The following is a 54688-nucleotide window of genomic DNA, read 5'->3' on the forward strand; positions in this document are numbered from 1 at the left end:
CGGAGCTGACCGCAGCCAAGATCGTCGGCGAGACCGCCGGCATCACCCGGTTCGCCAGCGAAGCCAAGTACGCCATGCACGCCGGTGTCGCCCCCGTCCCCGTGTGGTCGGGCCGGACCAAGGGCCGCGTGCGCATGAACAAATCCGGCAACCGGCAACTCAACGCCGCCCTGCACCGCATCGCGGTCACCCAGATCAGACTGCACGGACTCGGCCGTGCCTACTACAACAAACGCATCGCCACCGGCGACACCACCACCGAAGCCCTGCGAGCCCTCAAACGACGACTCGCCCGAACCGTCTTCAACACCCTGAAGAACAACCCATCAACCGCAACCGCGCCGAACCTCGCAGCAGCGGCTTGACATAGGAGAAACGCCATGGCCACTGTCACGCCGTATCTCTGTGTCGCCGACGCCGCCGCGGCGCTCGAGTTCTATGCCGCCGCGTTCGGCGCGGTCGAGACGTCGCGCTGGACCGACCCGGCGACCGGCTCGATCGGGCACGCCGAGTTCACCGTCGAAGGGGCGCTCGTCATGATCGCCGACGAGTGGCCCGAGGGTGGTGTCTACGCGCCGACCCCGGGCCGTTCGTCGGTGTCGCTCGTCCTCACCGTGGCCGACGTCGACGGGCTGTTCGAGCGGGCGGTCGCCGCCGGCGCCACGGTCGACCGTCCGGTCACGGACTCGCCGCACGGCCGCGGCGGGTGGCTGTTCGACCCGTTCGGTCACCGCTGGCATCTGTCCGCGCCCGGTTCCGCCGACGTGTCGAAGGCCGAGCTGCAGGCCGCCGTCGGCGACGACTACGTGATCAGCTAGTACCCGGCCGCCAGCAACGCGGCGTCGACGATCCGCGCGACGTCGACGAGCGTGTCGCCGCCACTGGCCACGCTGGCGGCGAGCGTCACCGAGACGTCGTCGCGGCGCCAGGCGACCTGCAGGTTCGACGGCGCGCTCAGCGACGCCCAGGCCTCGGTGCCGAGACTGGTGACGTCCTCGGTGCCGCCGCCGAGCAGGTCGGCGGCGCTGACCCAGTCGTCGAACGTGGAGATGCTGAGGACGAGCTCCTGGCCGGTGGCGCCGGTCCACGCGCAGCCCGGCCCGAACCCGTCGGCCGCCGACGTGTCCTCCGGCGTCGGGTTCGCGCCGATCAGCGCGGCGATCGCCTCGACTCCGAGTGTGCACGCGTCGATCGGCTGGGCGACGGGGTCGCCGGCCGGTGGGTCCTCGTCGGCGCCGCCCGGGTCGGGCTGCTCGCCGGCCCCGTCGCTGCCGGTGTCGCCTTCGCCTGCGGGTGCGCCCGCGGCATCGCCGCCGGCCGGTCCTGTTGCGCCGTCGCCGCCGTCCTGTCCGCCGTCGGCGGCGGGTGCCTCGGTGTCGTCCGCCGCGGGTGTCGCCGCCGGCGTCTCCCCCTCGGCGTCGGTCGGGGCCGGTGCGGGGGCAGTCGAGTCCCACGCCGGTGTCGGCGTCGACTCCGCGACCGGGTCGTCGTCACCGCCGCAGCCGGCCAGCGCGACAGCGGACAGAACCAGGGCAGCCGCGACCGCGGACCGCTTGGTCGAAGTGATCACCTGCGGAAACCTCTCGTGAGCACGTCGAAGCGGTCCCGACACTAGCAACAGAAATCGGACCAGCCCCTGGCCGTGTCGATAACGGTCGAGGAACGGATCCGGGCCGGAACGCACGTGGAACCTGGGATGACCTTGGGAGGATGCCGTCTTGGATCTGCCGGCGAGCACCCCGCGGCTCGGTACGACGAAGCGCTCCGGTGGTACGAGCAGGTCAGCGCGGATTCCAATCCCCTGCATTGGGCCGTCGCGTGCCGAGGGCGGTTCATTGGGACCGCAAGGCGTTGGTGATGCGGAGGCGGAGCGCTCCGATCGATAGGGCCGAAAATGGGTCGTCGGCGGGGCTGGAGGATCGTTAGCGTCAGGCACATGGTCTACGAGAGCCCGCTGGCCTACGCGCTCGGAATCGAGGGCATCGCCTTGCTGCGCGCCCTGGCCGACGGTGGCGGCCGTGACGCGGTGGAATCGCGGGTGGCGGAGATCCGGCGGCTGCTCGACGACGACTCACTGACTCGGGTGGCCGCCGACGTGGGCCGGGTGGATACGGTCACGGGTTACCGCCAGTGGTCCCGGGATTATGACGAGCCGGGCAATCCCGCCTTCGATGTGGACGAGCCCGTGATCGCCGACATCGTCGACGGGCTTCCGGCCGGTGATGCGTTGGACGCCGCCTGCGGGACCGGCCGGATCTCCCGGCTGCTGGCCGACCGCGGTCACCGGGTGCTCGGCGTGGACAGCTCGGCGGAGATGCTTGTCCGAGCGCGCACCCGGGTGCCCGAGGCCACGTTCCAGCCCGGCGATCTGACCGCGCTCCCGGTGCCCGCCTCCACGACCGATCTGGTCGTCTGCGCGCTGGCCCTGACCCACGTCCGTGACCTCGCGCCGGTGCTCGCCGAGTTCGCGCGAGTACTCCGCCCGGGAGGGCACGTGGTGCTGTCCGACATGCATCCCGAGACCGTGCTCCGTGGCTGGATCCCGTCCCTGGGCGGACCGGATGGCCGTCCCGTCCGGGTGACCAGCCATCGCCACTCGATCGGGGACTACGTGCGGGCCGCCGTGAGCGCAGGACTGCGCCCGTTGCGTTGCGAAGAACCCGTCCTCGAACCGCTGGTCGCCTCCGCCGAGCCGCCACCGGACCCGGCAGTCGTCGAAGCGCTGCATGATCCGAGCGTCTGGCCGTGGTCTCCGAGCGTGCTGGTGCCCCAGGCAGCGCGGGCGGCCGACGCCGGCGTCCCGGCCGGGCTGATATGGCACTTCCAGCTGTCGACGCACGCTGCTGGCGAGGATGGTGGCGGGCGACCCTGGCCATCAATGGCATCAAATGACACTGAGACCAGAACTGAGACCGGACGCACGTCGGGCCGGTCCTGGTCAGGACCGGCCCTCGGTATTCGTGCTGGTGGTGCGGAGGCGGCGGGATTTGAACCCGCGAGAGGGTTTGAGCCCTCAACCCGCTTAGCAGGCGGGCGCCATAAACCGGGCTAGGCGACGCCTCCATGCCTGGCGGAGCACTGAGTGCAACACCGGGCGACGCAAGGCTACCGTTCCGGCGCCGGAGACGGCAAAGTCAGATGGTGTGAGATCTCACGAGCGAGCCTGGCGCGATCGTCGCGAGGCCGGTGAGCTGCTGGGCGTGGCCGTCCAGGAGCAGCTCAGCGACGCCGGTGAGGTGGTGGTGCTGGGGCTGCCCAGAGGTGGGGTGGCGGTCGCGCGGCCCGTCGCCGAGGCCGTCGGCGGCGAGCTGGACGTGCTCGTGGTGCGGAAGGCCGGCGTGCCGTGGCAGCCGGAGCTGGCGCTGGGCGCGGTCACGGCGTCGGGGCATCGCGTCGTCAACGGGGAGGTCGCCCGGCGCACGCGACTGCGGCCGGACGAGATCGACGCGGTCTTCGAGCGGGCGCAGACGGCCGCGCGCGACCGGGAGCGGCTGCTGCGCGGCGACCGGCCGCCTGTGGAGACAGCAGGGCGGACGGTCGTGCTGGTCGACGACGGGGTGGCGACGGGTGCGACGATGCGAGCGGCGGCCGAGCTGGTGGCGTCGGCCGAGCCGCGGCCGACGGCGACGATCGTCGCGGTGCCGGTGGGTCCGAGGGACACCATCGACGAGCTGGCGGAGCTGGCCGACGCGGTCGTGGTGCTGCGGATCCCGGAGTCGTTCATGGCGGTCGGCGAGTGGTACGACGACTTCCGGCAGGTCGAGGACGCCGACGTCAGGGCGCTGCTGCGACCGTGACCGTGGTCACGTTCGCAACTTATCCACCGGTTCGCGCGTCTTGTATCAGAGGCGGTCGCCCGGACGTCCGCCTGGACCGGGCTGCGGTGTGATTATCCTGGCTTCGGCGGATAGAGCGGATCATGAGAGGTGACCGGCAGGTGCAGCGCGCACGACGAGCTCAGGGTGCTCGACGCGCTCGGCTGCAGAAGCGACGGCAGCAGCGGAACCAACGCTACGGCCGGTTCATCGGACTCACCGCGCTCGGCTCGCTGATCCCCGGCACCGGTCTGATCGCCGCGGGGAAGCGCCGCCTCGGCACCACCGTGCTCGTCATCCTCGTCGCCCTGATGATCCTCGGGCTCGCCGTCGTCGTGCTGATCCCGCCGACGGAGCTGGCGTCCTACGGCGGCGACCGGCAGATGATGCTGATCGTCGGGACGGCGCTCGCGGCCGGCGCCGTGGCGTGGCTGCTGATCGCCCTCGGCACGCATCGTTCGCTCGAACCGGACGGCCTGCCCACCGGGAAGCGGCTGGCCGGCGCGCTCGTCGTCATCGTCAGCGCGTCCGTCGTCGTGGCGCCGATGGCGGTCGGCTCGCGGTACGCGTTCACCCAGCGCGAGCTGGTCGGCAACATCTCCTCCAGCGGCGCCAGCAACACCACCCCCGAGGTCGACACGTCCGACCCGTGGGCGGACAAGCCGCGGCTCAACGTGCTGTTCCTCGGCGGTGACGCCGGCGAGGGCCGGTCCGGGCTGCGTCCGGACACCCAGATCCTCGCCAGCATCGACACCCACACCGGCGCGACGACGATGATCTCGCTGCCACGCAACCTGCAGAACTTCCCGTTCCCCGAGGGCACGCCACTGGCAGCGGCCTACCCGAACGGCTTCAGCGGCGGCGGCGACGCCGGCGAGTGGATGCTCAACGCCGTCTACGCGAACGTGCCGCGCGATCACCCCGAGGTGTTCGAGGGCGTCGGCGACCCGGGCGCGGACGCCACCAAGTGGGCCGTCGAGGGCGCGCTCGGCATCGACGTCGACTACTTCATCATGGTCGACCTCGCCGGCTTCGAGGCCGTCGTCGACGCGCTCGGCGGCATCACCGTCAACGTTCCGCGCGACATCCCATGGGGTAACAAGAGCCTGCCCGATGGCACCTGCACCGAGGCCAACGGCTACATCCAGCAGGGCGACAACCAGCACCTCGACGGGTTCCAGGCGCTCTGGTTCGCCCGCTCCCGCTGCGGCAGCGACGACTACGAGCGCATGGAGCGCCAGCGCTGCGTCATGAACGCGATCGTCGCCAAGGTCGACCCGGCGACGCTGCTCAGCCAGTACCAGAGCCTGGCCTCGGCGGCGGGCGACATCATCACGTCCGACGTGCCGGCCGACCTGTTCCCGGCGCTGATCGAGCTGATGGTGAAGGTCCGCACGCAGCCGCTGGAGAGCCTGACGCTGGACAACGAGTTCTTCGGCAGCATGGGCACCACGTCCGCCGACCCCGACTACGACGCGCTGCACGCCCGCGTCCAGGAGATCCTCACCGCACCGGACGACGCGGCCACGCCGGACCCGGGCGAGACGGGGACGCCCGGTGACACCACCGAGGCGACCGGGCAGAACGCCGACGACGCGGCCAGTGACGGCTCCGGCGCCGCGATCGAGCACGCCTCCGACGACGCCGACGCCGAGGCGGAGCAGCCGGCCGAGGAACCCACCGAAGGTGCGACGGACGAGCCCGCGGCCGACGAGCCGGTCGACGCCGGCAGCGTCTGCTGACCTACTCGTACAGCACGTAGTCGGGCACCGGCGTCAGCGCCAGCACCTGCGCCGGCGTCATGAGCGGCCCGCGCTCGGTGTCCTCGTCGAAGAACAGCTTGAATCCGGCGGCGACGTGCGGCGGCTTGGTGGCCATCAGCGTCCGCCAGGTCTGCTCCTTCTCCGCCTGCGTGCCGATGCCGTCCACGCTCTTGATGGACACGACGCCCGGGTGCGGCTGCAGCGTCGCCTCGTCGGCGACGACCGACGCGTGCACCTGGTGGAACACCATCACCTTCTCCGGCAGGTCGTGCTCGGCCACCAGCGTGGACAGGTAGGCGGCGACGGAGTCCAGCTCGGCGCCGGTCGTGTTGCCGTACACGCGGCCGGGCACCTCACCGGGGTCGACGGCCCACTCCGGATCCAGCGCCAGGCCCACGTCGGGCTCGGTCAGCCACGACTCCAGCCGGGTCACCTCGTCGAGGAAGTCCGACCGGCCGGGCTGGATGTTGAGCAGCAGCAGCGCGCCGTGCCGCCGGGCCGCCGCGAGGTAGGCGGCGATGACGTCGTCGGGCTCGTGCGTGCGGTACAGCCCGTCGGCCGCCGGTGACCCGTGCGCGACCACCGTGATCAGCTCGAACACCGGCAGGACGGTGCGCCCGTCGGCCGCGTACTGGGCGGCGAGCGCGTCGATCTGTGCCGCCGCGGCGTCCAGCCCGTCCTCGGTGAGCCGGCCGAACGACGGCGACCGGCCGCCGGAGAAGCCGACCAGCCGGTGCGTCGGCAGGATCGTCCGGGCGCCGTCGGGCAGCGTGGCCGGCGGGTCCGGCGTCGGCGTCGGGCTGGGCGAGCGGCCCACGCCGTCCGGCCCGAGCGGTCGCGGCCCGGACGTCGCGTCGCCGGGCCCGTCGGGCATGGGTGACGGCGTCGGGCCCGCCGCCCAGGGCGCCTCGGGGGTGCGGCCGCCGTCGTCGCCACCGTCGCCGGCCGCGCATCCGGTCATCGTCAGCGCGGTCAGCAGCAGGAGCAGAGCCCTACGCACCCACCCAAGTCTCGCCCGGCCTGCCGGAATTGCAACCGTTCAGCCGAGCTCGTCCTGACCGGAGAGCGGACGGTAGCCGCGGTCCTGGTTCAGCCGGCCGCGCAGCTCCCGGGCCAGCGTCCGCGGCTCGACGTCGATGGACGTGGTGCGGATGAGGCTCTGCCGCCCGCCGGAGAGGTCGACGGAGACGATCGTGCCATCGGTCTGGACCTTGCGGACGTCGCGCCACGGCACCCGCCGCCCGACGCCGAACCCCGTCGCGTTGACGAAGCCGTCGTCGTCGAGCACCAGCCTGGTGCCGCGGCCGAACACCCGCAGCACGCCGACCACCAGCACCACGAGGCAGACGAGCGACGCCAGCGCCAGCAGCACGAGCAGCGTGCCCTCGAGCCAGCCGGCGAGGTCGACCGACAGCACGACCATCAGCGCGATGGTGATCAGGCCGAGACCGGCGGCGCCTACCCCGACACCGCGGACCGCGAGCTGGACCGGTGGGCCGTAGACGGTGCGTGTCACGGCCCCAGTGTGTCACGGGCCTGCAGGTCAGGCCGTGGAGGCCATCCGTGCCCGGTTCTCGGCGATGATCCGGCACAGCGGGCACAGATCGAGCCCGTGCCGGCGGGTCCAGCCGGACAGCGTCGCGCGGGCATGGTGCGGCGTCGTGCCCGTGGTTCCCAGGTCGCCGCATTGGTCGCAGACGATGGCCACCTGTGCGCTCATGGTCTCCTACCTGTCTGTCGTGCGCCGCCCCCGGCGCGTCCCCACCCTGTGTCAAGGATGCCTGACCGCCAGTGATGTGGCGAGCAAACTCGCCGTGCATGACGATCGAAAACGTCCGTGACCTGCGTCCAGGCTAGCGATCACAACGGTGCGAGGTGGGCATAACGATCAATTGCGGTCGATGATCGCGGCAATGCGGTGAACGGGCAGCTCGATCAGCGGCGCGTCGAGCACGGACGGGGGCACGCCGGACTCGTCGACCAGGCGGCGCGCCTCGTTCTTGGTGAGCGGCTCCCCGCCGGCTCGCCGGCTCGCCTTGATCAGCGCGTCGCGCCAGGCGGAGCTCAGCCGGCGGTGCGCGTGGTCGAGCAGGAACCTCCGCGCGACGGCGTCCGGCGGCAGGTCCGCGGCAGGCACCTCGGCAGCCTCGACGATCGCGTGCTTGGAATCCGGTGTGCTGCGCCGGAACCGCAGCCGCCACTTCGGCCCGACCAGCCGCTGCAGGTCCTGCTGGCCGGCCTGGGAGGTGACGGCGGGGTGGTTGTTCTGGACGGCGGCGGCGAGCCGGCGTGCGTCGAGCGCCAGCAGCGTCCGCAGCAGCCAGCCGCCCGGATCGCCGACGAGGTGGACGGCGACCGCGGCCGAGCGCGCGTTCGGGATCGCCGCCGCGGCTCGTCCGGCGAACACGTCGGACAGGGCGACCCCGACGGGCGACCCGTCCCCGGACGGTCGACGTGGGGCGACGAGCGCGCCGACGGGCAGCGCTTCGGGTCCCGCGGCGGCGGCCAGCAGCGCCGTCAGCACGTCGTCGGCGGCTGGGCGGGCGCCCTCGAGCGACTGGCTGCCGTGCGTGTAGATGTTCACCGGCTGCTGCGCCGACCGCGCCAGCGCCGGCCAGGTCGCCGTCGTCGGCTGGCACACGTAGAGGTCGCTGGCGCTGCCGACCGCCTGGGCGCCGGTGTAGCGGTTGAAGTGCGGCAGGATCGCCTCGGTCGCGAGCGCGAGGTCGACCAGCTCGCGCTGCACCTTCAGCCCGAGCGCCGGCTGGTGCCGTCCGTATCCGTAGGCCATGACGAGGCGGCCGTTCGTGCGGTCGCGCAGGCTCTCCAGGCCGCGGGCGAGGAACAGCCGGACGCCTTCAGGGGTGTAGGGCGGGTCGGTGAAGACGAGGTCGCCGGTCTCGCGGACGGCTGAGGGCAGGCCGAACCGGAAGTCGGCGTAGGCGGTCCGGATCGGCAGCCCGAGTTCCGCCGCCTGCTCGTCGACGAACCGGAGCAGCGTCTCGTCCAGGTCCGCGACCACGACGTTCACCCGCGGGTTGACCAGGCCGACCGCGATCGACGTGAGGTCGTGGTCGCCGACGCAGACCAGCGTCGCGCCGTCGAGGTCGAACGTGCTGTTCAACCAGAGCGCGCGGCGCAGCGCGGTGACCGGCGTCGCGGGGACGTGATCGAGCGCGGCGACCGCCGCCGGCGCGGCCGCGATGACCGCGGCGAGGCGCCGCGCGACCTCGTCGTCCGGCGGCGGGTCGGCCGGGCCCGGCAGCGCGGTCACCGTCAGGCCGTCGAGCCCGAACCGCTCCCGGTACCGCGACCCGTCGCGGACGGTGTAGCCGCGTGCCGTGGTCCGCAGATCGCCGCCGAGCGCCTCCAGCAGCCGCTCGACCAGCCGCCGCGGGACGGCGTGCCGCCGGACCAGGTCGTCCAGCGTGATCGGGCCGCTGACCAGGGCGGACAGCGTCTCCCGGAGTGGGCGCGCGGCGATGCCGAGCCCCGACACCAGGTCGGCGACACGGTCGATGGCGTCGGCGTTCGGCGAGTCCAAGCGGAGGGCATGGGATTCGAACCCATGAGGACGGAGAGGGCCCCGCCCTAGAACTTTTCAAGAGTTCCCCGTTCGGCCACTCCGGCAGCCCTCCAGGCAGGTGCAAGTGTGCCATGTCCGGCGTGTGGCAGCATCGAGCGGTGAGCGAGGCCGAGACGCCGTTGCCGGGTGGCCGGGCGGACGGCGCCGTCCGGGTCGGCGACACCGTGCGGCGGCCGGCCGGCCCGTGGACGCCGGCGGTGCACGCCCTGCTGGACGGGTTGCGCGCCGCCGGTCTGGACGGCGTCCCGCCGGTCCATGGCGTCGACGAGCGGGGACGCGAGGTGCTCGGGCTGATCCCGGGCCGGGCGATCGCGCGCGACGAGGTCGTCTCCGACGCGTTGCTGGCCGACGGGGTGCGCTGGCTGCGCCGCTTCCACGACGCCGTCGCCGGATACCGGCCGGCGGGCGAGGTCACGTGGCGGCACGGGCGGCGGGCGCTGGCCGACGGCGAGATCGTCTGCCACAACGATCCGGCCGCCTACAACTGGATCGCGTCCGGCGACCGCGTCGTCGGGGTGGTCGACTGGGACATGGCCGGGCCGGGCGTCGCGCTGGACGACCTGGCGTTCGTCGCGTGGATGTCGGTGCCGCTGCGGACCTCGTCGCCGGTCGACGACGTCGCGCGGCGGCTGCGGTCGATGGCGTCGGCGTATGGCGACGTGACGCCGTTGGAGCTCCTAGCTCACGTCCGGCGGCGGATGACGATGGCCGCCGACCGGATCGAGGCCGGTCAGCGCCGTGGCGATCCGGGGCTGCTGAACCTCGCGGCGACCGGTGAGCCGGGCCGGACCCGCTCGGCGCTGGCCGCGCTGGCCGGCCGGGAGCCGGCGATCGTCGCCGCCCTCCGCGGCTGACGTTCCGGCTGCCGGGTCGCGGCCGGAATCGCGGCGGCGGCCGGGAGATGCAGCCCGCCCGGCTGGGAGGGCACCCACCCTATGGGCGGGTACCGACAACGTCGGAGGAACGGCGCGCGCCACCTGCGACGTTGTGGTCGGATGCCGAACGGGCATGGCGACGCTGGCTGAGCTGCGCGCGGACGCAGTCTCACCGGTCAGGGGCCGGTGGCGGCGGGGCGGTCCGGGTCGGCGGACCACTGCGACCACGAGCCCGGGTACAGCGTCGCGTCGATGCCGGCGAGCGCGAGCGCGGCGATCTCGTGCGCCGCTGTGACGCCGGAGCCGCAGTAGACGCCGACGGGGCGGGAGCCGTCGACGCCGAGGGCGGCGAAGCGGGCGCGCAGCGCCGCCGGGTCCAGGAACCGGCCGGTGGCGTCGACGTTCTCCGTGGTCGGCGCGCTCGCCGCCCCCGGGATGTGCCCGGCCCGCGGGTCGATCGGCTCGGTCTCGCCGCGGAACCGCTCCCCGGCGCGCGCGTCCAGCAGCATCCCGCCGTCGGCGAACCCGGCGACGGACTCCACCTCCAGGGTGGGCAGGGAGTCGGGCCGCAGCACCACGTCACCGGCGGGCGGCGTCACCGGCCCCGTCTCCAGCTCGCCGCCGGCCGCCGTCCAGGCGGCCAGCCCGCCGTCGAGCAGCCGCACGTCGGACAGGCCGGCCCAGCGCAGCAGCCACCACGCCCGCGCCGCGGACATCCCGCCGAGATCGTCGTACGCGACGACGGTGTCGCCAGCACGCACGCCCCACCGCCGGGCCGCCGCCTCCAGCACCTCGACGGACGGCAGCGGATGCCGGCCGGCCGACGGTGACGGCGGTGCGGCCAGCTCGGTCTCCAGGTCGGCGTAGACCGCACCGGGCAGATGACCGGCCAGGTAGTGGTCGTGGCCGTGCGGGTCGCCGAGCTTCCAGCGGACGTCCACGAGCACGGTGCGCTCCCCCGCGGCCAGCCGCCGGCCGAGCGAGTCGGTGTCGATCAGCACGCTCACACCGCTCACGCTAGCCCACGTCGACCAGCAACCCGCGGGTTGCACAAGCACACCAACATGTGCAACCCTGAGGTTGCACTAAGGAGAGAGGAAGGCACGGAATGACCGACCGCATCGAACGAGACATCGTCATCGCCGCCACCCCGCAGCGGGTCTGGGAGATCGTCACCCGGGCCGAGCACCTCGGCACCTGGTTCGCCGACGCCGGCGCCCAGATCGACCTGCGGCCCGGCGGCGCTCTCACACTCACCTGGAAGGAGTACGGCGTCTCGCGCGGCATCGTCGAGACCGTCGAGCCGCACACGACGTTCGCGTTCCGCTGGGCGCTCGACGACGGCGCGCCGGGCGAGGGCAACTCGACCCGCGTCGAGTTCACGCTCAGCCCCGACGGCGACGGCACCCGGTTGCGGGTGGTCGAGACCGGGTTCGAGGACCTGGCCGGCGGCCCGGAGGCCCAGGCGAAGCACGTCGAGCAGAACACCGCGGGCTGGCAGGCAGAGCTGGACGAGCTGCGCACCTACGCGGAGTCGACCCCGGCATGAACCTGCTCGACGCGGTGCTGGTCGCGCTCGCCGAGCCGACCCGGCGGCAGCTGCTGGACCTGCTGGCCGAGCGGGGCGAGGCGAGCGCCAGCACGCTGGCCCAGGCGCTGCCGGTGACCCGGCAGGCGATCGTCAAGCACCTCGCCGTGCTCGACGACGCCGGCCTGGTCAGCAGCCGGCGGGCCGGGCGCGAGGTGCGCTACCGGACCCGGCCGGAGCGGCTGGCGCAGGCGGCCCGCGACCTCAGCGAGCTGGCCACCGCGTGGGAGACCCGCCTGGCGACGATCAAGCGCCTGGCCGAGGAGGGCGACTAGGAGACGGGCCGGGACCACGTCTCGTGCGTCGCGATGACGGCGGACGAGTGGGCCCGGCCGTCCGCGGCGCCGACCTCGGGCCGGCCGAGCACCCGGGCGCCGTCGACCTCCAGCGTCGCGTCGGTGCAGAACGTGAGCAGGTTGGTCAGTGTCCACGGCACGCCGCCGAGCCGCCAGTCCACCGCCTGTCCCGGCCGCGTCTCGACCGGCCGGCTGATCGTCGTGACGACGCGGCTGCCGTCGGCGCCGACCACCTTCGCGCGGGCGTGGTCGGAGCCGATGTGCCATTCGACGACGTCGCACTCGACCGGGTCGCCGATCTCCGGCAGTCCCTCCAGTTCCGGGAACCAGCGGCTGAACGTCTCGGCCAGCCAGCCGCCGAGCGTCGCGTCGGGCGTGAGCAGCCGGACGACGTCGTCACCGTCGACCCAGGCCAGCACGGCCAGCCCGGACCCCTCCGTGCTCCACTCCGCCTCCCACAGCGAGACGAACCCGGCGCGGGCGTCGGCGCGCATGAGCGTGGCGCAGGGGTTGGCTCCGATGAACTCGACCGGCATTCAGCCGAGCGTAGTGACGTTCAGGTCGTCGTGGGCGTAGGCCGCGCGAATGATCTTCTTGTCGAACTTGCCGACGCTGGTCTTCGGAATCTCCGGCACGACCGCCCAGCGCTCCGGCAGCTGCCACTTCGCCACCTTCGTGGACAGGAACTCGCGCAGCTCCGACACCTCGACCGACGCGCCCTCCTTGATGACGACGGTGGCCAGCGGGCGCTCACCCCACGTGTCGTCCGGCACGCCGACGACGGCGGCCTCGACGACGTCGGGATGGGCGGCGAGGTGGCCCTCCAGCTCGACCGAGCTGATCCACTCGCCGCCGGACTTGATGACGTCGCGGGCGCGGTCGGTCAGCCGCAGGTAGCCGTCGTGCGTGATGGTGCCGACGTCGCCCGTGCGCAGCCAGCCCTCGTCGAAGCGCTCCTCGTCGTCGTCCAGGTAGTACGAGCCGGTGATCCACGGGCCGCGGACCTCCAGCTCGCCGACCGACGCGCCGTCCCAGGTGATCGTCTCGCCGTCCGGCCCGACCAGCCGGGCCTCGACCGGCGCGGCGAACCGGCCCTGGGTGAGCCGGTACCCGTCGACGTCCTCCTCCTTGGCGCCGGCCGGCGGCCGGGAGAGCGTGCCGAGCGGGCTCATCTCCGTCATGCCCCACGCGTGCAGGCCGGTGATGCCGCGCGCGTCCAGCCCGCGCATCAGCGCCTCCGACATCGCCGACCCGCCGACGACCAGGTCGGTCAGCGAGGAGAGGTCCGCCTCCGGGTGCGCGTCGGCGTACTGCAGCAGCCCCATCCAGACCGTGGGGACCCCGGCGCCCTTGGCCGGCCGGGCCGCGGCGATGAACGCGGCCAGCGGCTCCGGGGCGAGGAAGCGGTCCGGCATCGCCAGCGACGTGCCGGTGGCGAACGCGGCGTACGGGAGTCCCCAGGCCAGGACGTGGAACTGCGGGACGACGGTCAGCAGCAGGTCGCGCGCGGACAGGTCGAACACGTCGGGCATCGCCTCGGCCAGCGCGTGCAGATAGATGGAGCGGTGGCTGTAGACGACGCCCTTGGGGTGGCCGGTGGTGCCGGACGTGTAACACATCGCGGCGGCCGCGCGCTCGTCCACCTCGGGCCAGTCGTAGGTGACCGGCTGCGCCGCCAGCAGCGACTCGTAGTCGTGCACGCCGACGCCGGTGCCCTCCAGGACACCGCGGTCGGCGGCGCCGGCGACGATGACGTGCCGCACCGACTTCAGCGACGGCAGCAGCTTGGCGAACCCGGGCAGCAGCGAGTTGTCGACGATGACGACGCGGTCGGCGGCGTGGTTGGCGGTGAACGCGATCTGCTCCGGGAACAGCCGGATGTTCAGCGGATGCAGCACCGCGCCCATCGCCGGGACCGCGAAGTACGCCTCGACGTGCCGGTTGTTGTTCCACATGAACGTCGCGACCCGGTCGCCGGGCTGCACGCCCAGCGCCGCCAGCGCGCCGGCCAGCCGGGCCGCGCCGCGCGCGACGTCGGCGAACGTCGTCTCGTGCAGGCCGGACGCGGTTCCGGTCGCCGTGACGACGCGGCTGCCGCCGTGGATCGTCGCTCCGTGCTCGAGCAGCCGGCGGATCTGCAGTGGAACGTCCATCATCGTGCTGGTGATCACGAGACCCTCCTCAGAGAGGACCCGGCGACGCCGCGTCTGTCACTCCCACCCTGCCGCAGGAACACAGCCTGCGGAAGCCTTGATCGAGATCTACGTCCAGGGGCGCGTCCGGCGCGTCCGTGCTTAGGGTGTGCCGATGCAGACAGCAGTGCTCGGCACCCGCGGCACGGCGTGGTCGCCGGAGACGCGCCTCTACTCCGACGGGGTGGTGATCGGCGCCGACGGCGCGCCGCTGCTGGTCCCGCCGCACGGCGGGCTGCGCCGGCTGCCCGGCACCGGCTACCTCGACCCGGCCTCCGGTCCGCTGACCGGCGCGGCCGTACCCACCGCCGACGAGGTCGACGCCGCGCGCGAGCTGCTCGCGGCCACCGAGCTGCCCGGCCGGGACACGCCGTACCGGGCGATGGCCGAGGAGGCGCTGGTCGACATCGGCGTGCTGACGTTCCCGAACGGCGCCGCGGTCGCGGCCGGCAGCCCGTACTGGCGCTACGTGTGGCCGCGCGACGCCGGCTACATGGCCGCCGCGCTGACGGTGTGCGGCCGGCCGGAGCCGGCGTACGCGCTGCTGGCGTACGTGGCCGCGATGCAGGAGGCGGACGGCACCTGGCAGGCGCGCTACCTGCCCGACGGCTCGCGCGACGTGCCGGATGACCGCGGGCTGCAGCTCGACGGCATCGGCTGGACGCTGTGGGCGACGTGGGTGTGGGCCGGCGCGACCGGCCGCGACCCCGGCTCGCTGGCGCCGATGATCCGCGCCGCCGTCGAGGCCGCGCTGGCCGCGCTGGACCCGTTGACCGGGCTGCCGCGGGCGTCGCAGGACTTCTGGGAGATCGACCTCGACGAGGCGACGCTCGGCTCGGCGGCGCCGCTGCTGCTCGGCCTGCGAGCCGGACGCGACCTGCTGCGCCTGCTCGATGGGGCGGACGGCGGCGGGCTGGCGGCGCGCGCGGCCGACGGCGCCGAGCGGCTGGCGGACGCCGTCACCGCCGGGTTCGGCGCGCACGGCTACACCCGGCGGATCAGCGGCGACGGTGGCCGGGACGCGTCCGTGGCGTTCCTGCTCCCGCCGTTCGCCCCGGCCGGCGACGACGCGGTCGCGGCGGCCTGGCGCGACGCCGTCGACGCGACCACCGTCGGCAACGGCGGCGTCCGCCCCGGCGAGGAGTGGACCGACCTCGTCACCGGCTGGACGCCGCAGGTGTCGCTGCACGCGCTGACGGCGGCGTCGCTCGGCGAGACCGCGCTCGCGCACCGGCTGCTGAGCTGGCTGGACCTGCGCCGGACGGCGCTCGGCGCGCTGCCGGAGAAGGTCACCGCCGACGGCCGCCCGGCCGCCGTCGCGCCGCTCGGGCTGACCGGCGCGACCGTGCTGCTGGCGCTGGCCGCGCTGGACGGACGGCCGCTGCCGACCCCTGCCGCCTGACCGCTCCCGGGGAGATACTGGACCATGCGCCGGCTGCGGTTCCTGCTGATGCTCCTGGTCACCGTGATCCTGGCCGGCACCGTGGCCGCCATCCTGGCGCTGACCTCCGACGGTGAGGACGACGTCGCCGCCGGGGACGACGACGGCCCGGTGCCGGAGCTGACCGTCACGGCCGAGATCCGGCGCTCGTTCAACCGGTCCGGGCTGGTCGTCATCGCCGTCACCAACCACGGCGCCGTGCCGGTCACCGTCACGTCCGCGGAACTGCTCAGCGACTCCTTCGAGCCCACCGGCCCGCAGCCGTTCGACGTCACCATCCCACCCGGCGACACCCCACGCGACCTCCAGGTCGAGTACGGCCTGGCCACGTGCCCGGACGGCATCGACTCGGCGGCGGTCGAGTCGCGGGTCGAGCTACGGGCCACCGCCGAGGGCGGCGGCGAGCACGCGCTGGTGCTCGACCTGCCCCACCCCAACGGCACGCTGGACCGGCTGCTGCGCACCGACTGCCGCGATGCCGCACTGGCCGAGGCCGTCACCCTGACGATGGGCCCGCTCACGCCGCGCGACGACGACACACTCACCGGCGTCCTCACGGTGACCCGGGTCGACGGCGGCGCCGTGCCGGCCGTCGTCACCGACACCCGCGGCAGCGTGCTGTTCACGATCACGCCGCAGGCCGACCCGGCGCTGCCGCCCGGCCAGTTGCGCATCGTCGCCGACGTCCTGGGCTGTACCGGCCACGCGATCGGCGACGCGAAGCGGCCGTACGGCTTCACCGCGTGGATCGACCTCGGCGACGGCGAGGAGATCCCCACCGCGATCCCCGTCGACGACGCGCACAAGGCCGCCCTCACCGCCATGCAGCCGATCCGCTGCGCCGTCCAGGGCGACGACCGCTGACCGAGCTGTCGAGAACCGGGGCACGGCTCCGACCCACTGCCGACAGTGCCGCACACGAGACGGGAGCACCTGATGAAGTACATGATCATGATGTTCGGCGACGCCGAGACGATGATGGGCACGGCCTCGAAGGAGTGGATCGAGGAGATGATCGGCTTCATGGTCCAGCTGGACAAGGACCTGGAGGACTCCGGCGAGCTTGTCTTCCAGCAGGGGCTGGCCGACTCGTCGACGGCGAAGACGGTCGAGCTGCAGGACGGGCTGCCGGTCGCCACCGACGGGCCGTTCGCGGAGGCGAAGGAGTCGCTGATCGGCTTCTGGGTCGTCGACGTCGAGAGCGAGGAACGGGTGCTGGAGATCGCCGGGCAGATCGCGAAGTACGCCGGCCGACTGGAGGTCCGCCCGGCGATGGACGCCCCACCGGACCTGTGACCGACCACGCGGTCGAGGACCTGCTGCGCGCCGCCGCGCCGCAGGTCCTCGGCATGCTCGTGCGCAAGTACGGGCAGTTCGACGCGTGTGAGGACGCCGTGCAGGAGGCGTTGCTGGCGGCCGCGACGCAGTGGCCGGCCGACGGCGTGCCGGACAGCCCGCGCTCGTGGCTGGTGACGGTCGCCTCGCGCCGGTTCGTCGACGAGGTGCGCAGCGCGGAGGCGCGCCGGCGTCGCGAGGAGACGGTGGCCGCGCTCGACCTCGTCGAGCCGGGTGAGGTGGAGCAGTCCGACGACACGCTCACGCTGCTGTTCCTGTGCTGTCACCCCGAGCTACCGCTGCCGGCCCAGCTGGCGCTGACGCTGCGCGCCGTCGGCGGGCTGACGACGGCCGAGATCGCGGCCGCGTTCCTGGTGCCCGAGGCGACGATGGCACAGCGGATCAGCCGGGCCAAGCAGCGGCTGCGCGCCGGTGGCGCCCGGTTCGGCCCGCCGCCGCCGGAGCAGCGGGCCGAGCGGCTGCGCGCCGTCCTGCACGTGCTGTACCTGATCTTCAACGAGGGCCACACCGCCAGTTCCGGCACGGCGACGCGGCGGGCCGACCTCACCACGGAGGCCATCCGGCTGACCCGGCTCCTGCACGGGTTGGCGGCCGGCGACGGCGAGGTCACCGGGCTGCTGGCGCTGATGCTGCTCACCGACGCCCGCCGGGCGGCGCGGAGCACGGCCGACGGTGTCCCCGTCCCGCTGGCCGAGCAGGACCGGTCCCGCTGGGACGCCGCGCAGATCGCCGAGGGCGTCGCACTGCTCACCGGCGTGCTGGGCGGCGGCCCGGTCGGCCCGTACCAGCTGCAGGCCGCCATCGCCGCCGTCCACGACGAGGCGCCGACCGCCGGCGACACCGACTGGCCGCAGATCCTCGCGCTCTACGAGGTGCTGGAGCGGGTCTCGCCCGGCCCGGTCGTCACGCTGAACAAGGCCGTCGCCGTCGCGATGGTGCACGGGCCGCGGGCCGGGCTGGCACTGCTCGGCACGCTCGACGCCGACGAGCGGATGGCGCAGACGCACCGGCTGGACGCCGTCCGCGGCCACCTGCTGGAGCTGGCCGGCGATCCGGACGGCGCCCGCGCGGCGTATCTGCGGGCGGCCGGCCGGACCGCGAGCGTGCCGGAGCAGCGCTACCTGGCGCTGCGCGCCGCCGGGATCACCCGATAGACCACGTGGGTGGCGGCGTCGGTCTGCACCGTGCTGACGGGCGCCAGCTCGACGTGGCCGGTGGTCCGGTCGAACAGCGGGGTGCCGTCGCCGAACAGCACCGGCACGACGTGCAGCGAGATCTCGTCGACCAGGCCGGCGGCGAGGTACTGGCGGGCGACGTCGGCGCCGCCCATGACGCAGACGGCGCCGTCGCCGGCCGCGGCCCGGGCCTGGGCGAGGGCGTCCTCGATGCCGCCGGTGGCGAACGTGTAGACGCCGTTCTCGGGTGACTCCGGCGGCGCCTCGTGCGTCACGACGACGGCCGGCCGCCGGGCCGCGCCGGTCGGGCCGTCGGCGCCCCACCAGGGCACGGCGTCGTCGTAGTTGCGCCGGCCGGTGATGACCGCGCCGAGGCCATCGAGGGCCTCGCTCAGCAGCGCCGCGCCGCTCTCGGTGCGGACCCAGTCGTGCAGGCGCTCGCCGCCGCGTCCGAGGGGCTCCTCGGGGGTGCGGCCGGCCGCCGTGATGTAGCCGTCGAGGGAGATGCTGATGTCCAGGGTGAGTGTGTTCATGCCCCCTGTAACGACGCCGTGCGCGCCGACTCATCGGTTCTGCAGAATGTCCCGATGGACGACTTCCCGGCGGCCATCCACCAGCACCGGCGCGAGCTGCACGTGCACTGCTACCGGATGCTCGGCTCGTTCGACGACGCCGAGGAGGTCGTGCAGGAGGCGCTGCTGCGGGCGTGGACGCACCGCGACTCGTTCGACGGCGGCAACCTGCGCGCCTGGCTCTACCGCATCGCCACCAACGCCTGCCTGGACCTGCTGCGGCAGCGCAACCGGCGGCCCGAGCAGGTGCGTTCCTTTGCCGAGGTTCCGTGGCTGCAGCCCTACCCGGACCGGCTGCTCGACCAGGTCGCGCCGAGCGCGGACGAGCCGGAGGCCGTCGTCGTCGGGCGGGAGACGATCGAGCTGGCGTTCGTCGCGGCGATGCAGGCGCTGCCGGCCCAGCAGCGGGCCGTGCTCATCATGCGCGAGGCGATCGGCTGGTCGGCGGCGGAGACGGCGGCGATCCTGGAGACGTCGGTGCCGGCGGTGAACAGCGCGCTGCAACGGGCGCGGGCGACGCTGCACCGCGCGCCGCGGCCGGACTCCGGCCCGTCGCGCACCGTGCTCAGCGCCGACGAGCGTGACCTGCTGGACCGCTACATCGCGCTGAGCGAGCGCCCCGACGCCGATCGGATGGCCGCGCTGGTCCGCGACGACATCCGGGTCACGATGCCGCCGCAGCCGGTCTGCTACGACGGCTGGGCCGCGCTGGCGCCGCTGCATGCGGCGGCCGCCGAGCACGGCGACTGGCGGCTGCTGCCCACGACGGCGAACCGGCTGCCGGCGGCCGCCTGCTATCTGCGCCCACCGGGCGAGTCGGCGTTCACGGCCTTCAAGATCGACGTGCTCCGGGTCGAGGACGGCCTGATCGCCGAGGTCACCACGTTCGGCCCCGAACTGTTCCCCGCCTTCGACCTCCCCGCCGAGCTCCCATGATCATCAATGATCGAATCCGGCCGATCATTGATGATCATGGGGCGGGGCGGTGTCAGTGGCGGACGTCGAGGTGGAAGGCCTCGGTGTGGTAGCCGGGCCAGCCGTTGGCCCGCTGCTCGGCGACGGTGTCCTCCATCGGCTCGACGGCGGGCAGGGCGCCGCCGTCGAGGTACCGCTCGCCGCCGGCGTCGACGATCGCCGTGACCAGCCGGTCGCGCCAGTCGGCGACGGATGCGGTCCGGGCGAGGTCGTGCAGCTCCCGCGGGTCCGAGGCCAGGTCGAACAGCTGCTCCGCCGGCCCCTCCGGATACCAGATGTACTTGTGCCGCCCGTCCGTGATGGCCAGGTAGTACGGCACGCCCGGCGGCCCGGCGTCCCCACCGGCCAGCCCGACGACGACCCGCGGCCGGTCGCCGGCGGCCGCCAGCGCGACGAGATCCTCGCCGTCGACGTCCTCGGGCGCCGGAGCGCCGGCGGCGGCCACGAACGTCGGCAGCACGTCGGCCAGCGTCACCGGCGTGCGCACCACCGTCCCGGCCGGCACTGACGAGCAACCCGCCGCCGGGCGCACGATCAGCGGCACCCCCGAGGCCGCCTCGTGGAAGAACACCTTGTTGCCGGTGCGGTGGTCCCCGAGGAACTCGCCGTGATCGGACGTTAACACCACAGTCGTCCGCGCCAGCTCGCCCGCGTCCTGCAGCGCGGCCAGCACCCGGCCGAGGTTGTAGTCCAGCTGTGTCACCAGCCCGTAGTACGCGGCCCGGGCCGCCCGCACGACCGACGGATCGAGCAGGTCGAACGAGCCGCGATGACGCTGCCGCCGGAACGCCGCCGGTGCGTCGTCGCCGGCCCAGTCGCCGACGACGGGGTCAGGGATCGGCGCGTCGCGGTACATCGAGTAGTACGGCTCCGGCGGGTCCAGCGGCGGGTGCGGCTTGCTGTAGGAGAGCCACAGGAACATCGGCCGGGTCGGGTCGCGCCGGTGCCGGATGTGCTCGACCGCCCGCTCGGACAGCCACGACGTCAGCGTCTGCGCCTCCGGCACGGTCGCCAGGCCCGGCGACAGCTCGTTCTGCCCGAGCCCGTGCCGCATCGCCGGAACACCGGTCCGGTAGTAGTCGTCGGGCAGGATCAGCTCTTCGAAGCCGTGGTGCGCCCGCGGCGGCGTGAAGTGCATCTTCCCGATGCCGGTGGTCGAGTACCCGAGCGCGCCGAGCCGGGCCGGCAACGTCGGCGCGCCCGGCGCCAGCACGTCCGACGTCGCGCCGTTGTGCGTCATGCCGTGCCGCAGCGCCGACCGGCCGGTCAGCAGCGTGAGCCGCGACGGCACACAGACTGGCGTCGACGCGTAGGCGGCGTCGAACCGGATGCCCCCGCGCGCGAGCTGGTCCAGGTGCGGCGTGCGCAGGAACGACGGCGCGCCCGGGCCGACGGTGTCGCGGCGCTGCTGGTCCGTGGTGACGAGCAGCAGGTTCGGCCTCATAGGTACTCGATCGTGCCGTTCTGACGGGACCGCTCGGCCGCGTAGGCGACCCAGTGGCTCTCCAGGCTCTCCTCGAACGCGCTCGGCGCGGCCTGCACCGGAAGCCCGGCCCGTCGCCGCCGGGTGCGCTCGGCGAAGTCGGCCATCAGCCCGGCGTCGCCGCCGGAGTGGCCGCCGCGGTTCTCACCGACCTGCTCGACGTACGGCTCCGCGCCGGTGAACGGGGTGACGGAGATGCGGCCGGCCTCGAGGTCGGCGTCGATCTGGCCGTGGCTGCCCATCATCGTGATGAGGCGGGTGTTGTGCTGCGTGAACGCCGACACGACGAGCGACGCGGTGACGCCGTTGGCGTAGCGCAGCGACGTGGTCTGGTGGTCGACGACGTCGTTGTCCATGCGGTAGACGCAGCGGCCGTAGTCGGTCTCGCGCAGCGCCCGCAGCCGTCCCTCCGGCGACGGATCGCGAGTGATGACGGAGACCGGCCAGGTGTCGACGCCGGCCAACTGCTCGACGTAGAACCGTTCGGCGTTGTACGGGCAGCTGGCCGCGACCGCGCACCCGTCGATGCAGCGGTCGGTGGAGCCGGGCGGCGCGTTCTCGATGCGGAAGTGCCGCCGGTCGCCGAACGACGAGACCGCCAGGCACGGGGCGCCGACCAGCCAGCGGAGGATGTCCAGGTCGTGGCAGGCCTTGGCCAGCAGCATCGGGCTGGAGTCGGCGGTCCGGTGCCAGTTGCCGCGGACGTAGCTGTGCGCGAAGTGCCAGTAGCCGATGTGCTCGGCGTGCTGGATGCCCTGCAGGTCGCCGATGGCGCCGTCGTCCAGCAGCCGCTTCAGCGCGTTGAAGAACGGCGTGTAGCGCATGACGTGGGAGACGGTGATCGCGCCGGGCCGGTCCTTGGCGGCCGCGACCAGCCGGTCCAGCTCGCTCGGCGTCGGCGCCATCGGCTTCTCCAGCAGCACGTCGTAGCCGAACTCCAGCGCGCGCAGCGTCGGGTCGACGTGCACCCGGTCCGGCGTGGCGACGACGACCGCGTCCCAGGGGCCGCGGCGCGACAGCGCCGTCCGCCAGTCGGTGTACCGGTGCGCCGCCGGCACGCCGTGCGCGTCGCCGACGGCGGCCAGCCGGCCCTCGTCGGTGTCGGCGATCCCCGTGACCACGGCCGCCTCCGGATGCTGCAGGCACCAGCCGGCGTACGCGGTGCCGCCGCGGCTCCCGGCGCCGATCACCAGCAGCCGCACCGGCGCGTCGATGTCCGTCATGCTCACCCCTTCTCGGCCCCGGCGGTGAGGCCCTCGACCAGCAGCCGCTCGGCGGCGAAGAACAGCGCGACGACCGGCAGCGTGAGCAGCACGGACCCGGCCATGAGGACCGTCGCCGACACGCTGATGTCGTCCAGCTGTGCCAGGCCGAGCGATACCGTCCAGTTGTCCCGTCGCTCCAGCAGGAAGAGCAGCGCGAACAGGTACTCGTTCCACGCGATCATGAACACGTAGAGCGACGTGGCGGCGATCGCCGGCATCGCCAGCGGCAGCACGATCCGGACGATCACCTGGGCCCGGTTGCAGCCGTCGACCATCGCCGCGTCCTCCAGACCCTGCGGGATGGACCGGAAATAGTTGCGCAGCATGTAGACCGACACCGGCACCGTCGACGCCAGGTAGATGACGATCAACGCCGGCAGCTCGCCGCGCAGCCCGAGCCGCGAGAACAGCACGAACAGCGGGATCGCCATGACGATGCCGGGGAACATGTAGACGGCGAAGAACGAGACGTTGACGACGTTCTTGCCGGGGAAGCGCAGCCGGGTCGCCGCGTACGCGCCCAGCACCGACAGCAGCACGGTCGCCACGACCGAGCCCAGCGCGACGAGCAGCGAGTTGCCGAAGAACGAGAGCAGGCCGTAGCCGCCGTCGTCCGGCGACGCGACCACCCGCCGGTACGCGGCCAGGTTCAGCTCGCCCAGTGACGGCAGGCCGAGCGGGTCCTGCAGCACCGCCTGCAACGGCCGGACCGACAGCAGCAGCATGTAGAAGAGCGGCAGCACGCAGGCGACCAGCACGAACGCCAGCCACAACACCCGCGCGACCCCGAGGACGCGAGTCTCCACCACCTCCCGCGACGCCATCAGACCTCCGACTCCTGCTTCAGCACGCCGTACCGGTAGTAGACGGCGAACGCGATGATCAGCACGACGGACATCAGCAGGCCGAGCGCCGCCGCGCCGCCGACGTCGTTGCGCGAGACCAGGTATTGGTAGACCTGCACGGCGACGACCTCGGTGCCGGCGGCGCCGCGGGTCAGCAGGTACACGTCGTTGAAGTTCTGGAACGTCCAGATGAAGCGCAGCAGCACCAGCAGCGCGATGACGCCGGACAGCTGCGGCGCGACGACGTAGCGGAACCGCTGCAGCGGGGTGGCGCCGTCGACGCGCGCCGCCTCCTCCAGGTCGCGCGGCAGCCCCTGCAGGCGAGCCAGGATGAACAGGAACGCCAGCGGGAACGTCTTCCACGCCTCGAACGCGATGACCGTCAGCAGTGCGATCGGCACGTCGAAGCCGGCGCCGAACAGCTCGACCCGGTGGAACCGCTCGCTGAGGAACCCGACCGGCCGGTCCCAGCCCAGCACGTCGACGCCGAACACGTTGACCGGCCCGAACTGCGGGTTCAGCAGCGTCCGCCACACCAGTGCGGCGGACACGACCGGGATCACGTACGGCACCAGCACGAACGCCCGGATGATCATCCGGCCGGGGAACCGGTGCCGCAGCGCCAGCGCCGTCGCCAGGCCGGCGCCGACCGACAGCACCGTCCCGCCGATGCTGTAGACGAGCGTCGTGCGCACCATCTCCCACAGGTCGGCACTACCCAGCACGGTCTGGAAGTTGCGCAGCGTCAGCGTGATGTCGAAGACGTTCTGCAGGTCGATCAGCCGCAGCCGCTGGAACGACATCACGATCGTCCACAGGAACGGCAGCACCACCACCAGCAGCACGATCAGCACCGTCGGGCTGACCAGCGCCAGCCCGGCGCGCGCCTCGCGTGCCCGCAGCGAGACAGCCACCGGCATCAGCCCAGGTCGGACTGGAGCCGGGAGGCGCTCTCGTCCATCTGCGCGGCCGCCTCGGCCGGCGTGATCGTGCCGTCCAGCGCGTCGCGCAGGATGTTGGTCAGCTCCAGGTCGCCGTACATCGCGGTGACCAGCGCGCCCTGGCCCTGCGGGAAGCCCCAGCGCTCGAACCCGGTGGCGCCCTCGCTGATCGTCTGGACCGCCTCGTCGCCGTACAGCTCGCCGACGGACAGCTGCTCCTGCCCGGATCCGACCGCGAGCTCGGACCAGCCGTCGACGTAGGACGTGTCGCCGGCCTCCGGCCCGGTGCGCATCGGGAACCGGCCCTCCGGCGAGATGGACAGGAACCCCATGTACCCGTCGCCGACCAGGTAGCGGACCAGTTCCTTCGCCGGCTCGGTGTCCGCCGACGTGGTGATGCCGAGGTTGATGGTCAGCCCGAACTGGGTCGGCTCGTCGCCGGACGGGCCCTGGAACAGCGGCAGCATCGTGGTGCGCTCGACCAGCCACTGCTGGTCGGCGGCGCACTCGGCACAGGTGAGCGGCGTGTCCGCGAACAGGCCGGCCAGCTCGTCGAGCAGGTGCGGCGACCACGACGTCATCGCGGTCTGCCCGGCGAGGTAGTTGGCCCGGGTCGTGTCGACGTCGCCGGCGCCGGTGGGCGCGTACTGGGCGAGGTCGACGTAGAACTGGATGGCCTCCTCGCACTCCGGGCTGTCCAGCGTGACCTCGCCGGAGTCGTCGACCAACTGGCAGTCGTTGGCCAGCGCGACGTGCTCGAAGACCTGCATGGTGAATCCGTCGCCGCCGGTGCTGCCCAGCGCGAAGCCGGACAGCCCGTCCTGCCCGTTCAGCGCCTCGGCCGCGGCCAGGACGCTGTCGTAGGTCGTCGGCTCCTCCAGGCCGGCCGCCTCGAACAGGTCGGTCCGGTAGAAGATCATCTGGCCCCAGCCGTCGGACGGGACGGTGGCGTACTCGCCCTCGGCGTCCTCGACCCGGATGAGCTCCAGCGCGCTCTCGTTGAACGTGTCGGCGCCCAGCTCGTCGATCAGGTCGCTGGCGACGGCGGAGTCGAGGATGCCCTCGGCGACCCAGCCCGCGGCCAGCTCGACGCCGTGCACGACGACGTCGGGCAGGTCACCGGCGGCGGCCGCGGACACCATCGCCTGGGACAGGTCCGGCGCGCTGACGCCGACCAGCTCGACGTCGATGCCGGACTGCGCGGTGAAGTCGGCGAGCACCTGCTGCATCGTCGCGATCCGCTCCGACGTGTCGTACACCGTCCACAGCGTGATGCTGCCGCCGCCGTCCCCGTCGCCGTCCGCGCTGTCGCCGTCGTCGCCGCCGCAGCCCGCCGCGACCAGGCCGATCACCGCGAGTGCAGTCAGAGGTCGTCGCCACATGATGCCGTCCCTCCTCGGTGGAGCGCCTGCAGAATGTGGGGCACCATGCTTGGGAAATGTGATTCAAGGTGTCAACGAATGGAGAAGGTATGCAAGGAATTGCGAACATCGGGCGGTGATCTGATGGAATCGGTGCGACTCGACGAGCTCGACCGGCTCGTCATCGGCGCGCTGCTGGCGCATCCGCGGGCGACGCACGCGACCATCGGGCAGGCGGTGCGCAGCTCCGAGGCGACGGTGTCACGGCGCATCGCGCGGCTGCGGCGGACCGGCGCCGTCCGCGTCGTCGGCGCCCTGGACTCGCAGATCAGCCACCGGGCCCGGTCGGTGTTCGTGCGGCTGCGGTGCGCGCCCGGCGCGGCCGACGAGCTGGCGCTGCCGCTGGCGCAGTGGGACGAGACCGGCTCGGTCAAGGTGCTGACCGGCAGCGTCGACTGCGTCGCCGAGGTCGCCTACACGTCCAACGAGCACCTCTATGCGCTGATGATGCACCGGCTGCCGCAGTTCGACGGCGTCATGGCGACGTTCAGCAACCAGGTGATCCGGCGGTTCTCCACGCCGCACGGCTGGAACCCCGGGCTGCTGCCGGACACCGTCGTCGCCGAGTTACGGGCGGAGCGGCGCGACCGGTGGAGCGAGCGGCCGGAGCCGGACGAGCCGGCGCCGATGTCGGAGCTGGACGAGCGGATCGTCGCCGCGCTCATCGACGACGGGCGGATGAGCTGGCAGGAGCTCGCCGCCCGGTGCGGCGTCACGCCGAGCACCGCGCGACGGCGCACCGAGGCGCTGATGGCCGGCGGCGTGCTGCGGATGCGCACCGTCGTCGAGCCGGAGGTGCTGGGCCTGCTGGTGAACGCGTTCGTCTGGCTCACCATCAGCCCGACGAAGATCGGCATCGCCGGTGAGATCCTGGCCCGGCACCGCAGCGTCGTGATGATCGCGGCCACCACCGGCGACCGGAACCTGTGTGGCGAGATCGCCGTCGCCAGCGACAGCGCGCTCTACGAGTTCCTCTCCGAGACCGTCGGTCATCTGCCCGGTCTGATCCACGCCGACGTCGCGGTCGCGCTGCGTACTGTCAAGCGCGCCGGGATGATCGCCGCGGACCTGCGGTCGTCCGGGTCGTGAACGGGGCCGGAACTCCGCACGATCATGTGAATCTCATGCGTCATCGGGGCTCCCGGAGGGCTATGGTCGGGGTATGCACGAGAGTGATGCAGCGCACGATGCTGTGCGCCGCGACCCTATAGAGATCGTTCCTTACGACACCGCGTGGCCCGAATCCTTCGAGCAGCAGCGACTCAGCGTCGAGCCGGCGCTGCGCCCCTGGCTGATCGGCTCGGTCGAGCACGTCGGCAGCACGGCGGTGCCGGGACTGGCCGCCAAGCCGATCATCGACATGGTGGCCATGGTGGCCTCCTACGAAGAGGCCGAGGGCGCCGTCGCCGCGATGCGCGAGATCGGCTGGACCCACGTGTGGGAGGCCGGCGACCAGGAGCTGCGGCGCTGGTCGTTCTGCTACCCCGACCCGGCCTGGCGCACCCACCACCTGCACGTGGTCGAGTACGTGTCCCAGTTGGGCCGCGACTGCGTGGCGTTCCGCGACCACCTGCGCCGCCATCCCGACGACGCGCGCACCTACGCGGGCATCAAGGAGAGCCTGGCCGCCGTGCACCACGACGACCGGCCGGCCTACCGGGCGGGCAAGGCGCCGTTCATCGAGGACATCATGCGACGGGCGTCCGTCCAGCACTGAGCCGCGGCAGCCGGCCGGCCGCCGCCTTCAACCCGAGCAGGGTGAGCACGCCGGCCAGCACGATCGCGCCCATGTTGATGCCGAGCTGAGCGGCCGCGCCGCCCACCTCGGCGCGGTCGCCGAGAGCCAGGGCCAGCCCCAGGTTCCCGGCGGCGGGCACCGTCGTCACCGAGATGAACACGCCCACCAGCGCGCCCGACTTCGCGGACGTGAGCGACAGGATGCCGGCGGTTCCGGCGATGAACGCCACGACGAACGACCACCGGTCCGGATGCCAGATGAACCCGGTGAGCGGCCGTTCCGCGGTCAGCACCGACGCGTCGATCCAGCCTGCCCACGACGCGAGCAGGCCGAGCAGGGTCGTGACGCCGATCGCGATGGTGAACCCGGCCACGAGCGTGACCAGCGACTGGCGCACGATGCTGAACCGCCGGTGCACCAGGCCGACGGCGATGCCGGCCAGCGGCCCGAACTCCGGGCCGACGACCATCGCGCCGACCACCAGGATCGCGGAGTCGAGCACAATGGCGATCGCGGCCAGCACGGCGGCCAGGCTGAGGAACCAGACGAACGTGTTCGACAGCACCGAGTCCTCGTCGGCGCGGCGCACCACCTGCTCCCAGATGACGGCGTCGGCGCCTTCGCCCGGCGCCTCGTCCTCGGCGCGCTCGGCGGCCGCCGACACCGAGGTCTCGACCGACTCCAGCGCGATCGTGCCGGTCTGGTCGACGCCGAGCTCGCGCAGTCCCCGGAGCATGCCCTCGGCCGACTCGCGGGCCAGCTCGGCCAGCACGACGTCGCCGGCGGGGCGCACGGACGCGCCGCGCAGGACCGCGATGCTGGCAACGCCCGGGCACTCCTCGAGCATCGCGACGATGCGATCGGTGGTCTCCGCCGGCGTCGAGACGCGCAGGTGCAGCACGGCGCCATCGTAAGGGCGCCGCAGGTGTGGTCAGCGCAGGTCGCTCACCAGCAGCGTGGCGTCGCAGGGCCAGGCCGAGCCGCAGACGGCGCACAGCCCGGCGTCGTCGGCGTGGTCGTTGAGCACGGTGTTGCCGTCGGTGAGCCGGACTTCGCGGTCTCTGACGTCCATGGCTCCAGTCAAGGACGATCATGTAAGGGCCGGTGTTCGGGCAGGTGACGGCGGTGTGAACACTGGCCTGCACGCCGGCTTGTACGCTGGCGGCCGTGACCGATGGCGTGGTTCTGCAGGTGGGCGGGCTCCATCCGACGGCCGAGCGGGAGCTGGCGACGACGTACGGCGCGCTGCGGCTGCCGCCGGCGGGACCGGAGCGCGCGGCGTTCCTTGCCGAGCACGGTGGCGACGTGACCGTCGCGGTCACCGGCGCCGGCATGGACGCGGAGCTGATCGGCGCGCTGCCGCGGCTGGCCGCCGTCATCAATCTCGGCGTCGGCTACGACGCGGTCGACGTGGCGGCGTTGCGGCCGCGTGGGATCGCGCTCAGCAACACGCCGGACGTCCTCACCGACTGCGTCGCCGACCTCGCCGTCGGCGGGCTGATCGACGTGTACCGCGGCCTGTCCGCCGGCGACCGGTTCGTCCGCAGCGGCGCGTGGGCGGCGGGGGCGAAGTTCCCGATGCGGCGCCGGGTCAGCGGCGCCCGGGTCGGCATCCTGGGCCTCGGCCGCATCGGCCGGGCCGTCGCGCACCGCCTCGAGGCGTTCGGCTGCTCGATCAGCTACCACAACCGCCGCCGCGTCGACGACGTCGCGTATGCGTACGCGGCCTCGCCGGTGGAGCTGGCCGCGTCCGTCGACGCGTTCATCGTCGTCACTCCCGGTGGCGCCGGCACCCAGGCGCTGGTGTCGGCCGAGGTCCTGGCCGCGCTCGGGCCGTCCGGCTTCCTCGTCAACGTCGCGCGCGGCAGCGTCGTCGACCAGGACGCGCTGGTGACAGCGCTCGGGTCCGGCTCGCTCGGCGGCGCCGCGCTTGACGTCTTCGCCGCCGAGCCACAGGTGCCGGAGGAGCTGTTCGCGCTGGACAACGTCGTGCTGCTGCCGCACATCGGCAGCGCGACGGTCGAGACGCGGGAGGCGATGGCGCAACTGGTGCTGCGCAACCTGGAGCGGTTCCTGGCCGACGGGACGCTGGTGACGCCCGTGCCGCTTTAATGGGCGGCATGCGGGTCGTTCTGACGCAGTTCTCGGCGGGGACGGATGTCGCCGCCAACCTGGACACGATCCGGCGGCTGACGGACGGGGTCGCGGCCGACCTTCTCGTGCTGCCGGAGGCGGTCATGCACGACTTCGGCGACCCCGCGCTGCCGCTCGGCCCGGTGGCGCAGCCGCTGGACGGGCCGTTCGTCGCGACGCTGGCCGCGGTGGCCCGGTCGGCGGGCGCCGTCGTCGTCGGCGGCATGTTCGAGCGCTCCGACGATGTCGACCGGCCCTACAACACGCTGGTCGCGGTCGGGCCCGACGGCGCGCTGCTGGCGACGTACCGCAAGGCGCACCTCTACGACTCGTTCGGCTACCGCGAGTCGTCCCGGCTGCTCGCCGGCGCGGCGGTGCCCGCCGTGTTCACGGTCGACGGGGTCCGGCTCGGCCTGTTGACCTGCTACGACCTGCGGTTCCCGGAACAGGGGCGGGCTCTGGTCGATGCGGGCGCCGACGCGTTCGTCGTGCCGGCGGCGTGGGTGCGCGGGCCGCTGAAGGAGGATCACTGGCAGACGCTGCTGCGGGCGCGGGCGATCGAGAACACGGTGTACGTGGCCGCGGCCGCCCAGACCGGCCGGGCCTACTGCGGGCTCACCCAGCTGGTCGATCCACTCGGCGTCGTGGTCGCCGCCCTGGGCGACGAGGAGGGCCGGCTGGCGTCCTCACTTGACCCGGCCCGCATCGCCGCGGCCCGGGACCGCAATCCGGCGCTGCTGCATCGGCGCAGCTGGCCCGCGCCCTCGTGACGATGCCCGCCGGCGAGCAGGTGGACCCGCCCCGCCCGGACCGGGTGGGACCGACCCTAGCGCCCGGCACCGACAGCGCGGGCCGTGCCGCTAGCCCGGCGGGGCGCCGCGATCACTCGGCGCGCGCCGGCAGCTGGGCGGCGGTCGTGCTGGCCGGCGGGGCGGGACGGCGGCTCGGCGGGACGGACAAGCCGGCGCTCGTCGTCGGCGGGCGGACCTTGCTGGACCGGGCCGTCGCGGCGGCGGCCGAGGCGGGCGCCGCGCAGATCGTCGTCGCCGGGCCGCGCCGGGACACGTCGACGCCGGTGACGTGGACGCGGGAGGACCCACCCGGCGGCGGACCGCTGGCCGGGCTCGCGGCCGGCCTGGCCGCGCTCGACGACCCGGCACCGGGCGCCGTCGTCGTCCTGGCGGCGGACCTGCCCAGGATCTCGCCGGAGCTGGTCGGACGGCTGCTGACCGGCCTGGAGGTAGACACCGACGTCGTCGCCGTCGTCGATGCCGCCGGGTGGGTACAGCCGTTGGTGGCGGCGTACCGGACCGAGCCGCTGGTGGCCGCGCTGGCCGCCGTCGGCGACCCACGGGACCGGCCGGTGCGCGCGCTGCTCGAGCACCTCGGAGTGGCGACGCTTCGCGACGAGGACGGCGCGGCGGACATCGACACGCCGGACGACCTGGCCCGATGGCGGCCATGATCAGTGGAGGATGGGCCGGACGGCGGGAGGAAGGTACGTGACATGGACAGCTGGGTGACCGCGTTGTGCGAACGGCTGGGGGTTCCGGTCGACGACGTCGACGTCGGCGGCATCCTCGACCTCGCCCGCGACGCCGCGCACACGGTGGAGCGGCCGGCCGCGCCGGTGACGGCGTTCATCGCGGGCTACGCGGCGGCGACGAAGGGCGGCGGCGCGGCCGCCGTCAGCGCGGCGCTGGACACCGCGGGCGAGCTGGCCCGGGACTGGAACGACGGTCCCGACGCCACCACGCCCACGCTGCAGTGAGCGCCGTCCGCTAGCGTTCACGGCTGTGCAGACCAAGAGCTCGGTCCACCTGCCGGCCCCGGCCGACATCGTCGACCCGCTGCGCCTGCTGACCAAGCGCGTCATCATCGCCCTCGGCGTGCTGGTGGTGACGGCCCTGCTCGTGTACATCGACCGCGACGGCTACAACGACAACTCCGACGGGTCGGTCGACCTGCTGGACGCGTTCTACTACACGACCGTCTCGCTCTCGACCACCGGCTACGGCGACATCGCACCGGCGTCAGACACCGCTCGGTTCGTCAACATCGTGCTCATCACCCCGCTGCGGGTGCTGTTCCTGATCGTCCTGATCGGCACCACACTGGAGACACTGACCACCCGCAGCCGGGAGCAGGTGCGGCTCAACCGCTGGAGGAGAAAGTTGCGCGACCACACCGTCGTGATCGGCTACGGCGTCAAGGGGCGCAGCGCGGTGAACACGATGCTCGCGAACGGCATCGCGACGGAGACGCTGGTCGTCGTCGACCCGGACCCGGCCGCGATCGCCGAGGCGAACGAGCAGGGGCTGGTCGCCGTCATGGGCGACGCCACCCGCACCGAGGTGCTGCGCCGGGCCGGCGTGCCGACCGCCAGCCGCATCGTCATCACCACCGCGCGCGACGACGCCAGTGTGCTGGCCACGCTCACCTGCCGGCAGCTCAACCAGACCGCGAACATCGTCGTGTCCGTCCGCGAGGCCGACAACCTGGCGCTGGTCCGGCAGGGCGGCGCCAACGAGGTCGTCACGTCGTCCGACGCCGTCGGCCGGATCCTGGGCCTGGCCACCGTCAGCCCGGCGCTCGGCCACGTGCTGGAGGACCTCACGACCTCCGGCGTCGGCCTCGAGGTGGCCGAGCGGCTGGTGTCGCCGCGCGAGGAGGGCAAGCAGCCGCGGCAGATCGCCGACCTCGTCGTGGCCGTGGTCCGTGACGAGGAGGAGCTGCCGTTCCACTCGCCGGCCATCGGGCACCTGGTCCGCGGCGACCGCCTCATCGTGATCCGGCCGTCCGAGGAGTACCCGTGGGCCCGGCGCGAGGACGCGCACGAGCCGCCGCCCGCGGACGAGCCGGAGGACCCGGCGGACCGGCCGCCGGGCGGCATCTGATGCACGCGGTCGTCATCACCGAGCCCGGCGGGCCGGAGCTCCTGGCCTGGCGCGAGGTGCCGGACCCGGTCTGCGGGCCGGGCGAGGTGGTCGTCGACGTCGTCGCGTCCGCCGTCAACCGCGCCGACCTGCTGCAGCGACGGGGCAAGTACCCGGTCCCGGCCGGCGCGCCGGAGTGGCCCGGTCTGGAGTGCAGCGGCACGATCAGCGAGGTCGGCGACGGCGTCACCGGCTGGAAGGCCGGCGACCAGGTGTGCGCGCTGCTGTCCGGCGGCGGGTACGCGGAGCGGGTCGCGGTGCCGGTCGGTCAGTTGCTGCAGGTCCCGCGCGGCGTCGACCTCGTGACGGCGGCCGCGCTGCCCGAGGCGTTCTGCACGGTGTGGTCGAACCTGGTGATGACCGCCGGCCTGCGTGGCGGCGAGGTGCTGCTGGCGCACGGCGGCGCGAGCGGCATCGGGACGGCCGCGATCCAGGTCGGACGCGCGCTGGGCGCCACGGTCGCGGTGACGGCCGGGTCGGCGGCCAAGCTGGAGCGGTGCGCCGAGCTCGGCGCGTCGATCCTGGTGGACTACCGCGGCGACGACTTCGTCGAGGCGGTCCGCTCGGCCACCGGCGGGCACGGCGCCGACGTCGTCCTCGACATCATGGGCGGCGCCTATCTGGCCCGGAACATCGACGTGCTGGCGCCCGACGGCCGCATCACCATCATCGGGACGATGGGCGGTCACGTCACCGAGCTGGACCTCGGCGCCGTCATGGCCAAGCGGGCCCGGATCACCGGCTCGCTGCTGCGCCAGCGCAGCATCGCCGGCAAGGCCGCCGTCGTCGCCGAGGTGTGCGAGAACGTGTGGCCGCTGATCGAGTCCGGCGCCGTCCGGCCGGTCGTCGACCGCGTGCTGCCCATGCCGGAGGCGGCCGAGGCGCACCGCGTCGTCGCCGCCGGCGAGCACGTCGGCAAGGTGCTGCTCACGACCTGAGATCGCTGAGACCAGCGCCGATGACGCTGTCGTGATGACTCGATGAGACATCCGAGGTCACGGGTCCCGAAGGGGGCGTACCCTGGCGAACGTGGTCATGTCGCTGGAGTCCGAGCTCGACCGCCCGGTCACGCACCGCCGGACCGCCCGCGCGCTCCTCGTCGAGCCCGGCGGACGCGTGCTGCTTTTCGAGGACAGCGACCCGTCCGCGCCCGGCGCGCCCACGTTCTGGATCACCCCGGGCGGCGGCGTCGACTCCGGCGAGACCCTGCTCGACGCGGTGGTCCGTGAGGTCGAGGAGGAGACCGGCCTGCGGCTGGCGCCGTCGGCGTTCCGTGGTCCGATCGCCGAGCGGACCGTCGTGCACGCCTACTCCGACAAGATCGTCGTCCAGTCCGAGACGTTCTTCGTCGCCGACGCGCCGACCCAGGAGATCGTGCCGGCCGGGCTCACCGAGGACGAGCAGCTCACCGTCATCGGGCACCGCTGGTGGAGCCTGGACGAGCTGAGCAGCACCGAGCGGCCCGTGTGGCCGGTGGGGCTGCCCGGCCTGGTCGCGGCCGCGCACACGCCGGCGGATTGGCCGGTCGCGCTCAGCGCCGCCGAGGAGTCGACGATCCCGACCAACCATTTCGCCCGCTGACGCCGACCTGCGCCGGGGGTCGCCTTCTCTCTGGTTGACTCGCCACGGAGGCCGTGAGACAGTGCCGGTCCGTCCACCTTCGGGTTGGATTGATGGCGCGTCCCGTCGATCACAGATTCCACCTGCGGCGGGACAGCCAAGTGGAGGCGTCGCGTAGTGGCCGAGCGCGCCGGCTTGAAAAGCCGGTGAGGGTGGAAATCCTCCGTGGGTTCGAATCCCACCGCCTGGCCAGACCTGTCCGGTTTGCCCCGTTTCATGCGGAGGCTGCTGCTTGATAGCCGGGGGTTCCGCGCGCGTTGAGCGCGCTGCGATCGATGCGGGATGTCGGGCCTGGATCACCTCGACCTGCGTTCGCCTCACGCCGGCAAGGCGCAACGGGGCGAACCGGGCCTCCTTCCTCACCTCTGACCAGCACCGACTTGACCAGCCATACCGAGTATGCATACTTGGTAGCCATGTCGATTCGTCACGGTCTGCTGGCTCTGCTGGAGCGTTCGCCGATGTACGGCTATCAGTTGCGGCACGAGTTCGAGCGGTCCACCGGCGCGACCTGGCCGCTCAACGTCGGCCAGGTCTACACGACGCTGGCTCGGCTGGAGCGCGACGGGCTGGTGGCGCAGACCGGCGAGTCCGACGAGGACGGCAAGGTCGTCTACCGGCTCACCGACGCCGGCCACGCGGAGCTGACCGGCTGGTTCGCCACCCCGATCGGCGGCGCCGACCGGCCGCGCGACGAGCTGGCGATCAAGGTGGCGTTGGCGCTGACGACCCCCGGCGTCGACGTGCGGGCGGTGCTGCAGACGCAACGCACGGCGACGTTGCGGCACCTGCAGGAGCTGACCCGGCTGAAGGCGGTCGCCGACGGGTCCGAGGACACCGCCTGGCTGCTGGTGCTGGACTCGATGATCTTCCGGGCCGAGGCCGAGGTCCGCTGGCTGGACCACTCCGAGACCCGGCTGGCGCGGCGCGGCACGACCTCCCCGCCGGCGAACCGGCCCGGCGCCGCCGCGCCGGACCCGGCCGACGCCGGCGCCGGCGATCGCGCGGTGCCGCGATGACCGGTGACCTGGTCCTCGAGCTCCGGGCGGCCGGTCGCGTGCACGCCGACGGGCCGGACGTGGTGCACGCGCTGCGCGACGTCAGCCTCGCCCTGCGCACCGGTGAGCTGGTCGCCGTCATGGGGCCGTCGGGATCCGGCAAGAGCACGCTGCTGCACCTGGCCGGCGGCCTCGACACACCTACCGAGGGCGCCGTCCTCGTCGAGGGCACCGACCTCGCGACGCTGAACCGCGCCGAGCTGGCCGCGATCCGCCGCCGCAGCCTCGGCTACGTCTTCCAGGACCTCAACCTCATCCCCGCGCTCACCGCCGCCGAGAACGTCGCGCTCCCTCGCGAGCTCGACGGCGTCCGCGCCCGGGCCGCCCGGCAGGAGGCGCTGGCGGCGCTGACGGAGGTCGGTGTCGGCGACCTCGCCGACCGGTTCCCGGACGAGATGTCCGGCGGCCAGCAGCAACGGGTCGCGATCGCCCGGGCGCTCGTCGGGCCGCGGCGGCTGGTGCTGGCCGACGAGCCCACCGGCGCGCTGGACTCGCAGACCGGCGAGGACGTGCTGCGGGTGCTGCGGGCCCGCTGCGACGCCGGCGCCTCCGGGCTGCTGGTGACGCACGAGGCGCGGCACGCCGCCTGGGCCGACCGGGTGGTGTTCCTGCGCGACGGCGCGCTGATCGACGACACCGGGGTGGCGCCGCCGCCGGAGGTGCTGCTGGGCGCGGACGGCTTCGGATGAGCCGGCGGGGGCGCGGCTGGCGGCCCGCGCTGCGGATCGCCCGGCGGCAGGTGCGCCGCAACCTCGGCCGGTCGCTGCTGGTCGCGGTGCTGGTCGGGCTGCCGGTCGCCGGCGCCACCATCGCCGACGTCCTCTACCGCAGCGCCGAGTCGCCGGACCGGTCCGCGTACCAGCGGATGGGCGACGCCGACGCCGTCCTCGAGATCACGGCGTTCGACCGGCTGCCGGTGCCGCCGGACGGCACGCCGCCGATCATCGAGCTCACCTCCAACGAACTGCCCGAGCCCGACCGCGACCCCGCCTCCGTCGACCTGGCCGCGCTGGTCCCGCCGGGCACCGTGCTGGTCCCCGACCGGCTCAACTACACCGTCCGGCTGCGTGACGGCGACACCGTGCTGCGCCCGCAGCTGCTCGACATCGGCGCGCAGGGCGGCCCGCTGTCCGACCACGTGTACCGGCTGGACGAGGGGCGCTGGCCGGAGCGGCCGGACGAGGTCGCGTTGACGCGGCGGCTGGCCGAGCAGCTGGACCTGCTGGACGGCGGCGACCTGCGTCCGGACGCGACGGTGCGGTTCGACGGCGGGCCGGAGCTGCGGGTCTCGGGGCTGCTGATCGACCCGTTCTTCCTCGACGGCGAGGCGATCAGCGCCGCGCCCGGCTCCGAGGCCGCCGAGTTCGCCGCGACCGCGCTGGACCACGGCTGGAACGACCTGGCGTACACGGGCGGGCGCGCCTACCTGGCCGACCTGCCCGCCGGCGCCGACCTCACCGCGCTCGGCGTGGCCCTGGCCGCGGACGGCGTCGGCCTGCAGACGCGCAGCGCGATCGCCGATCCGGGCCAGTACTACGAGGGCGGCGGCAGCGGGCCGACCGCCGAGGAGGTGCAGCAGGCCGCGCTGACCGCCATGGTCGTCGGTCTGGGGCTGCTGGAGGTCGTGCTGCTGGCCGGCGCCGCGTTCGCCGTCGGGGCCCGGCGGCAGGTCCGCGAGATCGGCCTGCTCGTCGCCGGCGGCGCGAGTGCGGCACAGGTGCGCCGGACGGTGCTGGCGCAGGGACTGGTGCTGGGCGTGCTCGGCGCGGCGCTGGGCCTGGCGGCCGGCGCGGCGCTGGTGCCGCTCGCCGCGCCGGCCTGGGAGTCCTACCTCGGCTCGCTGATCGACGACTGGACGTTCGGCTGGGCGGAGTTGGCCATCGCCGCCGGCGTCGGTGTGCTGTCCGGGCTGGCGGCCGCCGTGGTGCCGGCCATCGGCGCCGCCCGGATGCAGCCGGTCGACGCGCTGGCGCAGCGGTTCCGGACCACCCGGCTGGCGGCCCGGCTGCCGCTGCTCGGCGTCGTGCTGTTCGTCGCGGGCGCCGGCGGCGCGCTGATCGCCAGCCGAATCCTGGCCGGGACGCTGGACGAGTACGGCCGGCAGTTGGCGGAGCTGGCCGGCAGCGGCCGGTATCTCCTGGCGCCGGTGACGGCGCCCTACATCGCCGTCCAGCTGACAGGGGCATTGGTCGCGACCGCCGGGCTGGTCATGCTGCTGCCCGGGCTGATCTCGGCGCTGGCCCGCGGGGCGCACCGGCTCGGCCTCTCCGCCCGGCTGGCGTTGCGCGACGCGGCCCGGCACCGGCACCGCACCGCGCCGACGGTCGCGGCCATCGCGATCGTCGTGGCCGGGACGACGGCGGTCGCGTTCGCCGCCGGCGGCTCGGCCCGGGCCGAGGAGCTGCGCTACACGCCGTCGCTGCCCGACAACGTCCTCCGCGTCGAGGTCGACCGGCACGGACAGCCGATGGACGACGCGCTGGCGCAGCTCGCAGCCGCCGAGGAGGAGCTGACCGCGCGGCTGCCCGATGCCGTCGTCCACCGGGTGACGGAGGCGACCGTGCCGCTGATGAACGGCGACCAGATCATGCACGACAGCGCGTGGCTGCAGGGCCAGGGGATCTGCGCCGACTGCGGCTCGGCGACCGGTTCGGTCTACATCGCGGTCGCCGACCCGGCGATCATGGCCGTCGCCGCCGGTCACGAGCCGAGCCCGGCCGACCTCGCCGCCGTCGCCGCCGGCGAGATCGTCGTCTACGACCGCAGCTACCTCGACGACACGAGCACCGCCGCCGTCGACACGTTTCCGGCCGACGACGGGCCGCCGGTCCGGATCGAGCTCCCCGGGCACCTGGCCGAGCGCGACCTCGCCTACACGTCACTGCCGGGCGCCTTCGCCTCGGCGCAGACGCTGGAGGCGAACGGCTTCAGGCTCGTGTCGTCGGTCAGCATCGTGACGTTCGGCGACACGACACCGGACCAGCTCGACGCCGCCATGCTGGCCGCCGAGGCCGCCGGCGCCTTCCCGATGATCGAGGTGGCGCCGGAGCCCGAGGCGGACGCGGCGGTGCTGGCGCTGACCGCGGGCGCGGCGTTCGTGACGCTGGTCGGCGTGGCGATCGCGGTCTCGCTGGCCGCCGCCGAGGGCCGCGCCGACCTGGCCACGCTGGCCGCCGTCGGTGCGCCACCCCGCCGTCGGCGTGCCCTGGCCGGCGCGCAGGCGCTGGTCGTGGCCGGGCTCGGCGTACTGATCGGATCCGGGCTGGGCGTCTACTTCGCCTATCTCGTGTGGCCGGCGCTGGGCTCGCCGGAGTTCATCTGGGCCTGGGACACCCTCGCCGTCACCGGTGTCGCCGTGCCCGTCCTGGCCGTGCTCATCGCGGTGCTCTTCACCCCGAGCCGGCTGCCGATGGTCAGGAGGGTCGAGTGAACAGCAGCACAGTGCGCCGTGCCCGGCAGGCCGCGCGCCGCCGGACGCTGGAGCTGCTCGCCCTGCGCAGAGCGGAGGCGGCCGGACGGCAACAGCGCCCGGCGCCGGCGCGTGGACGTCAAGTCCGACCCGGCCGGGCGGAAGCTGGCCCGGAGGGGTAAAGATGGTCCCATGACGGAGCCGAACGAGAACGCCCAGTCCCGCGAGACCCCCGAGGACGACGAGCAGCGCGTGGTGGTCGTCGGCCCCGACGGCATGGCCATCGAGTCCGCGCCCGGCGGTCAGGAGGGGCAGCGCTCGCTCACCGACCTGGTCGAGCAGCCGGCCAAGGTCATGCGCATCGGCAGCATGATCAAGCAGCTGCTCGACGAGGTGAAGGCCGCGCCGCTCGACGAGGCCAGCCGCCGCCGCCTCGGCGAGATCCACCGGGCCTCCATCGACGAGCTCGAGGACGGCCTGGCGCCGGAGCTGGTCGACGAGCTGGAGCGGCTCGCGCTGCCGTTCGGCGACGACACCGTGCCCACCGACGCCGAGCTGCGGGTCGCGCAGGCGCAGCTGGTCGGCTGGCTGGAGGGCCTGTTCCACGGCATCCAGACCACGCTGTTCGCGCAGCAGATGGCCGCGCGGGCGCAGCTGGAGCAGATGCGCCGTGCGTTGCCGCCGGGGGTGCAGCTTGCGCCCGGCCAGGCGATGCCCGGTCAGCCCGAGGACGGCGGCGACCAGCGCGGCAGCGGGATGTATCTCTGACGAACGCGGCCGGCGATCCGCTGCTGGGGCGGATCGCCGGCCGGGTCGTGCCGGTGCAGGGCGCCGGTCAGGCGGCCGTGCGGGCGTGGCTCTCGATGACGCTGGCCAGGCGTGGCAGCGCCTCCTCGACGTGCTTTTGCGCCTGCGGGCGCAGCTTGCTGTAGACCTTCTTGACGCTGTCGCGCTGCGACGCCGCGGCGCGCGCGTCGGAGACGCCGAGCAGGGCGTCGGCGACCTCGGCGCGGCGGCCCTCGAAGTAGTCGGCGAGCGAGCCGCCGCCGGTGGCCTGGAAGTCGGCGTAGAACGGCTCGGCCCGTTCGACGAACGAGTCGAGCATGTTGTCGATCGTCTCCGGGACGAACCCGGCGTTGATCCTCTTCAGCACCGCGTAGCCGCCCTTGACGGCCATGCCGGAGACGCCGCCCTTGTCGGAGACCTCGGCGTCGACGAGCTGGTGGAGGTCCTTGACGACGGCGGGCCGGCGGGCCGGGTCGAGAAGGATCTCGCGAAGTGTGTCAGCCATGTGGGAAGTGCCCCTCAGTATCGAAATGATCAGGTGTGACGGTGGTTGCTCCGCCACTGTAGAACACGAAGATCGGTGCGGCGAAGAGTGGCATTCGCGCGCTTTGTCCGTGCGGCGCCGGCCGGGGTCAGGCGAAGTAGCCGTCGAGCACGGTGGCCAGGCCGTCGGACTCCACGTCGGCGCAGACGGCGTCGGCCACGGCCTTGACGTCGTCGGGGGCCTGGCCCATCGCGACGCCGACGCCGGCCCAGCGCAGCATCTCCACGTCGTTGTGGCCGTCGCCGACGGCGAGCGCGTCGGCCCCCTGCAACCCGAGCTTGCCGGCGACCTTGCTCAGCCCGGACGCCTTCGAGACGCCGACCGGCATGATGTCCAGCCACGCGGTGTAGCCGATCGCGTAGTCGACGCTGGGCAGGCCGGAGGCGTGGGCGATCTCGCGCAGCCGGTCGCGGTCGCCGTCGGGCCAGCGCACGACCAGCCGGGTCACCGGCTGAGCGACCAGCGCCTCGTGCGGGACGACGGTGACCGTGCCGTCGAGGTCGCCGGCCGGGAACTCGCCGGTGACGCGGTAGCCGCGGCCCAGCTCCTCGACCGCCAGCACGGCGTCGGGGATCCGGGTGGTGAAGTACCGCACGGTGTCGGTGATGTCGAACGTCTCGATGTCCACCGGCGCCCGGCTCTCGACGTCGACGACGACGGCGCCGTTCGAGCAGACCGCGTAGCCGTCCTTGAGCCCCAGCTGGTCCAGCAGCGGCAGCGTCGAGTGCATCGACCGCCCGGTGGCGACGACGATGTGCGCACCGGCGTCGTGCGCTCGCCGCACCGCGTCGACGACGACGGCTCGCGGCGGCCGGTGGAACTCGGCGTAGGTGACGATCGTGCCGTCGACGTCGAGTGCGACCAGCGCCGGGCGCCACTCGCCGGCCGGCGTCACGCCGCGACCGGTTCCAGCAGCTCGCGTCCGCCGAGGAACGGGCGCAGCGCCTTCGGCACGTGCACCGAGCCGTCGGGCTGCTGGTGGTTCTCCAGCAGCGCCACGATCCATCGCGTCGTCGCCAGCGTGCCGTTCAGCGTCGCGACCGGGCGGGTGCCGCCGTCGGTGCGCTCGCGGATCCCCAGCCGGCGGGCCTGGAACGTCGTGCAGTTCGACGTCGAGGTCAGCTCCAGCCAGCGCTCCTGCGACGGCAGCCACGCCTCGCAGTCGAACTTGCGCGCCGCGCTGGACCCGAGGTCGCCGGCCGCGACGTCGATGACGCGGTACGGCAGCTCCATGTCGGCCAACATCTGCTCCTCCCAGCCGAGCAGGCGCGCGTGCTCGTCCGCGGCGTCCTCCTCGCGGCAGTAGCAGAACATCTCGACCTTGTGGAACTGGTGAACGCGGATGATCCCGCGGGTGTCCTTTCCGTAAGAACCCGCCTCGCGCCGGTAGCAGGCCGACCAGCCGGCGTAGCGCAGCGGCCCGTCGGAGAGGTCGACGATCTCGTCGGCGTGGTAGCCGGCCAGCGCGACCTCGCTGGTGCCGACCAGGTAGAGGTCGTCGGCCTCGACGCGGTAGATCTCGTCGGCGTGCGCGCCGAGGAAGCCGGTGCCGCCCATGATCTCCGGGCGCACCAGCGTCGGCGTGATGACCGGCGTGAACCCGGCGGCGACGGCGGTGGCCATGCCGTGGTTGAGGATGGCCAGCTCCAGCTGGGCGCCGACGCCGGTGAGGAAGTAGAACCGTGAGCCCGACACCTTGGCGCCGCGCTCGGTGTCGATGGCGCGCAGCCCCTCACCCAGCTCCAGGTGGTCGCGGACCCGCTCCAGCGCCGGCTTGTCGCCGACCTCCCTGAGCACGACGTAGTCGTCCTCGCCGCCGGCGGGCACGCCGTCGAGGACGAGGTTCGACGGCACCCGGGCCAGCTCGTCGAGGGTCGCCTGTGCTGCCGCGGCGGCGGCCTCGGCGGCCTTCACCTCGGCGGCCAGCTCCTGGACCGCGGCCAGCAGCTGTTGCTTCTCCTCCGGCGCGGCCTTCGAGATCAGCTTGCCCCGGCTCTTCTGCTCCGCGCGCAGCCGCTCGAACTCGGCGAGGGAGGACCGGCGCGACTCGTCGGCGGCGAGCAGCTCGTCGACGACGGCCTCGCTCTCGCCGCGCGCTCGCTGCGAGGCGCGGACACGGTCGGGGTCTTCCCGGATCAGGCGCAGATCTAGCACCACCCGAGGGTATCGGGCCGGGCGGCCGGGGCGCGCGGGGGTTTCGCTCCGCCGCGGCTCAGCCGCGCAGCTGCGCCAGCCAGGCGGCGGCGTCGTCGAAGTCGGCGTTCGCGGTGCCGGGCAGCACCGGCGGGCGGACGCCGTCGGCGCGCGGGTAGGAGCCGAGGAAGCGGACGCTGCCGCAGACCCGGCGCAGGCCCATCATCGCCTCGCCCACCCGGGCGTCGGCGACGTGGCCCTCGACGTCGATGGCGAAGCAGTAGCGGCCCATGCCGTTGCCGGTGGGCCGCGACTCGATCCGGGTGAGGTTGACGCCGCGGGCGGAGAACTGCTCGAGGATCTCCAGCAGCGCGCCCGGGTGGTCGTCGCGGATGAACGCGACCAGCGTGGTCTTGTCCGAGCCGGTCGGCCGGCCCGGCCGCCCCGGCGGCGTGACGAGGACGAACCGGGTGACGGCGTCGGAGTCCTCGCCGATGTCGACGGCCAGCGCGTCCAGGCCGTAGCGCTCGCCGGCCAGCGGCGCTGCGATCGCCGCGTCGTACACGGTGCCGTCGGCGCCCGGCGTCCGGTTCGCGACGGAGGCCGCCGCGGCCGCCGTCGACGGGCCGAGCGCGATGACGGCGTCGGGCAGCTTCGCCGTGACCCAGGCCCGGCACTGCGCCTCGGCCACCGGGTGCGTCACGATGCGCCGGACGTCGGCGAGGTCCGTACCGGGGCGGGCGAGCAGGGTGAACGTGACCGGCAGCAGCACCTCGGCGGTGATCGCGAGCGGCTCGCCGCGGATCAGCTCGTCCAGCGTGGCGTTGACCGAGCCCTCGACCGAGTTCTCCAGGGGTACGACCGCGCCGGCCACCTCGCCCGTACGCACCGCGTTGATGGCGGCGTGCACCGTCGGCGACGGCTCCAGCGTCGCGCCGGCCAGGGCGGGGAAGCGCAGAGCGGCCGCCTCGGTGAAGGTTGCCTCCGGGCCCAGGTAGGCGTAACGATCGGTCATACCCAGCAGCCTAGTGTGTCAGCCTGGCCACAATTGGCGGCTTCATTGCCGCCCGAAGGAGCAGGTGCGGATACGGTCGACCATGATGGACGTGGAGCGCGCAGGCAGGACCGGCACGCATCCCGGCGCCGCGCGACGCCGGATGCGGGCGGGCCGCACTCGCCTCGGCGTCCTCCTGATCATGGTGCTGGCCGTTCTCGCGCCGCTGCTGACGCCGTCCGCGGCGGCCGCCGAGACACCGCCGGCCGCGACGACGTCGGACCCGCAGCAGCGCGTCGTCTTCCTCGGCATCGCCGGGCTGGCCTGGCCCGACATCACCGCCGAGGGCACGCCGAACCTCTATGAGATGGCCGGCTCCGAGGCGGCCGGCTCGCTGACCGTCCGTACCGTCCGCACGCGCACCTGTGTGGTCGACGGCTGGCTGACGGTGAGCGCCGGGCGCCGCGCCACGGACATGTTCGACACCGACGCCGACGGCGAGAACGACCGGTACTGCCGGCAGCCGCCGGAGCCGGTCGCCGCCCAGGACGGTCCCGGCGTCATGGTTCCGGCCTGGGAGCTGCTGCAGCAGCAACAGGACGACAACTCCTACAACGCCGAGATCGGCCTGCTCGGCGACCGGCTGGCCGAGGCCGGCGTGTGCGCGACGGCCGTCGGCCCGGGCGCGGCGCTGGCACTGGCCGACTCGACCGGGCGGGTGCCGACGTACCACCAGTTCACCGGCGATCTCGGCGGCGGGCTGCTGAACGAGTGCCCGGTGACCGTCGTGGATCTCGGCGGACTGGCCAACCCGGCCCCGCGCGGCAGCGACGAGGCCACCGTCCAGGCCGCGCTGGACACCCGGCGGCAGACCGCGGCCAGCATCGACCAGCTCGTCGGCCGGATCATCGACCAGCTGCCGCCGGACACCGCGCTGATGATCGCCGGGCTGGCCGACAGCGTCGCCACCCCGGTCCCGCTGCCCGAGGAGCCCACGCCGATGCCGCCGGCCGGGCTGCGCGTGGCGCTCGCCTCCGGTCCGATCGCCGACGGCGGCACGTTCGGGCCGCAGTGGCTGACGTCGTCGTCGACGCTGTGGCCGGGGCTGGTGCAGCTGACCGACGTCGCGTCGACGCTGCTGGCCTACGCCGGTGTCGACGAGCCCGCGAAGGACTCCGTCGGGCGGCCCTGGCGGGGCGCCGGCGCCCACCCGGGCAGCTCTGCGGCGACGGTGTCCGAGCTGATCGGCGTCGACCGCGCCTCGGACATCTACCGCGACCAGTCCGGCCCGTTCTTCCAGATCCTCGGCGTCGTGCTGCTGGTGACGTTCGCCGCAGCGGTGCTGGCGCTGCGCCGCCGGGTGTCGTCGCGGTCGGTCGTGCTGCGCGTCGTGCAGGCGGTCGCGGTGCTGGCGGCGGCCGCGCCGGTCGCGTCGTACCTGGCCAACGTCACCCGGTGGTGGCGCTACGACCAGCCGAACACCGTCCTCTGGACGTCGATCGTCGTCGGGGCCCTGGCGCTGACGGTCGTCGCGCTGGCCGGGCCGTGGCGCCGTCGCGTCTACGGGCCGCCGGGGGTCGTGGCCGGCGTGACGGCGACGGTGCTGGCGGTCGACGTCGCCAGCGGGTCCTCGTTGCAGCAGTCGAGCCTGCTCGGGCTGTCGCCGCTGGTGGCCGGCCGGTTCTACGGCTTCGGCAACATCCCGTTCGCGATCTTCGTCGTCGCCAGCCTGGTCGCCGCGGCGGCGCTGGGCCAGTGGCTGCTCGACATCCACCGGTCGCGTCGGTTCGCCGCCGGCGCCGTCATGGTCGTCGGCATGATCGCCGTGGTCATCGACGGCGCTCCGCAGGCCGGCGCGGACGTCGGCGGCATCCTCGCCGCGATCCCCGGTTTCGCGGTGCTCGTGCTCGGCACCTACGGCGCCCGCGTCACGTTCGCCCGCCTGGCGCTCGCCGCCGCCGGCGCGACCGCGCTGTTCGGGCTGTTCGCGTTCCTCGACTGGCTGCGCCCACCCGGCTCGCGGACGCACTTCGGCAGCTTCTTCGACGACGTGCTCTCCGGCGACGCGCTGACGGTGATCTTCCGCAAGGCCGAGGCGTCGTTCGGGACACTGGAACGCTGGCCGATCTACGGCTGGCTGGTGCCGGTCATCTACGTGGTGATCCTCTGGCTGACCCGGCCCGACGGCGAGCAGGCGATGGAGCGGACGGTCCAGCACTGGTCGCTGTTCCGGTACCTGGTGTGGGCCGCGCTGCTCACCGGCGCCGCCGGGTTCGCGGCGAACGACTCCGGCATCATCGTGCCGGCGCTGCTGCTGACGGTGGGCGTGCCGCTCGGCGTCGCGGCGGTCGCGGCGGCGTCGCGGCTGTCGCCGTCACCGGCCGACGACACGCCTATGGCGTCCTCTAGCGAAATCTACGGTTCCCGCTAGACGACACCATAGAGTCCGATCATGGACCCGGTGCGCAATCCGTACGCTCCCGGCGCCGGTCAGCGTCCCCCCGAGCTGGCCGGCCGCGACCGCGAGCTGCAGCAGTTCGACGTCGTGCTGGAGCGGATCGCGCGGGGGCGGCCGGAGCGGTCGCTGGTGCTCACCGGGCTGCGCGGCGTCGGCAAGACGGTGCTGCTGAACGCGCTGCGGTCGCAGGCGATCGGGCGGATGTGGGGCACCGGGAAGATCGAGGCCCGGCCGGACCAGTCGCTGCGCCGGCCGCTGGCCAGCGCGCTGCACATGGCGGTCCGCGAGCTCACCCCGCGGCACCGCGACCCCGACCGCGTCGACTCCTTCCTCGGCGTGCTCAAGGCGTTCGCGCTGCGCTCGGCCGGCGACGACGCGAAGCTGCGGGACCGCTGGCAGCCGGGCATCGACGTGCCCGCGGCGACCGGCCGCGCCGACACCGGCGACATCGAGGTCGATCTCGTCGAGCTGCTGGTCGACGCTGCCGGCGTCGCCCGCGACGTGGGCGTGGGCATCGCGCTGTTCGTCGACGAGATGCAGGACATCCCCGCGCCGGACGTGTCCGCGCTGTGCGCCGCCTGCCACGAGCTGTCCCAGCAGGGACTGCCGCTGGTCGTCGTCGGGGCCGGGCTGCCGCACCTGCCGGCCGTTCTCTCCGCGTCGAAGTCGTACTCGGAGCGGCTGTTCCGGTACGTGCGGATCGACCGGCTGGACCGCGAGGCGGCCGACCGCGCGCTGGTCGCGCCGGCGTCGGAGGAGGGTGTCGTCTACGACCCGGCGGCGCTCGACGCGCTCTACGCGGCGACCGAGGGCTACCCGTACTTCGTGCAGGCCTACGGGAAGGTCACCTGGGACAACGCCCCGACCGACCCGATCGGCGCCGACGACGTCCGGATGGCCGCGCCGGAGGCCCAGGCCGAGCTGGCGGTCGGCTTCTTCGGCTCACGGTACGAGCGGGCCACCCCGGCCGAGCGCGAGTACCTGCGGGCGATGGCCGCCCTGTCCGACGACACCCACGGCGTCGTCCCCACCTCCGACGTCGCCACCTACCTCGGCCGCAAGCCTTCGTCGCTCTCGCCGGCCCGCGACTCGCTGATCAAGAAGGGCCTGGTGTACTCGGCCGAGCGCGGCACGATCGCGTTCACGGTCCCGCACTTCGGCATCTACCTGCGCAAGCACGCCACCGTCTGAAGTTTAGCTTGGAAAGTAGCACCTGAGCGATACACTTCAAGTATGAAGGCCTCAAAGGCACTGCTGGCACTCGCTGAGCTGACGTCTTACCAGTGGGGAATGGTGACGTCGGCTCAGGCCGGCAGGCGCGGAGTCACTCGCCTGAATCTCTCTCGGCTTGCCGAGGCCGGGCATCTGATCCGCCTCGCCCATGGTGTGTACCTGGACGCAGGCGCACCGGGGGATCGGCACACAGATCTGCGCGCGGCATGGCTGAGCGCCGACCCCGCCCGGCTGGCTGAAGAGCGCCTGGCAGACGGGGCCCGTGGCGTCGTGATCGCGGGCGCCTCGGCCGCGCGTCTTCACGGCATCGGCGACCTGCCGGCCGCACGGCACGATTTCGTCTGTCCGCAGCGGCGCCAGAGCCAGCGATCCGAGATCCGTTACCGGAAGCGGAACCTGGATCCGAGAGACCTCACGCTCGTCGAGGGCCTGCCGGTCATGACGGTCGAGCGCACGATCACTGATCTGGTCGAGGACATCAAGGAGCTCAGCCTTGTCGCCGACGTCCTGCGTGACGCTTCCGAAGGGCGGAGCCCAGACGCCGGACGGCTGGAGGAACTGCTCGCCCCCCTGGCTGAGCGCAACGGATTTCCCAGGGCAGATGGCGGCGCCCTGCTGAACCGCCTCAAGGAACTTGCAGGCACCGACCTGAAGACCGTCGCCCGGGAGATCGCGTTGGCGCCGGAGCTTGGCGCACTAGTAGCGGCAAGCTTCGCCGAGAGCCATCCTCACGTGGATCTCGCGGCAATGGCGGCGAGTGGCCCACGATGACCGGCTATTCCAGTGCCGCAGGCGTCGAAGCCGCGATCAAGGCGGCCGCCAGGAGGGCGGCCGCCGCCGACCCCTCACTGAACGTCGACGAACGGATCAGGCTGGAGCACTTCCATCGGTTCCTCAGCCGCGTGTTCTCCGAAGGTGAGGACTCCGAGTGGGTGCTCAAGGGCGGAACGGGAATGCTGGCGCGCGTGCCGTCGGCACGCGCCACTCACGACGTCGACCTCTATCGACGTGGTTTCACCCTGGATCAGGCTATGGCCGACCTGAGGCGGCTCGCCGAGGTCGACTTGGACGATCACTTCCGCTTCGCCTACACGAGCCACAGTCGATCGGTCGGCGGTGACGGGCAGCCATTCACCGACGGCTACAGGGTGATGTTCGATGTCTTCGTCGGTGTGAAGAAGGTGTCACCGCTACGGGTGGATCTTGTGGTGGGTGCTGGAATCACGGCCGAGATCACGACGATGGAACCCGCCAGCAGCCTGGATCTGCCCCGGCTCGTCGGCCATCCCTATCGTCTCTATCCGGTCGTTGACCAGGTCGCCGACAAGGTCTGCGCAACCATGACGATCTACGGCGAACGTCGCTCGAGTCGCGAGAAGGACCTTGTCGACCTCGTGGTTCTGGCCGTGACACAGGACGTCGATGGGGCAGCCCTCGGCCATGCGATCGCGTCGGAGACCCGCCGCCGAATGATGGAACCGTTCGGCCATTTCGCCCTGCCTGCGGACTGGGGCCGCGGCTACGCGCGACTTGCCAGGTCGGTCCCCTCCTGCTCGGAACACCGCACCGTGGCGCTTGCGCGAGAACTCATGGAGCGATTCATCGACCCGGCACTCGACGGTAGCGCCCGCCGCAAGTCCTGGTCGCACGACGACCTGGCCTGGTGTTGAGCTCTCCATCGGGCCCTCTAGGACAATCTAGCTCTGCAGCTAGAAAGCGCTAGAACTCACCAGAGACCGTAATCGTCGACGATGATCTGCTCGTCGGGGACGCCTTGCTCGCGCAGCCGCTCGAGGCTCGTGGCCACCATGGTCGTCGGGCCGGCGACGTAGACGCGGTGCTTCCGCCAGTCGCCGTAGGCGGAGACGATGTTGCCCATGAGGTCGGGGCTGCGGTCGGTCGGGCCGTCCGGTGAGACGACCGGCACGACGGTGAGCCGCCGGTAGCGCACGCCGATCGACTCCAGGTGCGGCAGCGCATACAGATGGTCCCGGTCGCGGCCGGCATAGAAGACGTGCACGCGGCGGCCGTCCTGGCGCTGCTCCAGTTCCTGCAGCGCCGCCAGCACGGGCGCGATGCCGGTGCCGCCGGTGATGCAGAGCAGGTCGTGCTCGGACCGCGGCGTGGCGACGTCGTGGCCCTGGGGTGCGCCGAGGTGCAGCACGTCGCCGGGCTCGGTGCGCCAGACCAGCGCGCTGCTGACCCAACCGGCGCCGACGGTGCGGACGTGGAACTCCAGCAGGCCGTCGTCGCGGGGGGCGGAGGCCATCGAGTAGGCCCGCCAGATCTTCGGCCGCCGCGGCGTCGTGACGTACGCGTACTGGCCGGGCCGGTACGGGTAGTCCGTGTGCGGGCGGACCTGCATGATCGCGAGGTCGTCGAGGATGCGCCGGTGGTAGACGACCTCGGCGTCCCACCACGGCGGCGAGATGACGGCGTCGCGGCGGGCGGCGCCGGACATGATCGCCGCGATCTTGTCGTAGGCCTCGATCCAGGCCCGCTCGTGCCGCGGCGTCCACGCGTCGCCGACGGCGCGGCGCACGGCCAGGACCAGCGCCGTGCCCACGGGGGCGTAGTGCTGGTCGATGACGCCGAACTTGCGGTGGTCGCGGCCCAGCGCCTCCAGGTACGGGACCAGCGTCTCGCGGTCGTCCGCGTTGCCGACGATGCGCACCAGCGCGCCGACCAGCCGCGACCGCTGCACCGCCATGCCCGCGCCGAACAGCTCGCGGGCCTCCGGCGCGATGGTGAACAACTGCGCGTAGAAGTCGACGCCGACGGACTCGAGGTGGTCCTCGACCAAGGAGAGGGTCTCGCGCAGCGCTTCGCCGTCGAGCCCCGTGTCGTTGGCTGGCTGAGGTTCCAGTGCTCGCTCCGGCTCCGCCTCGGTTCGTGCTGCCGCCCCGTCCCCTGATGCCGCGTCCTCTGACGCCCCGTCCGGCGACGCAGCGTCACCAGCCGGATCCGACAGAGTGTCACTCGCTCCGTTGCCGTCCGCAACCGCACCGTCACCGTTGCGCCACATCGGGTGCCGTGCGACCGGAACACCGGGCTCGAACCACGACACGCTGTGACGCGTGTCAGCAGGGCCAGGTACCTCGCCACCGGTAGCGTCGATCATGGCGTCGCCCGACGCCACCCCGGTCCGAGCCCCTTCCGCCCCACGTTGTCCCGAAGACCGGGAGTGAGTCCACATCGTCATCCTCTCCGCCCCGCTCTAACCTAGCGGTCGATCCGCCAGTTCGGCACGGAAGGAAGTGTCACGGTCGGACATACGTGTGCGATGAGGGCATCTTGATCATCCGGACGCGGGCGAAGTCGCCCGCCAAGATCAGGTAAACGCCCTGGTGATCAACGGTGTGCCGGTGGCAGGCCGGTCACCTGGGCGGTCGTCCAGGACAGCGCGGACATGGCGATGTCACATCTCATAATATGGACGTGATCGTATGGCGAATGGTTCACTGTCGGGAGGTTTGGCAGAGTCGTGCAGTGGGCACCACTGGATGCGGGTGGCGTGGGTCCGGTGAAGGGAGATCAGGCGGTGGGTCGAGTCGTGGCCACGAGGCGTGAGGCCCGATCCAACAGCGCACGCTCGGTCGAGCTGACCGGTGAGGTCAGCAACGTCCCGCACGCCCGCCACCTCGTCGCCGAGGATCTGCGCAACACCAACATCTCCCCCACCGTCATCGAGAACGCGCTGGTCGTGGTCACCGAGCTGGTCACCAACGCGATCCTGCACGCGCAGCCGCTGCCGCTCGGCGGCACCCGTACCGGCGTCGTCCTGCAGTGGGCCGTGCTCGGCAGCGACGTCCTCATCGAGGTGAGCGACGGCGGCGGCTCCGACCGCCCGCAGGTGCGCCAGCCGGCCTCGACCGAGGACCAGGGCCGCGGCCTGGGCATCGTCGACGCGATCGCCCGGGAGTGGCGGGTCCGGTCCGAGCCGGGCCGGGTGACGGTGCACGCCGTCGTCGGCCCGTGGAATCCCGCCGTCTGACCTCTGACACGGGGCGTGCGACACCGTGACATGGGCGCGCGGCACCGTGACATCGGCTGTCGCTGTGACATCGGCGGGTGCCGTCGTGACATCGGCCGGGACACCGTGACATCGGCCGGGGCCCGCCTCCCGTTACCCGTTCGAAGACTGAGCGACTACCCTCGCCTTCCGTGAGTGCCACTACCGAGGTTCCCGTCGTCGGCCCCCGCCAGCCCTGCCCGTGCGGCTCGGGCAAGCGCTACAAGGTCTGCCATGGCAAGCAGGCCCGCGAGGCCGAGCGGCAGTACGTCGTCCGCCCGTTCGCCGGTCTGCCCGGCGAGTGCGACTGGGTGGCCATGCGCGAGATCGTGTCCGCCGCGACAGCGCCGCTGCGACTGTCCTCCGGCGACGACCGCTCGGTGGTGCTGTGCACGCTGCTCCCGGGCGCGTTCCCGGCGCTGGTGCGCGACGGCGGCGAGATCCTGCTCGCGCTGCAGACCATGACGGCCACTGGCGACCCGGCCGCCGACCTCGGCCACACGCTGGCCACCGCGCTGGAGGCCGAGCCCGGCACGACGGTGAGCCCGGCGCCGCGCCCGGCCGGCGCGCCGCGGCTGCACGACCTCATCGACGTCGACGCGGAATTCCATGTGACGGTTCACGACGGATTCGACTACTGGTTGGATCCCGAGTCGGACACCGGATCGGAGGCAAAGGCAGCCCTCGAGGAGGCCAATTCCGCTGTCGTGCCCTCGGCTCGCCTCACATCCGTCGACGCGGCCTACTGGTGCGCACTCGGCGACCGCGACCAGGTCCGCTGGGTGCTCCCGTACGACGAGGAGCCGCTGCTCGACGGACTGGCCCGGCTGCACGCCGCCGGCGCGGACACGCTCGGCGAGGGCACCCGGCTGCTCGGGACGTTCCGCGCCGCCGGCCTGCTCGTCCCGGTGTGGGATCTCGTCGACGGGACGCCCGCCGACGCCGTCGAGGAACCGGCCGCCGCGCTGGGCGAACGGCTGGCCGAGGCGGTGGCGCAGAAGTCCCCGCTGACGGGCGAGCAGCGCCGCGCGCGGGCCGGCCTGGCCAACCGTCAGGTCACCATCCGCTGACGGCGCCGCACCGGCGCAGAAGAAGACCCCAGCCGCTCACGACGGGGGAACACGAGCGACCGGGGCCTTCATTGGAGCTTACCTTCTTCGAGGGGCAGAAGTTCCATCGAATGGCGACTTCTTCTGATTCGCTCCGTTACGGTCCGGTCTCGGCCGGTCTGCACCTTGTCGGAACAGTGCCGTGGCGCGAGGTATAGACCGTCTCAATGGCTGTCGCGCCGGATCGGGCACGACATGCACCGGGGGCCACCACGGCCGGAGCCCAGCTCGCTGCCGGTGATCCGCAGCACCTCGATGCCGGCATCCTCCAGCCGGGCGTTGGTCTCGGTGTTGCGTTCGTAGGCGACCGCCAGCCGCGGCGCGATGGCCAGCGTGTTGTTGCCGTCGTCCCACTGCTCCCGCTCGGCGGTGACGGGGTCCAGCCCGGTCTCGACGATGCGCAGCGCGTCGATGCCCATCGCCTTCGCCGCCACCTCGACGAACGGCGCCGGGTCGGCGTCGATGACCAGGTCGTCGCCGGACCACCGCAGCGCCACCGCGGTCAGCTCGTCGGCGACGTTCGGGTACATGACGATCGCGTCGTGGTCGACCATCGTCAGGACGGTGTCGAGGTGCATCGTCGCGCGGTCCTGCGCGATCGGCACGGCCAGGACGGTGTGCGCGAGGCCGGCGCGCAGCACGTTGCGGGCCAGCCGCTCGACGCCGGCCGGTGTCGTCCGCTCGCCGGTGCCGACCGCGACGACGCCGGGCCCGAGCAGCAGCACGTCGCCGCCCTCGAGGTTCTCCAGCTCCGGCCCGTAGACCGACGGCACGCCGGCGAAGCGCGGGTGGTGCCGGTAGATCGCCGACGTCAGGCTGGTCTCGCGCCGCCGCGCCGCCATCGCCAGGCTGGTGACGGCGACGTGGTCGCCGATCCACACGCTGGAGTCGCGCGTGAACAGCAGGTTCGGCAGCGGATCGATGACGAAGTCGTGCGGGTCCATCAGCCGGTAGGTCAGCCCGCGGCCGGTGCGCAGCTCGTCGTGCGCCAGCCCGGCCATCAGCACCTGGGCGAGGTCGTCCGGGTGCAGGCCGCTCAGGTGGTCGCGAAGCACGGCGCGCAGCGTGTCGCCGTGCCGCGGGTCGGCCAGCGCCGCGTCGATGCACTCCTGTCGTGCGGCGTCACCGGCCAGCGTCTGGGCCAGCAGCTGGGCGAGATAGAGCACCTCGACGCCGTGGTTGCGCAGCGTGTCGGCGAACGCGTCGTGCTCGTCCTGCGCCCGGCCCACCCACGGGATCCCGTCGAAGAGCAGCTTGTCGTTGTTGCGCGGCGTGAGCCGCTTCAGCTCCGGTCCGGGCCGGTGCAGCATGACGGTGCGCAGCCGGCCGACCTCGGAGTCGGCGGCGTCGGTCGTGGAGGCGGACGTTGTCATCGAGAGCTGAGGCTACAGCGCCTAAGCTTGGCGGCCATGACCACCGAGGACCGCCGCGCGGACGGTGTCGCCGCGATCATCCCGGCGAAGGACGAGCAGGACCGCATCGCCGCCACCGTCGAGGCGACGACGGCCATCCCGGGGGTCGACCTCGTCATCGTCGTCGACGACGGCTCCACCGACCGCACCGCTGCGACCGCCACCGAGGCCGGCGCCGTCGTCGTCGGACACGCCCGCAACCGGGGCAAGGCTGCCGCGATGGAGACCGGCGCGACGGCGCTGGCGGCGATCGAGTCGCGCGAGGCGGACCGGCCCGCGCCGCGGGCGCTGCTCTTCCTCGACGCCGACCTGGAGTCGACGGCGGGCAACGCGCGGCCGCTGGTCGACCCGGTGCTGGCGGACGAGGCGGACATGACCATCGGCGTGCTGCCGGCCCAGCGCACCGCGGGCGGCGGTCGCGGCCTGGTGGTCGACCTCGCGCGTACCGGCATCGAGCGGGCCACCGGCTGGACGGCGACGCAGCCGCTGTCCGGCCAGCGCTGCCTGACCCGGGCCGCGTTCGAGGCGGCGCTGCCGCTGGCCGAGGGGTTCGGCGTCGAGACCGGCCTGACGATCGATCTGCTGCGGGCCGGCTTCCGGGTCGTCGAGGTCGACGTCGAGTTCCACCATCGCGTGACCGGCGCCGACCTCAAGGCGCAGCTGCACCGCGGCAAGCAGTACGCGCACGTCATGCGGGCGCTGGTCACCCGCGGCATCCGCCCGTCGGCGCCGGCCCGGTTCCGCCGTGTCTGACGTGTGGGGGACCGACCGGCTGGACCTGCCGGCGTACCTGAACCGGCTCGGCATCGAGGTCCGTGAGCCGAGCCGGGCCGCGCTGGATGAGCTGCACGAGGCGCACGTGCGCACCTTCACCTTCGACAACGTCGACGTGCTGCTGGACCAGCATCCGGGCGTCGGGCTGGACGCCGTCCAGGCGAAGTTCGCCGGCCGGGGCCGCGGCGGCTACTGCTTCGAGCACTCGACGGTGGTCGCGGCGGCGCTGGAGCGGCTCGGCTACGACGTGGTCCGGCACCTCGGCCGCGTCGGCGACCCGGCCGCCGGCACCCAGCAGGGCCGCAGCCACATGGTCGTCGAGGTGGTGCTGGACGGGGAGCGGCTGCTGTGCGACCCCGGGTTCGGCATGGGCCTGCTGCGGCCGATCCCCATGGCCGACGGCGCCGAGTCCGACCAGGACGGCTGGCCCTACCGCGTCGACGCCGTCGGCGACGGCCTCTGGGGGCTGCGGCGGTACCGCGAAGCGGGCTGGGAGCTCGCGCACACGACCGACGAGTACGAGGTCAAGCCGATCGACGTCGTGATGGCGCACCACTACACCAGCACGTTCCCCGGCATCCACTTCCGCTCCGGCCTGATGGTCGGCAAGCACCTGCCCGGCCGGCACGTCATGGTCACGCATCGGACGGTGACGGTGCGCCGTCCGGGCGAGCCGACCGAGTACCGCCCGCTGCGCGACGGCGAGCTGGCCGAGTGGCTGGACGTGCTCGGCGCCGGGCTGACGGCGGA

General features: G+C 73.1%; 55 protein-coding genes, 3 tRNA genes and 1 pseudogene (1 of these 59 cut by a window edge). 35 read left to right on the top strand and 24 right to left on the bottom strand.

From position 1 onward, the window contains the following. Together C1I92_RS00875 and C1I92_RS00880 are read left to right on the top strand one after the other, a co-directional pair. Positions 1-365: transposase (locus C1I92_RS00875; RefSeq protein ID WP_146604968.1), on the top strand; the 365-nt coding region annotated here is incomplete at its 5' end. Between the two features lie 15 nt (positions 366-380). Next, positions 381-818 carry a VOC family protein gene (locus C1I92_RS00880; protein ID WP_111252776.1) on the top strand — a complete coding sequence of 146 codons (438 nt, stop codon included), beginning with the start codon at positions 381-383 and terminating at the stop codon, positions 816-818. Here the strand turns inward: C1I92_RS00880 and C1I92_RS00885 are convergent. Beyond that, positions 815-1570, bottom strand: coding sequence for a hypothetical protein (locus C1I92_RS00885; RefSeq protein ID WP_111252777.1), 756 nt, complete (start codon positions 1568-1570; stop codon positions 815-817). The two genes, C1I92_RS00880 and C1I92_RS00885, sit on opposite strands and share 4 nt — an antisense overlap. A gap of 366 nt (positions 1571-1936) precedes the next feature. Here C1I92_RS00885 and C1I92_RS35515 point away from each other — a divergent pair. Further along, positions 1937-2464 (top strand): annotated as a pseudogene (locus C1I92_RS35515) (class I SAM-dependent DNA methyltransferase); the annotation flags it as partial. Positions 2465-2972: 508 nt separating this feature from the next. Here the strand turns inward: C1I92_RS35515 and C1I92_RS00895 are convergent. After that, positions 2973-3063: transfer RNA gene (locus C1I92_RS00895), tRNA-Ser, on the bottom strand. Positions 3064-3143: 80 nt separating this feature from the next. Here C1I92_RS00895 and C1I92_RS00900 point away from each other — a divergent pair. Further along, positions 3144-3797: a phosphoribosyltransferase gene (locus C1I92_RS00900; protein WP_199520831.1), complete on the top strand. Its 654-nt coding sequence runs from the start codon at positions 3144-3146 to the stop codon at positions 3795-3797. Between the two features lie 122 nt (positions 3798-3919). Further along, positions 3920-5557 (top strand): LCP family protein, encoded by a 1638-nt coding sequence (locus C1I92_RS00905; protein WP_111252778.1) that lies wholly within the window; start codon positions 3920-3922, stop codon positions 5555-5557. 1 nt (position 5558) lies between these two features. Here the strand turns inward: C1I92_RS00905 and C1I92_RS33580 are convergent, their stop codons facing one another. The 5 genes from C1I92_RS33580 to C1I92_RS33590 form a co-directional block, all read right to left on the bottom strand. After that, positions 5559-6578: a hypothetical protein gene (locus tag C1I92_RS33580; RefSeq protein ID WP_158563856.1), complete on the bottom strand. Its 1020-nt coding sequence runs from the start codon at positions 6576-6578 to the stop codon at positions 5559-5561. Between the two features lie 39 nt (positions 6579-6617). Further along, the gene (locus C1I92_RS00915; RefSeq protein WP_111252780.1) at positions 6618-7094 is read right to left on the bottom strand and encodes a hypothetical protein; all 477 of its coding nucleotides are present in this window, start codon (positions 7092-7094) and stop codon (positions 6618-6620) included. Between the two features lie 27 nt (positions 7095-7121). Continuing rightward, positions 7122-7298 (bottom strand): hypothetical protein, encoded by a 177-nt coding sequence (locus C1I92_RS33585; protein WP_158563860.1) that lies wholly within the window; start codon positions 7296-7298, stop codon positions 7122-7124. A 168-nt stretch (positions 7299-7466) separates the two neighbouring features. Beyond that, entirely contained in the window at positions 7467-9122 is a 1656-nt protein-coding gene (locus C1I92_RS00920; RefSeq protein WP_111252781.1) for a bis-aminopropyl spermidine synthase family protein, read from the bottom strand. Position 9123: 1 nt separating this feature from the next. Beyond that, positions 9124-9216, bottom strand: a tRNA-Ser gene (locus tag C1I92_RS33590). A 46-nt stretch (positions 9217-9262) separates the two neighbouring features. On the opposite strand from C1I92_RS33590, the gene C1I92_RS00925 reads away from it, so the two are divergent. Further along, the gene (locus tag C1I92_RS00925; protein ID WP_199520832.1) at positions 9263-10018 is read left to right on the top strand and encodes a phosphotransferase; all 756 of its coding nucleotides are present in this window, start codon (positions 9263-9265) and stop codon (positions 10016-10018) included. 197 nt (positions 10019-10215) lie between these two features. Here the strand turns inward: C1I92_RS00925 and C1I92_RS00930 are convergent, their stop codons facing one another. Continuing rightward, positions 10216-11046, bottom strand: a complete 831-nt coding sequence (locus C1I92_RS00930) for a sulfurtransferase (protein WP_199520833.1) — start codon at positions 11044-11046, stop codon at positions 10216-10218. Positions 11047-11147: 101 nt separating this feature from the next. Between C1I92_RS00930 and C1I92_RS00935 the strand changes: the two genes are divergently transcribed. Beyond that, entirely contained in the window at positions 11148-11588 is a 441-nt protein-coding gene (locus tag C1I92_RS00935) for an SRPBCC family protein (protein WP_111252784.1), read from the top strand. Then, a complete protein-coding gene (locus C1I92_RS00940) occupies positions 11585-11902 on the top strand; it encodes an ArsR/SmtB family transcription factor (RefSeq protein ID WP_111252785.1) in 318 nt (105 codons plus the stop codon). Before C1I92_RS00935 ends, C1I92_RS00940 begins: the two co-directional genes overlap by 4 nt. Here the strand turns inward: C1I92_RS00940 and C1I92_RS00945 are convergent. Together C1I92_RS00945 and C1I92_RS00950 are read right to left on the bottom strand one after the other, a co-directional pair. Then, entirely contained in the window at positions 11899-12459 is a 561-nt protein-coding gene (locus tag C1I92_RS00945) for a hypothetical protein (RefSeq protein ID WP_111252786.1), read from the bottom strand. The two genes, C1I92_RS00940 and C1I92_RS00945, sit on opposite strands and share 4 nt — an antisense overlap. After that, complete coding sequence (locus C1I92_RS00950; protein WP_111252892.1) at positions 12460-14091, bottom strand: long-chain fatty acid--CoA ligase; 1632 nt, start codon at positions 14089-14091, stop codon at positions 12460-12462. It lies immediately after the preceding gene. Between the two features lie 139 nt (positions 14092-14230). Between C1I92_RS00950 and C1I92_RS00955 the strand changes: the two genes are divergently transcribed. The 4 genes from C1I92_RS00955 (at position 14231) to C1I92_RS00970 (ending at position 18066) form a co-directional block, all read left to right on the top strand. After that, entirely contained in the window at positions 14231-15517 is a 1287-nt protein-coding gene (locus C1I92_RS00955) for a glycoside hydrolase family 15 protein (protein ID WP_111252893.1), read from the top strand. A gap of 24 nt (positions 15518-15541) precedes the next feature. Next, a complete protein-coding gene (locus C1I92_RS00960) occupies positions 15542-16420 on the top strand; it encodes a hypothetical protein (protein ID WP_111252787.1) in 879 nt (292 codons plus the stop codon). 72 nt (positions 16421-16492) lie between these two features. Beyond that, positions 16493-16852, top strand: a complete 360-nt coding sequence (locus C1I92_RS00965) for a YciI family protein (protein ID WP_111252788.1) — start codon at positions 16493-16495, stop codon at positions 16850-16852. After that, on the top strand, positions 16849-18066 hold the full coding sequence (locus C1I92_RS00970) for an RNA polymerase sigma factor (RefSeq protein WP_199520834.1): 1218 nt from the start codon (positions 16849-16851) through the stop codon (positions 18064-18066). The genes C1I92_RS00965 and C1I92_RS00970 overlap by 4 nt, the downstream gene beginning before the upstream one ends. Here the strand turns inward: C1I92_RS00970 and C1I92_RS00975 are convergent. Next, a complete protein-coding gene (locus C1I92_RS00975; RefSeq protein ID WP_111252789.1) occupies positions 18030-18620 on the bottom strand; it encodes a dihydrofolate reductase family protein in 591 nt (196 codons plus the stop codon). The genes C1I92_RS00970 and C1I92_RS00975 overlap by 37 nt on opposite strands. A 54-nt stretch (positions 18621-18674) precedes the next feature. Between C1I92_RS00975 and C1I92_RS00980 the strand changes: the two genes are divergently transcribed. Continuing rightward, positions 18675-19595 (top strand): RNA polymerase subunit sigma-70, encoded by a 921-nt coding sequence (locus C1I92_RS00980; protein WP_111252790.1) that lies wholly within the window; start codon positions 18675-18677, stop codon positions 19593-19595. Positions 19596-19647: 52 nt separating this feature from the next. Here the strand turns inward: C1I92_RS00980 and C1I92_RS00985 are convergent, their stop codons facing one another. Genes C1I92_RS00985 through C1I92_RS01005 form a run of 5 tightly spaced genes read right to left on the bottom strand, consistent with a single transcriptional unit; the run spans position 19648 to position 25550 of the window. Next, positions 19648-21078, bottom strand: a complete 1431-nt coding sequence (locus tag C1I92_RS00985) for a sulfatase-like hydrolase/transferase (RefSeq protein WP_111252791.1) — start codon at positions 21076-21078, stop codon at positions 19648-19650. Beyond that, positions 21075-22340: a Gfo/Idh/MocA family protein gene (locus tag C1I92_RS00990; RefSeq protein WP_111252792.1), complete on the bottom strand. Its 1266-nt coding sequence runs from the start codon at positions 22338-22340 to the stop codon at positions 21075-21077. The genes C1I92_RS00985 and C1I92_RS00990 overlap by 4 nt, the downstream gene beginning before the upstream one ends. Positions 22341-22342: 2 nt before the next feature. Then, the gene (locus C1I92_RS00995) at positions 22343-23206 is read right to left on the bottom strand and encodes a carbohydrate ABC transporter permease (RefSeq protein ID WP_111252793.1); all 864 of its coding nucleotides are present in this window, start codon (positions 23204-23206) and stop codon (positions 22343-22345) included. Continuing rightward, a complete protein-coding gene (locus C1I92_RS01000) occupies positions 23206-24147 on the bottom strand; it encodes a carbohydrate ABC transporter permease (protein ID WP_111252794.1) in 942 nt (313 codons plus the stop codon). Before C1I92_RS01000 ends, C1I92_RS00995 begins: the two co-directional genes overlap by 1 nt. Further along, on the bottom strand, positions 24147-25550 hold the full coding sequence (locus tag C1I92_RS01005; protein WP_111252795.1) for an ABC transporter substrate-binding protein: 1404 nt from the start codon (positions 25548-25550) through the stop codon (positions 24147-24149). Before C1I92_RS01005 ends, C1I92_RS01000 begins: the two co-directional genes overlap by 1 nt. A gap of 123 nt (positions 25551-25673) precedes the next feature. Here C1I92_RS01005 and C1I92_RS01010 point away from each other — a divergent pair, with 123 nt between their 5' ends. Then, positions 25674-26678: an Lrp/AsnC family transcriptional regulator gene (locus C1I92_RS01010; protein WP_158563863.1), complete on the top strand. Its 1005-nt coding sequence runs from the start codon at positions 25674-25676 to the stop codon at positions 26676-26678. 73 nt (positions 26679-26751) lie between these two features. After that, positions 26752-27306 carry a GrpB family protein gene (locus C1I92_RS01015; RefSeq protein ID WP_199520836.1) on the top strand — a complete coding sequence of 185 codons (555 nt, stop codon included), beginning with the start codon at positions 26752-26754 and terminating at the stop codon, positions 27304-27306. On the opposite strand, the gene C1I92_RS01020 is transcribed toward C1I92_RS01015, so the two are convergent. After that, complete coding sequence (locus C1I92_RS01020) at positions 27278-28228, bottom strand: DUF389 domain-containing protein (protein ID WP_111252798.1); 951 nt, start codon at positions 28226-28228, stop codon at positions 27278-27280. The genes C1I92_RS01015 and C1I92_RS01020 overlap by 29 nt on opposite strands. Before the next feature lie 30 nt (positions 28229-28258). Further along, the gene (locus C1I92_RS33595; protein ID WP_158563866.1) at positions 28259-28399 is read right to left on the bottom strand and encodes a hypothetical protein; all 141 of its coding nucleotides are present in this window, start codon (positions 28397-28399) and stop codon (positions 28259-28261) included. A gap of 86 nt (positions 28400-28485) precedes the next feature. On the opposite strand from C1I92_RS33595, the gene C1I92_RS01025 reads away from it, so the two are divergent. From C1I92_RS01025 to C1I92_RS01075, 12 genes are all read left to right on the top strand, one after another. Beyond that, positions 28486-29439 carry a 2-hydroxyacid dehydrogenase gene (locus C1I92_RS01025; protein WP_111252799.1) on the top strand — a complete coding sequence of 318 codons (954 nt, stop codon included), beginning with the start codon at positions 28486-28488 and terminating at the stop codon, positions 29437-29439. 8 nt (positions 29440-29447) lie between these two features. Beyond that, positions 29448-30230 carry a carbon-nitrogen hydrolase family protein gene (locus C1I92_RS01030; RefSeq protein WP_111252895.1) on the top strand — a complete coding sequence of 261 codons (783 nt, stop codon included), beginning with the start codon at positions 29448-29450 and terminating at the stop codon, positions 30228-30230. 2 nt (positions 30231-30232) lie between these two features. Continuing rightward, positions 30233-30925: a molybdenum cofactor guanylyltransferase gene (gene mobA / locus C1I92_RS01035; RefSeq protein ID WP_199520855.1), complete on the top strand. Its 693-nt coding sequence runs from the start codon at positions 30233-30235 to the stop codon at positions 30923-30925. A 42-nt stretch (positions 30926-30967) separates the two neighbouring features. After that, complete coding sequence (locus C1I92_RS34265) at positions 30968-31231, top strand: DUF6457 domain-containing protein (RefSeq protein WP_199520837.1); 264 nt, start codon at positions 30968-30970, stop codon at positions 31229-31231. A 25-nt stretch (positions 31232-31256) separates the two neighbouring features. Next, positions 31257-32357, top strand: coding sequence for a potassium channel family protein (locus C1I92_RS01040; protein ID WP_111252800.1), 1101 nt, complete (start codon positions 31257-31259; stop codon positions 32355-32357). Then, the gene (locus tag C1I92_RS01045; protein ID WP_111252801.1) at positions 32357-33334 is read left to right on the top strand and encodes an NAD(P)H-quinone oxidoreductase; all 978 of its coding nucleotides are present in this window, start codon (positions 32357-32359) and stop codon (positions 33332-33334) included. Before C1I92_RS01040 ends, C1I92_RS01045 begins: the two co-directional genes overlap by 1 nt. Before the next feature lie 97 nt (positions 33335-33431). Further along, positions 33432-33977, top strand: coding sequence for an NUDIX hydrolase (locus C1I92_RS01050; protein WP_111252802.1), 546 nt, complete (start codon positions 33432-33434; stop codon positions 33975-33977). Between the two features lie 142 nt (positions 33978-34119). Beyond that, positions 34120-34208: transfer RNA gene (locus C1I92_RS01055), tRNA-Phe, on the top strand. Between the two features lie 224 nt (positions 34209-34432). Continuing rightward, on the top strand, positions 34433-35035 hold the full coding sequence (locus tag C1I92_RS01060; RefSeq protein WP_111252803.1) for a PadR family transcriptional regulator: 603 nt from the start codon (positions 34433-34435) through the stop codon (positions 35033-35035). Beyond that, a complete protein-coding gene (locus tag C1I92_RS01065) occupies positions 35032-35763 on the top strand; it encodes an ABC transporter ATP-binding protein (protein WP_111252804.1) in 732 nt (243 codons plus the stop codon). The genes C1I92_RS01060 and C1I92_RS01065 overlap by 4 nt, the downstream gene beginning before the upstream one ends. Further along, a complete protein-coding gene (locus C1I92_RS01070) occupies positions 35760-38504 on the top strand; it encodes an ABC transporter permease (protein WP_111252805.1) in 2745 nt (914 codons plus the stop codon). The genes C1I92_RS01065 and C1I92_RS01070 overlap by 4 nt, the downstream gene beginning before the upstream one ends. A 171-nt stretch (positions 38505-38675) precedes the next feature. Continuing rightward, the gene (locus C1I92_RS01075; RefSeq protein ID WP_111252806.1) at positions 38676-39251 is read left to right on the top strand and encodes a bacterial proteasome activator family protein; all 576 of its coding nucleotides are present in this window, start codon (positions 38676-38678) and stop codon (positions 39249-39251) included. Between the two features lie 67 nt (positions 39252-39318). On the opposite strand, the gene C1I92_RS01080 is transcribed toward C1I92_RS01075, so the two are convergent. From C1I92_RS01080 to pheA, 4 genes are all read right to left on the bottom strand, one after another. After that, on the bottom strand, positions 39319-39774 hold the full coding sequence (locus C1I92_RS01080) for a DUF6918 family protein (RefSeq protein ID WP_111252807.1): 456 nt from the start codon (positions 39772-39774) through the stop codon (positions 39319-39321). 127 nt (positions 39775-39901) lie between these two features. Continuing rightward, a complete protein-coding gene (locus C1I92_RS01085) occupies positions 39902-40708 on the bottom strand; it encodes an HAD hydrolase family protein (protein ID WP_199520838.1) in 807 nt (268 codons plus the stop codon). Then, positions 40705-41967 carry a serine--tRNA ligase gene (gene serS, locus C1I92_RS01090; protein ID WP_111252896.1) on the bottom strand — a complete coding sequence of 421 codons (1263 nt, stop codon included), beginning with the start codon at positions 41965-41967 and terminating at the stop codon, positions 40705-40707. Before serS ends, C1I92_RS01085 begins: the two co-directional genes overlap by 4 nt. Positions 41968-42025: 58 nt before the next feature. Then, positions 42026-42961 carry a prephenate dehydratase gene (gene pheA, locus C1I92_RS01095; RefSeq protein WP_111252809.1) on the bottom strand — a complete coding sequence of 312 codons (936 nt, stop codon included), beginning with the start codon at positions 42959-42961 and terminating at the stop codon, positions 42026-42028. Positions 42962-43052: 91 nt separating this feature from the next. Between pheA and C1I92_RS01100 the strand changes: the two genes are divergently transcribed. Genes C1I92_RS01100 through C1I92_RS01115 form a run of 4 tightly spaced genes read left to right on the top strand, consistent with a single transcriptional unit; the run spans position 43053 to position 48301 of the window. Beyond that, on the top strand, positions 43053-45371 hold the full coding sequence (locus C1I92_RS01100; RefSeq protein WP_146604971.1) for a hypothetical protein: 2319 nt from the start codon (positions 43053-43055) through the stop codon (positions 45369-45371). 21 nt (positions 45372-45392) lie between these two features. After that, entirely contained in the window at positions 45393-46589 is a 1197-nt protein-coding gene (locus tag C1I92_RS01105; protein WP_111252811.1) for a DUF8462 domain-containing protein, read from the top strand. A 42-nt stretch (positions 46590-46631) separates the two neighbouring features. After that, a complete protein-coding gene (locus C1I92_RS01110) occupies positions 46632-47402 on the top strand; it encodes a type IV toxin-antitoxin system AbiEi family antitoxin domain-containing protein (RefSeq protein WP_111252812.1) in 771 nt (256 codons plus the stop codon). Further along, a complete protein-coding gene (locus tag C1I92_RS01115; protein ID WP_111252813.1) occupies positions 47399-48301 on the top strand; it encodes a nucleotidyl transferase AbiEii/AbiGii toxin family protein in 903 nt (300 codons plus the stop codon). Before C1I92_RS01110 ends, C1I92_RS01115 begins: the two co-directional genes overlap by 4 nt. A 56-nt stretch (positions 48302-48357) precedes the next feature. Here the strand turns inward: C1I92_RS01115 and C1I92_RS01120 are convergent, their stop codons facing one another. After that, positions 48358-49434, bottom strand: coding sequence for a globin domain-containing protein (locus C1I92_RS01120; RefSeq protein WP_158563869.1), 1077 nt, complete (start codon positions 49432-49434; stop codon positions 48358-48360). Positions 49435-50184: 750 nt separating this feature from the next. Here C1I92_RS01120 and C1I92_RS01125 point away from each other — a divergent pair. Then, positions 50185-50625 carry an ATP-binding protein gene (locus C1I92_RS01125; protein ID WP_158563872.1) on the top strand — a complete coding sequence of 147 codons (441 nt, stop codon included), beginning with the start codon at positions 50185-50187 and terminating at the stop codon, positions 50623-50625. Between the two features lie 170 nt (positions 50626-50795). After that, positions 50796-51713, top strand: a complete 918-nt coding sequence (locus C1I92_RS01130) for a DUF5926 family protein (protein WP_199520839.1) — start codon at positions 50796-50798, stop codon at positions 51711-51713. Positions 51714-51916: 203 nt separating this feature from the next. Here the strand turns inward: C1I92_RS01130 and C1I92_RS01135 are convergent, their stop codons facing one another. Then, a complete protein-coding gene (locus C1I92_RS01135) occupies positions 51917-53125 on the bottom strand; it encodes an arginine deiminase (protein ID WP_111252817.1) in 1209 nt (402 codons plus the stop codon). A gap of 36 nt (positions 53126-53161) precedes the next feature. On the opposite strand from C1I92_RS01135, the gene C1I92_RS01140 reads away from it, so the two are divergent. Both C1I92_RS01140 and C1I92_RS01145 read left to right on the top strand, forming a co-directional pair. Continuing rightward, complete coding sequence (locus C1I92_RS01140) at positions 53162-53917, top strand: glycosyltransferase family 2 protein (RefSeq protein WP_111252818.1); 756 nt, start codon at positions 53162-53164, stop codon at positions 53915-53917. Then, positions 53910-54688, top strand: partial view of an arylamine N-acetyltransferase family protein gene (locus tag C1I92_RS01145; RefSeq protein ID WP_111252819.1) — the 5' portion only. Its footprint extends 43 nt past the window's final position; only the first 779 of its 822 coding nucleotides appear in the window; the start codon lies at positions 53910-53912; its stop codon lies beyond the right edge, outside the window. Before C1I92_RS01140 ends, C1I92_RS01145 begins: the two co-directional genes overlap by 8 nt.

Origin of the sequence: Jiangella anatolica (genome assembly GCF_003236295.1) — a bacterium.
Classification (GTDB): Bacteria; Actinomycetota; Actinomycetes; order Jiangellales; family Jiangellaceae; genus Jiangella; species Jiangella anatolica.

Bases quoted from the DNA above. Each gene is read 5' to 3' on its own strand.
- C1I92_RS00880 (WP_111252776.1), top strand. From the start codon at position 381: ATGGCCACTGTCACGCCGTATCTCTGTGTCGCCGACGCCGCCGCGGCG.
- C1I92_RS00905 (WP_111252778.1), top strand. From the start codon at position 3,920: ATGAGAGGTGACCGGCAGGTGCAGCGCGCACGACGAGCTCAGGGTGCT.
- C1I92_RS33585 (WP_158563860.1), bottom strand. From the start codon at position 7,298: ATGAGCGCACAGGTGGCCATCGTCTGCGACCAATGCGGCGACCTGGGA.
- C1I92_RS00935 (WP_111252784.1), top strand. From the start codon at position 11,148: ATGACCGACCGCATCGAACGAGACATCGTCATCGCCGCCACCCCGCAG.
- C1I92_RS00940 (WP_111252785.1), top strand. From the start codon at position 11,585: ATGAACCTGCTCGACGCGGTGCTGGTCGCGCTCGCCGAGCCGACCCGG.
- C1I92_RS00945 (WP_111252786.1), bottom strand. From the start codon at position 12,459: ATGCCGGTCGAGTTCATCGGAGCCAACCCCTGCGCCACGCTCATGCGC.
- C1I92_RS00955 (WP_111252893.1), top strand. From the start codon at position 14,231: ATGCAGACAGCAGTGCTCGGCACCCGCGGCACGGCGTGGTCGCCGGAG.
- C1I92_RS00960 (WP_111252787.1), top strand. From the start codon at position 15,542: ATGCGCCGGCTGCGGTTCCTGCTGATGCTCCTGGTCACCGTGATCCTG.
- C1I92_RS00965 (WP_111252788.1), top strand. From the start codon at position 16,493: ATGAAGTACATGATCATGATGTTCGGCGACGCCGAGACGATGATGGGC.
- C1I92_RS00975 (WP_111252789.1), bottom strand. From the start codon at position 18,620: ATGAACACACTCACCCTGGACATCAGCATCTCCCTCGACGGCTACATC.
- C1I92_RS00980 (WP_111252790.1), top strand. From the start codon at position 18,675: ATGGACGACTTCCCGGCGGCCATCCACCAGCACCGGCGCGAGCTGCAC.
- C1I92_RS00985 (WP_111252791.1), bottom strand. From the start codon at position 21,078: ATGAGGCCGAACCTGCTGCTCGTCACCACGGACCAGCAGCGCCGCGAC.
- C1I92_RS00990 (WP_111252792.1), bottom strand. From the start codon at position 22,340: ATGACGGACATCGACGCGCCGGTGCGGCTGCTGGTGATCGGCGCCGGG.
- C1I92_RS00995 (WP_111252793.1), bottom strand. From the start codon at position 23,206: ATGGCGTCGCGGGAGGTGGTGGAGACTCGCGTCCTCGGGGTCGCGCGG.
- C1I92_RS01000 (WP_111252794.1), bottom strand. From the start codon at position 24,147: ATGCCGGTGGCTGTCTCGCTGCGGGCACGCGAGGCGCGCGCCGGGCTG.
- C1I92_RS01005 (WP_111252795.1), bottom strand. From the start codon at position 25,550: ATGTGGCGACGACCTCTGACTGCACTCGCGGTGATCGGCCTGGTCGCG.
- C1I92_RS01010 (WP_158563863.1), top strand. From the start codon at position 25,674: ATGGAATCGGTGCGACTCGACGAGCTCGACCGGCTCGTCATCGGCGCG.
- C1I92_RS01015 (WP_199520836.1), top strand. From the start codon at position 26,752: ATGCACGAGAGTGATGCAGCGCACGATGCTGTGCGCCGCGACCCTATA.
- C1I92_RS33595 (WP_158563866.1), bottom strand. From the start codon at position 28,399: ATGGACGTCAGAGACCGCGAAGTCCGGCTCACCGACGGCAACACCGTG.
- C1I92_RS01030 (WP_111252895.1), top strand. From the start codon at position 29,448: ATGCGGGTCGTTCTGACGCAGTTCTCGGCGGGGACGGATGTCGCCGCC.
- mobA (WP_199520855.1), top strand. From the start codon at position 30,233: ATGCCCGCCGGCGAGCAGGTGGACCCGCCCCGCCCGGACCGGGTGGGA.
- C1I92_RS34265 (WP_199520837.1), top strand. From the start codon at position 30,968: ATGGACAGCTGGGTGACCGCGTTGTGCGAACGGCTGGGGGTTCCGGTC.
- C1I92_RS01045 (WP_111252801.1), top strand. From the start codon at position 32,357: ATGCACGCGGTCGTCATCACCGAGCCCGGCGGGCCGGAGCTCCTGGCC.
- C1I92_RS01050 (WP_111252802.1), top strand. From the start codon at position 33,432: ATGTCGCTGGAGTCCGAGCTCGACCGCCCGGTCACGCACCGCCGGACC.
- C1I92_RS01060 (WP_111252803.1), top strand. From the start codon at position 34,433: ATGTCGATTCGTCACGGTCTGCTGGCTCTGCTGGAGCGTTCGCCGATG.
- C1I92_RS01065 (WP_111252804.1), top strand. From the start codon at position 35,032: ATGACCGGTGACCTGGTCCTCGAGCTCCGGGCGGCCGGTCGCGTGCAC.
- C1I92_RS01070 (WP_111252805.1), top strand. From the start codon at position 35,760: ATGAGCCGGCGGGGGCGCGGCTGGCGGCCCGCGCTGCGGATCGCCCGG.
- C1I92_RS01075 (WP_111252806.1), top strand. From the start codon at position 38,676: ATGACGGAGCCGAACGAGAACGCCCAGTCCCGCGAGACCCCCGAGGAC.
- C1I92_RS01080 (WP_111252807.1), bottom strand. From the start codon at position 39,774: ATGGCTGACACACTTCGCGAGATCCTTCTCGACCCGGCCCGCCGGCCC.
- pheA (WP_111252809.1), bottom strand. From the start codon at position 42,961: ATGACCGATCGTTACGCCTACCTGGGCCCGGAGGCAACCTTCACCGAG.
- C1I92_RS01105 (WP_111252811.1), top strand. From the start codon at position 45,393: ATGGACCCGGTGCGCAATCCGTACGCTCCCGGCGCCGGTCAGCGTCCC.
- C1I92_RS01110 (WP_111252812.1), top strand. From the start codon at position 46,632: ATGAAGGCCTCAAAGGCACTGCTGGCACTCGCTGAGCTGACGTCTTAC.
- C1I92_RS01115 (WP_111252813.1), top strand. From the start codon at position 47,399: ATGACCGGCTATTCCAGTGCCGCAGGCGTCGAAGCCGCGATCAAGGCG.
- C1I92_RS01135 (WP_111252817.1), bottom strand. From the start codon at position 53,125: ATGACAACGTCCGCCTCCACGACCGACGCCGCCGACTCCGAGGTCGGC.
- C1I92_RS01140 (WP_111252818.1), top strand. From the start codon at position 53,162: ATGACCACCGAGGACCGCCGCGCGGACGGTGTCGCCGCGATCATCCCG.